62 protein-coding genes and 1 riboswitch (2 of these 63 running past the window's edge) are annotated in these 57,222 nt (G+C 47.4%); of the genes, 9 read left to right on the top strand and 53 right to left on the bottom strand.

Annotation, left to right across the window (positions count from 1 at the left end; genetic code table 11):
- The 33 genes from H7F31_RS21270 to ehuB form a co-directional block, all read right to left on the bottom strand.
- A protein-coding gene (locus H7F31_RS21270) for a YEATS-associated helix-containing protein (RefSeq protein WP_187100431.1) crosses the window boundary here: on the bottom strand, positions 1–599 show its 5' portion. It extends 127 nt beyond the left edge of the window; only the first 599 of its 726 coding nucleotides appear in the window; the start codon lies at positions 597–599; its stop codon lies off the left edge, out of view.
- A gap of 28 nt (positions 600–627) precedes the next feature.
- Positions 628–846 (bottom strand): hypothetical protein, encoded by a 219-nt coding sequence (locus H7F31_RS21275; protein WP_187100432.1) that lies wholly within the window; start codon positions 844–846, stop codon positions 628–630.
- A 194-nt stretch (positions 847–1,040) separates the two neighbouring features.
- Positions 1,041–1,466 (bottom strand): hypothetical protein, encoded by a 426-nt coding sequence (locus H7F31_RS21280; protein ID WP_187100433.1) that lies wholly within the window; start codon positions 1,464–1,466, stop codon positions 1,041–1,043.
- 209 nt (positions 1,467–1,675) lie between these two features.
- The gene (locus tag H7F31_RS21285) at positions 1,676–2,053 is read right to left on the bottom strand and encodes a hypothetical protein (protein WP_187100434.1); all 378 of its coding nucleotides are present in this window, start codon (positions 2,051–2,053) and stop codon (positions 1,676–1,678) included.
- Positions 2,054–2,332: 279 nt separating this feature from the next.
- The gene (locus H7F31_RS21290) at positions 2,333–2,527 is read right to left on the bottom strand and encodes a hypothetical protein (RefSeq protein WP_187100435.1); all 195 of its coding nucleotides are present in this window, start codon (positions 2,525–2,527) and stop codon (positions 2,333–2,335) included.
- Between the two features lie 263 nt (positions 2,528–2,790).
- Complete coding sequence (locus H7F31_RS21295) at positions 2,791–3,216, bottom strand: hypothetical protein (protein WP_187100436.1); 426 nt, start codon at positions 3,214–3,216, stop codon at positions 2,791–2,793.
- Between the two features lie 222 nt (positions 3,217–3,438).
- On the bottom strand, positions 3,439–3,726 hold the full coding sequence (locus H7F31_RS21300) for a hypothetical protein (protein ID WP_187100437.1): 288 nt from the start codon (positions 3,724–3,726) through the stop codon (positions 3,439–3,441).
- Between the two features lie 215 nt (positions 3,727–3,941).
- On the bottom strand, positions 3,942–4,400 hold the full coding sequence (locus H7F31_RS21305) for an NUDIX domain-containing protein (RefSeq protein WP_187100438.1): 459 nt from the start codon (positions 4,398–4,400) through the stop codon (positions 3,942–3,944).
- Positions 4,401–4,857: 457 nt separating this feature from the next.
- Positions 4,858–4,953 (bottom strand): competence inhibitor ComI, encoded by a 96-nt coding sequence (locus H7F31_RS34040; protein WP_222622717.1) that lies wholly within the window; start codon positions 4,951–4,953, stop codon positions 4,858–4,860.
- Between the two features lie 286 nt (positions 4,954–5,239).
- Positions 5,240–6,355 (bottom strand): DUF4062 domain-containing protein, encoded by a 1,116-nt coding sequence (locus tag H7F31_RS21310; RefSeq protein ID WP_187100439.1) that lies wholly within the window; start codon positions 6,353–6,355, stop codon positions 5,240–5,242.
- Positions 6,356–6,808: 453 nt separating this feature from the next.
- The gene (locus tag H7F31_RS34045) at positions 6,809–6,904 is read right to left on the bottom strand and encodes a competence inhibitor ComI (RefSeq protein WP_219930309.1); all 96 of its coding nucleotides are present in this window, start codon (positions 6,902–6,904) and stop codon (positions 6,809–6,811) included.
- Positions 6,905–7,195: 291 nt separating this feature from the next.
- Positions 7,196–7,477, bottom strand: coding sequence for a hypothetical protein (locus H7F31_RS21315; RefSeq protein ID WP_187100440.1), 282 nt, complete (start codon positions 7,475–7,477; stop codon positions 7,196–7,198).
- 1,722 nt (positions 7,478–9,199) lie between these two features.
- Positions 9,200–9,481 (bottom strand): hypothetical protein, encoded by a 282-nt coding sequence (locus H7F31_RS21320; RefSeq protein WP_187100441.1) that lies wholly within the window; start codon positions 9,479–9,481, stop codon positions 9,200–9,202.
- Positions 9,482–9,672: 191 nt separating this feature from the next.
- Positions 9,673–10,188: a hypothetical protein gene (locus H7F31_RS21325; protein WP_187100442.1), complete on the bottom strand. Its 516-nt coding sequence runs from the start codon at positions 10,186–10,188 to the stop codon at positions 9,673–9,675.
- A gap of 179 nt (positions 10,189–10,367) precedes the next feature.
- Entirely contained in the window at positions 10,368–10,676 is a 309-nt protein-coding gene (locus tag H7F31_RS21330) for a hypothetical protein (RefSeq protein ID WP_187100443.1), read from the bottom strand.
- A 477-nt stretch (positions 10,677–11,153) separates the two neighbouring features.
- The gene (locus tag H7F31_RS34050) at positions 11,154–11,249 is read right to left on the bottom strand and encodes a competence inhibitor ComI (RefSeq protein ID WP_219993697.1); all 96 of its coding nucleotides are present in this window, start codon (positions 11,247–11,249) and stop codon (positions 11,154–11,156) included.
- A gap of 818 nt (positions 11,250–12,067) precedes the next feature.
- Positions 12,068–12,541, bottom strand: coding sequence for a hypothetical protein (locus H7F31_RS21335; protein ID WP_187100444.1), 474 nt, complete (start codon positions 12,539–12,541; stop codon positions 12,068–12,070).
- A gap of 225 nt (positions 12,542–12,766) precedes the next feature.
- Positions 12,767–13,084, bottom strand: a complete 318-nt coding sequence (locus tag H7F31_RS21340) for a hypothetical protein (RefSeq protein WP_187100445.1) — start codon at positions 13,082–13,084, stop codon at positions 12,767–12,769.
- Positions 13,085–13,340: 256 nt separating this feature from the next.
- Positions 13,341–13,820, bottom strand: a complete 480-nt coding sequence (locus H7F31_RS21345) for a hypothetical protein (protein ID WP_187100446.1) — start codon at positions 13,818–13,820, stop codon at positions 13,341–13,343.
- A gap of 138 nt (positions 13,821–13,958) precedes the next feature.
- Positions 13,959–15,077, bottom strand: coding sequence for a tyrosine-type recombinase/integrase (locus H7F31_RS21350; RefSeq protein WP_187100447.1), 1,119 nt, complete (start codon positions 15,075–15,077; stop codon positions 13,959–13,961).
- 214 nt (positions 15,078–15,291) lie between these two features.
- On the bottom strand, positions 15,292–16,821 hold the full coding sequence (locus H7F31_RS21355; protein WP_187100448.1) for a methyl-accepting chemotaxis protein: 1,530 nt from the start codon (positions 16,819–16,821) through the stop codon (positions 15,292–15,294).
- A 166-nt stretch (positions 16,822–16,987) separates the two neighbouring features.
- Positions 16,988–18,544, bottom strand: coding sequence for an ABC-F family ATP-binding cassette domain-containing protein (locus H7F31_RS21360; protein ID WP_187100449.1), 1,557 nt, complete (start codon positions 18,542–18,544; stop codon positions 16,988–16,990).
- A gap of 155 nt (positions 18,545–18,699) precedes the next feature.
- Complete coding sequence (locus H7F31_RS21365) at positions 18,700–20,295, bottom strand: MDR family MFS transporter (RefSeq protein ID WP_187100450.1); 1,596 nt, start codon at positions 20,293–20,295, stop codon at positions 18,700–18,702.
- Between the two features lie 73 nt (positions 20,296–20,368).
- Positions 20,369–20,794, bottom strand: a complete 426-nt coding sequence (locus tag H7F31_RS21370; protein ID WP_187100451.1) for a MarR family winged helix-turn-helix transcriptional regulator — start codon at positions 20,792–20,794, stop codon at positions 20,369–20,371.
- A 171-nt stretch (positions 20,795–20,965) separates the two neighbouring features.
- Positions 20,966–21,487, bottom strand: coding sequence for a DUF2179 domain-containing protein (locus tag H7F31_RS21375; RefSeq protein ID WP_187100452.1), 522 nt, complete (start codon positions 21,485–21,487; stop codon positions 20,966–20,968).
- A gap of 12 nt (positions 21,488–21,499) precedes the next feature.
- A complete protein-coding gene (gene thpD, locus H7F31_RS21380) occupies positions 21,500–22,390 on the bottom strand; it encodes an ectoine hydroxylase (protein WP_187100453.1) in 891 nt (296 codons plus the stop codon).
- Positions 22,391–22,462: 72 nt separating this feature from the next.
- A complete protein-coding gene (locus tag H7F31_RS21385) occupies positions 22,463–22,861 on the bottom strand; it encodes an ectoine synthase (protein ID WP_187100454.1) in 399 nt (132 codons plus the stop codon).
- Positions 22,862–22,887: 26 nt separating this feature from the next.
- Entirely contained in the window at positions 22,888–24,207 is a 1,320-nt protein-coding gene (gene ectB, locus H7F31_RS21390; RefSeq protein WP_187100455.1) for a diaminobutyrate--2-oxoglutarate transaminase, read from the bottom strand.
- Complete coding sequence (ectA, locus tag H7F31_RS21395) at positions 24,204–24,758, bottom strand: diaminobutyrate acetyltransferase (protein ID WP_187100456.1); 555 nt, start codon at positions 24,756–24,758, stop codon at positions 24,204–24,206. Before ectA ends, ectB begins: the two co-directional genes overlap by 4 nt.
- Before the next feature lie 38 nt (positions 24,759–24,796).
- Positions 24,797–25,612, bottom strand: coding sequence for an ectoine/hydroxyectoine ABC transporter ATP-binding protein EhuA (gene ehuA, locus H7F31_RS21400; protein WP_187100457.1), 816 nt, complete (start codon positions 25,610–25,612; stop codon positions 24,797–24,799).
- A gap of 25 nt (positions 25,613–25,637) precedes the next feature.
- A complete protein-coding gene (gene ehuD / locus H7F31_RS21405) occupies positions 25,638–26,300 on the bottom strand; it encodes an ectoine/hydroxyectoine ABC transporter permease subunit EhuD (protein ID WP_187100458.1) in 663 nt (220 codons plus the stop codon).
- 9 nt (positions 26,301–26,309) lie between these two features.
- Positions 26,310–26,960, bottom strand: a complete 651-nt coding sequence (gene ehuC, locus H7F31_RS21410; RefSeq protein ID WP_187100459.1) for an ectoine/hydroxyectoine ABC transporter permease subunit EhuC — start codon at positions 26,958–26,960, stop codon at positions 26,310–26,312.
- Between the two features lie 3 nt (positions 26,961–26,963).
- Positions 26,964–27,854 carry an ectoine/hydroxyectoine ABC transporter substrate-binding protein EhuB gene (gene ehuB / locus H7F31_RS21415; RefSeq protein ID WP_187105463.1) on the bottom strand — a complete coding sequence of 297 codons (891 nt, stop codon included), beginning with the start codon at positions 27,852–27,854 and terminating at the stop codon, positions 26,964–26,966.
- A gap of 460 nt (positions 27,855–28,314) precedes the next feature.
- Between ehuB and H7F31_RS21420 the strand changes: the two genes are divergently transcribed.
- Positions 28,315–28,611 carry a hypothetical protein gene (locus H7F31_RS21420; RefSeq protein ID WP_087569231.1) on the top strand — a complete coding sequence of 99 codons (297 nt, stop codon included), beginning with the start codon at positions 28,315–28,317 and terminating at the stop codon, positions 28,609–28,611.
- A 92-nt stretch (positions 28,612–28,703) separates the two neighbouring features.
- On the opposite strand, the gene H7F31_RS21425 is transcribed toward H7F31_RS21420, so the two are convergent.
- The 4 genes from H7F31_RS21425 to pyk all read right to left on the bottom strand — a co-directional run bounded on the left by H7F31_RS21425 (position 28,704) and on the right by pyk (position 32,805).
- A complete protein-coding gene (locus tag H7F31_RS21425; RefSeq protein ID WP_087569232.1) occupies positions 28,704–28,970 on the bottom strand; it encodes a CD3324 family protein in 267 nt (88 codons plus the stop codon).
- 411 nt (positions 28,971–29,381) lie between these two features.
- Positions 29,382–30,014 (bottom strand): SGNH/GDSL hydrolase family protein, encoded by a 633-nt coding sequence (locus H7F31_RS21430; RefSeq protein ID WP_187100460.1) that lies wholly within the window; start codon positions 30,012–30,014, stop codon positions 29,382–29,384.
- Between the two features lie 84 nt (positions 30,015–30,098).
- Positions 30,099–31,064 (bottom strand): EamA family transporter, encoded by a 966-nt coding sequence (locus H7F31_RS21435; RefSeq protein ID WP_187100461.1) that lies wholly within the window; start codon positions 31,062–31,064, stop codon positions 30,099–30,101.
- A gap of 322 nt (positions 31,065–31,386) precedes the next feature.
- Positions 31,387–32,805 carry a pyruvate kinase gene (gene pyk, locus H7F31_RS21440; RefSeq protein ID WP_187100462.1) on the bottom strand — a complete coding sequence of 473 codons (1,419 nt, stop codon included), beginning with the start codon at positions 32,803–32,805 and terminating at the stop codon, positions 31,387–31,389.
- 105 nt (positions 32,806–32,910) lie between these two features.
- Between pyk and H7F31_RS21445 the strand changes: the two genes are divergently transcribed.
- Both H7F31_RS21445 and H7F31_RS21450 read left to right on the top strand, forming a co-directional pair.
- Entirely contained in the window at positions 32,911–33,699 is a 789-nt protein-coding gene (locus H7F31_RS21445) for a helix-turn-helix transcriptional regulator (RefSeq protein WP_187100463.1), read from the top strand.
- 38 nt (positions 33,700–33,737) lie between these two features.
- A complete protein-coding gene (locus H7F31_RS21450) occupies positions 33,738–35,801 on the top strand; it encodes a molybdopterin oxidoreductase family protein (protein ID WP_187100464.1) in 2,064 nt (687 codons plus the stop codon).
- A gap of 87 nt (positions 35,802–35,888) precedes the next feature.
- On the opposite strand, the gene H7F31_RS21455 is transcribed toward H7F31_RS21450, so the two are convergent.
- From H7F31_RS21455 to H7F31_RS21470, 4 genes are all read right to left on the bottom strand, one after another.
- A complete protein-coding gene (locus H7F31_RS21455) occupies positions 35,889–36,860 on the bottom strand; it encodes a 2-hydroxyacid dehydrogenase (protein ID WP_187100465.1) in 972 nt (323 codons plus the stop codon).
- Positions 36,861–37,251: 391 nt separating this feature from the next.
- Entirely contained in the window at positions 37,252–39,090 is a 1,839-nt protein-coding gene (locus tag H7F31_RS21460) for a polysaccharide deacetylase family protein (protein WP_187100466.1), read from the bottom strand.
- Positions 39,091–39,106: 16 nt separating this feature from the next.
- Positions 39,107–40,537 carry an MBOAT family O-acyltransferase gene (locus H7F31_RS21465; protein WP_187100467.1) on the bottom strand — a complete coding sequence of 477 codons (1,431 nt, stop codon included), beginning with the start codon at positions 40,535–40,537 and terminating at the stop codon, positions 39,107–39,109.
- Positions 40,538–40,771: 234 nt separating this feature from the next.
- Positions 40,772–41,197 (bottom strand): GNAT family N-acetyltransferase, encoded by a 426-nt coding sequence (locus tag H7F31_RS21470; RefSeq protein WP_187100468.1) that lies wholly within the window; start codon positions 41,195–41,197, stop codon positions 40,772–40,774.
- A 177-nt stretch (positions 41,198–41,374) separates the two neighbouring features.
- Here H7F31_RS21470 and H7F31_RS21475 point away from each other — a divergent pair, with 177 nt between their 5' ends.
- The gene (locus H7F31_RS21475; protein WP_108992898.1) at positions 41,375–42,349 is read left to right on the top strand and encodes a cation diffusion facilitator family transporter; all 975 of its coding nucleotides are present in this window, start codon (positions 41,375–41,377) and stop codon (positions 42,347–42,349) included.
- Positions 42,350–42,478: 129 nt separating this feature from the next.
- Positions 42,479–43,681, top strand: a complete 1,203-nt coding sequence (locus H7F31_RS21480) for a chloride channel protein (RefSeq protein ID WP_261800094.1) — start codon at positions 42,479–42,481, stop codon at positions 43,679–43,681.
- Here H7F31_RS21480 and H7F31_RS21485 read toward each other — a convergent pair.
- Both H7F31_RS21485 and H7F31_RS21490 read right to left on the bottom strand, forming a co-directional pair.
- Positions 43,663–44,541 carry a radical SAM/SPASM domain-containing protein gene (locus tag H7F31_RS21485; RefSeq protein ID WP_087569242.1) on the bottom strand — a complete coding sequence of 293 codons (879 nt, stop codon included), beginning with the start codon at positions 44,539–44,541 and terminating at the stop codon, positions 43,663–43,665. The genes H7F31_RS21480 and H7F31_RS21485 overlap by 19 nt on opposite strands.
- Positions 44,542–44,565: 24 nt before the next feature.
- Entirely contained in the window at positions 44,566–45,015 is a 450-nt protein-coding gene (locus H7F31_RS21490) for a thiol-disulfide oxidoreductase DCC family protein (protein WP_261800095.1), read from the bottom strand.
- 110 nt (positions 45,016–45,125) lie between these two features.
- Positions 45,126–45,233, top strand: a riboswitch (guanidine-I (ykkC/yxkD leader).
- A gap of 108 nt (positions 45,234–45,341) precedes the next feature.
- On the opposite strand from H7F31_RS21490, the gene H7F31_RS21495 reads away from it, so the two are divergent.
- Positions 45,342–45,692: a DMT family transporter gene (locus H7F31_RS21495; protein ID WP_187100469.1), complete on the top strand. Its 351-nt coding sequence runs from the start codon at positions 45,342–45,344 to the stop codon at positions 45,690–45,692.
- Positions 45,689–46,003 (top strand): DMT family transporter, encoded by a 315-nt coding sequence (locus H7F31_RS21500; protein WP_187100471.1) that lies wholly within the window; start codon positions 45,689–45,691, stop codon positions 46,001–46,003. Before H7F31_RS21495 ends, H7F31_RS21500 begins: the two co-directional genes overlap by 4 nt.
- Positions 46,004–46,076: 73 nt before the next feature.
- Here the strand turns inward: H7F31_RS21500 and H7F31_RS21505 are convergent, their stop codons facing one another.
- The 4 genes from H7F31_RS21505 to sleB all read right to left on the bottom strand — a co-directional run bounded on the left by H7F31_RS21505 (position 46,077) and on the right by sleB (position 48,911).
- Positions 46,077–46,298 (bottom strand): cold-inducible protein YdjO-related protein, encoded by a 222-nt coding sequence (locus tag H7F31_RS21505; protein ID WP_087569245.1) that lies wholly within the window; start codon positions 46,296–46,298, stop codon positions 46,077–46,079.
- A gap of 49 nt (positions 46,299–46,347) precedes the next feature.
- Positions 46,348–47,436, bottom strand: coding sequence for a lactonase family protein (locus H7F31_RS21510; protein ID WP_187100473.1), 1,089 nt, complete (start codon positions 47,434–47,436; stop codon positions 46,348–46,350).
- Between the two features lie 78 nt (positions 47,437–47,514).
- Positions 47,515–48,153 carry a DsbA family oxidoreductase gene (locus tag H7F31_RS21515; protein WP_187100475.1) on the bottom strand — a complete coding sequence of 213 codons (639 nt, stop codon included), beginning with the start codon at positions 48,151–48,153 and terminating at the stop codon, positions 47,515–47,517.
- A gap of 104 nt (positions 48,154–48,257) precedes the next feature.
- The gene (sleB, locus tag H7F31_RS21520) at positions 48,258–48,911 is read right to left on the bottom strand and encodes a spore cortex-lytic enzyme (RefSeq protein ID WP_187100477.1); all 654 of its coding nucleotides are present in this window, start codon (positions 48,909–48,911) and stop codon (positions 48,258–48,260) included.
- Positions 48,912–49,155: 244 nt separating this feature from the next.
- On the opposite strand from sleB, the gene xerS reads away from it, so the two are divergent.
- On the top strand, positions 49,156–50,250 hold the full coding sequence (xerS, locus tag H7F31_RS21525) for a tyrosine recombinase XerS (RefSeq protein ID WP_087569249.1): 1,095 nt from the start codon (positions 49,156–49,158) through the stop codon (positions 50,248–50,250).
- 78 nt (positions 50,251–50,328) lie between these two features.
- Here the strand turns inward: xerS and H7F31_RS21530 are convergent, their stop codons facing one another.
- Entirely contained in the window at positions 50,329–50,850 is a 522-nt protein-coding gene (locus H7F31_RS21530; protein WP_087569250.1) for an ADP-heptose synthase, read from the bottom strand.
- 170 nt (positions 50,851–51,020) lie between these two features.
- Between H7F31_RS21530 and H7F31_RS21535 the strand changes: the two genes are divergently transcribed.
- Entirely contained in the window at positions 51,021–51,998 is a 978-nt protein-coding gene (locus H7F31_RS21535) for a YpdA family putative bacillithiol disulfide reductase (protein WP_187100479.1), read from the top strand.
- Between the two features lie 111 nt (positions 51,999–52,109).
- Here the strand turns inward: H7F31_RS21535 and H7F31_RS21540 are convergent, their stop codons facing one another.
- The 5 genes in view from H7F31_RS21540 to H7F31_RS21560 are tightly spaced (at most 27 nt apart) and all read right to left on the bottom strand, a layout consistent with a single transcriptional unit that may run on beyond the window.
- Positions 52,110–53,495 (bottom strand): DUF4129 domain-containing protein, encoded by a 1,386-nt coding sequence (locus H7F31_RS21540; RefSeq protein ID WP_187100480.1) that lies wholly within the window; start codon positions 53,493–53,495, stop codon positions 52,110–52,112.
- Positions 53,492–54,616 (bottom strand): DUF58 domain-containing protein, encoded by a 1,125-nt coding sequence (locus tag H7F31_RS21545; protein WP_187100481.1) that lies wholly within the window; start codon positions 54,614–54,616, stop codon positions 53,492–53,494. Before H7F31_RS21545 ends, H7F31_RS21540 begins: the two co-directional genes overlap by 4 nt.
- Positions 54,617–54,620: 4 nt before the next feature.
- Positions 54,621–55,583, bottom strand: coding sequence for an AAA family ATPase (locus tag H7F31_RS21550; protein WP_187100482.1), 963 nt, complete (start codon positions 55,581–55,583; stop codon positions 54,621–54,623).
- A gap of 21 nt (positions 55,584–55,604) precedes the next feature.
- Positions 55,605–56,528 carry a polysaccharide deacetylase family protein gene (locus tag H7F31_RS21555; protein WP_087569254.1) on the bottom strand — a complete coding sequence of 308 codons (924 nt, stop codon included), beginning with the start codon at positions 56,526–56,528 and terminating at the stop codon, positions 55,605–55,607.
- A gap of 27 nt (positions 56,529–56,555) precedes the next feature.
- Positions 56,556–57,222 carry the 3' portion of a phosphotransferase gene (locus H7F31_RS21560; RefSeq protein ID WP_187100483.1) on the bottom strand. The gene runs 323 nt beyond the window's last position, so 667 of the gene's 990 nt are visible here — the last part of the coding sequence; its start codon lies beyond the right edge, outside the window — the gene reads right to left on this strand; it ends in the stop codon at positions 56,556–56,558.

The following is a 57,222-nucleotide window of genomic DNA, read 5'->3' on the forward strand; positions in this document are numbered from 1 at the left end:
CCATCACCTGACAATTTATTAATTAATATATTTACATCACTCTCATTTAATCCTGTTTCCTTACTGATACCTTGTAATGATCTAAAAGTATATTTACTTTCAGCTAATGCTTTAAGAACCTTTATGTTCTCTGAGTCATTTTCATTAAAATTAATTTGGTCATCTGGAATATCTTCTGCTGGTACTGCACCATCCCTATTATCTATTTTACGCACCAAATGGCTTTCATTTTCCGTTTCGTTATCCGCAAGAGCATTGACCTCTTTCTTAACATTTTCAACCTTTTCATTGAGTTTTATTATTTTATCCGACAGAGTTTGAATAAAATTTTTGGAATATATTGAAGCGATGATACAAAACCCTGAGATAATAAATAAATCGTAAATATTTTCTTCACTTTTTTCTAATAAATCACTTGATATTGTATTTAAAAATAATGGAACTAATAACGAAGCAGATAAGCCAATAAAGAGCGATTTGTAAAACTCTCGTTCTTTGTAGAATTTATTAAATGATTTGTTTACTAGTAGATAATTGACAACTCCACCTATTAATCCTGATAGCATAATAATAATTATGATAATAATCCAATGATCCATATAATAAACTCCTTTAATTAAATTTCTTTCAGTCTTTCGCATTCTCAGTGAAAGCATTGTTAAAAAGATTTCTGTTTAGTACGACAGGGAGGTAAAATAAAATTAAAATAAAGGCGATTCCTAAAAGAATATAATTCAGTAAACGATAATAGCTATTTTTCTTGGCAACTTCCTGCTTCTTTTGAATTATTAATTTATTTTCTTCAAGCAACGCTCTAATAGAGCGATTAGTACCATTACTTCCCACGAAATTATCTTCGCTTCTTCTCTAGTGTTTTGCGCTAATTTCTTATAACGTTTCGTATATTCGCGACGTCCGACGAAGTCGGATGTGTCCACAGCAACCACTTCTTCGAAGCCGCTTCTGGGACCGAGGACGACAGCCCGAAGCGTGAATATGGTGTTATACGAAGTTAGACGACTTGAACAGCATACAAATATTCATTCAACTTTCCTTATAAAATATGCTTGATTCCTTAATTCAGTATTCCCTTTGCGGATTTCATAATCTCTAATAATAATTGTTCCAGTTCTATGTTCAATGTCAAATAACGGTGTGTTTTTTAGTAAAAAACTATTCTCATGACTTTCTTCATAAGTTGCTTTTGGTAAATGACTCGACAGATCAGGAGCAAAGAAACCAGAATCCATGAAATACCCCGATATTTCAACATATCCCTCAAAGTATGCATTAACTGTTTTTGAATCTTGATCGTAATCTATCGATTTTAATTTGAGTTCGGCGATTTGATCACCTACATTCACCTTTTTGGGATCGAAGTATACATAGTGACCATCACTTCTATTACTACAGCCAAAAATAACCAAAACGATACATGCAAAACAAATTAATCTCATCAGCTTCATTATGGAGTCACACTCACTTAGATTTTGATTTTCTATAATTTCGTATAACGTTTCATATATTCACGACGCCCGGCGAATGCCGGGTGTGTACACAGCAAGCGCTTCTCGAAGCCGCTTCTGGGACCGAGGGCGTAAGCCCGATTCGGGAATATGGTGTTATATGCTGTACTCTGCATCTTGAATGACTTACATCAATCTATTAACTTCTTTTATTCTCTTATATAAAGCACTTCAATATCACTATTCTTTATTGTCATTTCATTATTATTTATTTCAAACTCATACTGATTGTTATTAATTAATAATATATTTTCATTTAGTTCATATTTCACTTTTTCATTCGAACTGCTTAGTACTCTTTTTGTTTTATCAACTAATTGCTCTGAGGATAAATATCTAAAATTCATTTCTTCTTCTAGTATGTTCACAAAATTAAAACTATCCAAAAAGTCAGTCGTTCCTTCCTTTTGACTTGCACTAACAGAAATCCAGTCACCTTGAATTGATTTATCAATATCATTGGAACAGCTTGTTAATACAATGACGGACAATAAAATGATATTTATTAGAAATATTGTTTTCTTCATGTTTTTCTCCTTTAAATAATAGTTCTTAGAGTATTGCACATAACGTTTCGTATATTTACGACGTCCGACGTAGTCGGATGTGTCCGGCTGCCCCAGCTCCCATGCCAATACTTCTGTACGGACCGAGGGCAAATGCCCGATGCGTGAATATGGTGTTAGCCGATGCTCTTGGCTGCCGCGTGAATCTTACACAATCATCTTTTTATATATTCATTATTTTTTATTGTCTTGGTTCTCTAATCTTCATTTAATGCAATAGCGATCTAACTGATTGAATTTTCATAATCCATTTGGATTTAAAGCTAAAATTACAATTGTCCATGTAATAGTAGCAAACAACACTCCACTCCAAAATAATTCCTTTGTATATGGTCTATTATTCACAACTTTTTTAATTGCTCTCAGTAAAGCTACAATAAATAAGAATGCTATTACAGGCATAAAATAAAACCCTACAAAAGCAAAGAATACCATTTGCTTGTTACTCCTTTCATCATAAAATCATTGTGCCACTATAGTAACAGGTCATTCTATTATATTTTCAATTTGCTTTCAGGAGTTTCGGTTAACGTTTCGTATATTCACGACGTCCGACGGATGTCGGATGTGTCCGGCTGATTCAGCTTCCCTGCCTATAACTTCTGCCGGACCGAGGGCGAATGCCCGATGCGTGAATATGGTGTTATAAGATGTGAGTGCCTTCTTTGTATATTTATACAAAGTTGTTTTAATATCCACTAATTTTTTGTTGTCTTTTTATTTCTTCTGAAATAATTTATGTCTTTATTTATTCCAATCACCATACTTATTGGGATTAATACGATCGGTATAATAATTGTTAAAACCATTAGCCATAGAACTGCACCACCATCACGAATCAAGCACATAAACAAGCCCAAATATCCTACTATTATTAATAACGGATAATTGATACACTTCAAGAATTTTATCTTTTTGATACTTATTATTGCGTAGATGCTGTATAAAATCAGTATCGGAATACTTAGTAAACTATATATTAATTTCTCCTTGCCCTCAGGTATTATATTTTCATTAAAAAATCCATGATCGTTGGCATAAGGGATCAAGAATAATATTAGATATAGTAAAATGAAAATAGATGCAAATAATAATAGTAAATTTTCTTTAGGTTTTAATATCATTAGTATTTATCCTCTTTCATAGGGTCTGCACTCATTTCTTATAACGTTTCGTATATTCACGACGTCCGACGAAGTCGGATGTGTCTGGCTGCCCCCACTTCCCTGCCAATATCATCTGCCAGACCGAGAGCCGAATGGCTCGACGCGTGAATATGGTGTTATAAGCAGTCCCCGACCACAAAGCATTGACTAAAATGTTTATTCATTTGATACGTTATTAACTTATTTTTCAGGTAATTGTGCGGAAATATAATTGAGTCTATGGTTATCAAATATTCTTTTGTCATATGAAATTGTATATTGTTTATTCTCTTCTACTAGATTAGAAATATCGATTGGTATTTTTATTGTTCTTGCTCTATTACTTAAATTTATTACAGTTATTTCATTTTCACTTACTATCTGAATTGTAACTACTTCAAAAGTTGAAGAACGAAACGAGTTCCAGAACATGAATAACGCAACTATTATCAGGAGTACGATAACACTTCTTTTATTTGCAATTTTCATTAAACGCTCCTTTAAATATTTTTTTATTTCTCTTTGAGTCTTATCGGGGATTTCTTATAACGTTTCGTATATTCACGACGCCCGGCGAATGCCGGGTGTGTCCGGATGCTACAGCTCCTCTGCCAATATCTCCTGCGGACCGAGGGCGAATGCCCGATGCGTGAATATGGTGTTATATGATGGTGACGACTTCTCGAATTACTTACAAAATGCTCTTAATAGTATTTCAATAATTCTTTATCGATTTCATCTATGTATCCAATTTCTTCAATTCCATTCCAAAAGATGATCTTGCTTGCTTCTTCATTCAATCCAAATGGTTTCTCCTCTCCTATATCTGCACTGAAGAGGCCCCCGTACTCAATCTTTCCAGACCTTAATGTAAATTTCATTAATCCCTTAAAATCAATTCTTTCAGGAGATTGATTCGTTTCTTCAAACATCTCTCTAATTGCACATTCTCTTAAAGTTTCTCCTGGCTCGAGTAGGCCTCCAGGTACCTCCCAATTGTTCTTCCAGCTATTGAACAAAAGTAAAAATCCTTCTTTATTCCTAGCAACAACCAATGCATGTGTAATTGGGTAATCCAAGCTAATTTGTTCTACTTGCTCTTCAGTGATATTTAACAATTCTTCAAAAACATCACCTTTTTGGTTTATACAAATTGGCATCATTGATCCCCCCACAAAATCGAATTTCGTCACTTTCATATAACGTTTGTGTATTCACGACGCTCGACGTAGTCGAGTGTGTCCGGCTGATTCCGCTTCCTTGCCAATATCTCCTACCGGACCGAGGGCGTAGCCCTAAGCGTGAATATGGTGTTAGACGAGGTTAACGCTTCTTTCCGCTGCTCACAAACGATTTGATCGTCTTTCAATATGCTTTTAATACGCCCTTCATATGCCTTTAAATGCGATTTGTTATTCCAGTTTTTTATCGTCTTTATTATGCTTTTCAATATTCTTTATTCGTTTCTTCTGTTCACTTCTTTTTCCAATTGTGTTATCATACTTTTAAAGAAGCCGAGTGCGGCTAACACTCGGCTTAACAATTGGCTTGGATGGGATTTCCCTTCTGAGTTGCATAGGAATAAAAACCCACCTCTGGCGTCAACCTTTGGGTGGGTTTTTACTTTTTCTTGTTGTTAGAATTGATGTATGTTAAAAGGGCAAGGATAAACGATCCAAATAAAAACATGATCGTCAAAGAATCCTTTACTTCCATGGCCTCACCTCCTTTCGAAGGGAAACCATGCCCACCCAAGATTCAATTGTCTTTCCTATTGTACCATCTTCTACCATTAAGATGAAGAACAATTGTTCTATATTTCTTTAATTTTAAACCCGTTAATTTCGTCTAACGTTTCGTATATTCACGACGCCCGGCGAATGCCGGGTGTGTCCACAGCAACCACTTCTTAGAAGCCGCTTCTGGGACCGAGGGCGATAGCCCGATGCGTGAATATGGTGTTATAGGATGTGGACGACTTCATTGATTTACCTTCAAAGGGTTAAAAAGGAGCAATTAAATTTTTTCCAAACAATTCTTCCAAAGTTTCTTTAAACAAACTCTCGAGTCCATTATTATCAAACAAGGGCTTGAGTTTACTGGAATATATATCGTAAATGTTATATAGGTTTATACTTTCAAAATGTAAAGAATCATTAATATCTTTAAATGCTTTATTTATGGAGTTTCCAATTTCTTCTTCAAGGTCGCTAAATATAAAATCAGTGTCGAGAAACACACCATTCTGATCATAAACCTGAGCATTATTCAAAACGATATCAACAAAATGCTCAGTAACCTCAAATATTTTACCTTCTTCTTTATCGTCAAATATAAAAATATTACTGAACTTTAAGTTTTCAATTATTTTATTAGTATAAAATAAAATTGTTTTTTCATTTTGTCTTTTAACTACATCCTCATATTCTCCTGATTCTGTTAGAATTGATTTACCTATTTGATTTATCATTTCATTCATACGTTCAGAAATATTATGCAACTCTGATACTTCATCAATTATTTTGTTTTTATCCTTTTCTTTAATTAGTTCTATTATGTAATTGTAAAACATACCTGCCCATTGACTTCTTAGATATACTTCTATTTCTTCAAACTTTTCAAACGTAGTGATCGCTTTAACTTTAACTTCATCTATAAAATCAAAAACATTTGGACTATCTACATATGCAAATCTAAAATTTGATTCAGGATTTTTTAATATATCTAAAATAATCTTTTTATTTTTTTTGAATGTATGGTATTCACTATAAACATTTTTTTCAACAAAGATATAAATAGGAATGTTGTTATCAACAGCTTCCCTAAATTCTTTTCGAGTAATAGAAATATAATTCTTCTCATATTTCTTTACAAAGTCATTTTGTTTCTCCTCACTGGTAGGAGCACCATATCTACCACCAATTATTAACACCATCATATGACAAAGTTTCACTTCGTTATAACAAGATATATCTAATTCTTTATCGTGCTCAAAGAATACGTTTCCACTTTCAAATAAAACAGGCTCAAAACCATATTGATTCACAAATCTTTCAACATTGTTTCTAATATGCTTTAAATCGTAATAAGTTGAGCTTACAAATATTCTTGGCTTCATTGTATTTCCTCCAGTATTTTTTTATTTCGTCCATTTCCTATAACGTTTCGTATATTCGCGACGTCCGACGAAGTCGGATGTATCCGGCTGATTCAGCTTCCCTGCCAATATCATCTGTCCGGACCGAGGGCCGAATGGCCCGATGCGAGAATATGGTGTTAGACGAGGTTAACGCTTCTTTGGGCAACTAACAACCGTTTTGAAAATCTTTCATTATGCTTTTAATACGCCATTAAATACGATTTGATATTCCGGTTTTTATCGCCATTAATATGCTTTTCAATATTCTTTAATCGCCTTTTCTGTTCACTTCTTTTTCCAATTGTGTTATCATACTTTTAAAGAAGCCGAGTGCGGCTAACACTCGGCTTAACAATTGGCTTGGATGGGATATCCCTTCTGAGTGATTCAGGAATAAAAACCCACCTGTGGCGCTAACCTTGGGGTGGGTTTTTACTTTCTCTTGTTGTTAGAGTTAATGTATGTTAAAAGTGCAAGGATAAACGATCCAAACAAAAACATGATCGTAATTGCATCCTTAACCTCCATGGCCTCACCTCCTTTCGAAGGGAAACCATGCCCACCCAAGATTCAATTGTCTTTCCTATTGTACCATCTTCTACCAACAAGATGAAGAACGATTGTTCGTTTTTTTGATCTTAAACCCGTTAATTTCGTCTAACGTTTCGTATATTCACGACGCTCGACGAAGTCGAGTGTGTCCACAGCAACCGCTTCTTTGAAGCCGCTTCTGGGACCGAGGGCGAACGCCCGATGCGTGAATATGGTGTTATATGAAGTAACCAACTTCTCGAACATCTTTCACAATTATATTCGTTCTTAAATATGCTTTATTAATATCTTTCCTTTTGTGTTAAGCGCTTGCTCTTCGGAAAGGTCAACAAGTATTCCTATAATATCTTTTCTAATGTTCTTTATGTTGCTTCCATAATTAAGAATTTCGATGCCTTTAATTTCAATTTTCGTTTTTTCATTTGATTGATATCTTAAAGTATCTACGATCTTTAAAGAGACATCAGAATCATTGAGAATAAGTGTGAGAACGTAACCTCTACCAGTAATTTTGAATACCTCTTCGACCTTACATTCTAAAGAAGACAAACAACATCACCGCTCTTTTAAGTTTGAAATCTGGTTATTTCATATAACGTTTCGTATATTCACGACACTCGACGAAGTCGAGTGTGTCCGCTGCATCAGCTTCCCTGCCAATATCTCCTGCCGGATCGAGGGCGAATGCCCGATGCGTGAATATGGTGTTAAGTGAAGTTCCCGCCTTCTTCGTGATACTTTCACATGTGCTCTTGATCTTCATAATGTGATCTTAAAATATGTTCCTGTCCTTCAAACATGTTCTGGCTCTTAAAATATGCTCTTGTCCTTCAAAAATGTTCTTGATCTTAAAATACGATCTTGAACATACTTGATCTTCAAAATACGCTCTTAACCATGAATCTGCACTTGATCTCAGCAAATATGATTATGATTAAAGAATACTCCCTTGAACTTAAATAATCTTAGCGGGAATTTCACTTAACGTTTGTGTATTCACGAACCTTCACTGCCTTAAGTGACCGGAGGGAACGGCCGCGACGCGGTTAGGCAGTGCAAGGTTGTCCGGCTGACTATGCTTCTCTGCTACTGAATCAACTACTTCGAAACCTCATCTTTCAACTTCGGTCCGGACCAAGGAGCGATAGCGACGCAGCGTGAATACGGTGTTATATGACGTACTTGTCTCCTTGAGCTACTTTCACAACGGCTTCTTTGAGAACACTTGCAAATTATGCTCTTCTAACCAACATCATCGAGTCGGCTTACAAAATATGCTTTTCTAACCAACCTCTTCGAATCGGCTTGCAAATATGCTCTTCTAACCAACCTCTTCGAATCGGCTTGCAAATATGCTCTTCTAACCAACCTCTTCGAATCGGCTTGCAAAATATGCTCTTCTAACCAACCCCTTCGAATCGGCTTGCAAAATATGCTCTTCTAACCCTACTTCATCGAACCGGCATTCAAACACACTATTTTATTACAGCCTCATCAATCCGGTTGCTAAAGTTAGAAAATGCAATTCCGGTGAATGAACCGAATTCAAAAATTGGTCTTCGAGTATGTCATATAACGTTGTTGTGTTCACGAACCCGAAAGGCTTAAGTTGCCGATCAATCAAGCGCAGCGATTGATTCTTGCCGGGTGGCCCCGCCACTTAGCCTTGCAGGGTTGTCCGGCTGACTACGCTTCCTGGCTTCTTAACTTCTGCCGGACCGAGGAGCGACAGCGACGATGCGTGAACACGTTGTTATATGTAGTCCCTGTCTTCTTTGAATAGCCCACAAAAATGCTTTAACTTCTACTTCCCCGAGAGACCTCCGAAACAAGTCATTTACCATCTGCTCCCTCGAGCAACATAAAAAAACAAGTCTTTAACAACTGCTCCTCCGAGTTTCTTACAAAAAACAAGTCCTTTAACAACTACTACTCGAGATTCCTACAAAAAAGTCTTTCAAAACTGCTTCGTTGAGCTTCTTACCAAAAAGTCTTTCGACAACTACTTCCTTGAACTGCCTACAAAAAAACATGTCCTTCAACATCTCTTCATCGCGTTTTCAGCACAAACAATTCTTGAATGATCTAATTGCTTTACAGGGATTACATATAACGTTTCGTATATTCACGACGCTCGACGAAGTCGAGTGTGTCCACAGCAACCGCTTCTTTGAAGCCGCTTCTGGGACCGAGGGCGAACGCCCGATGCGTGAATATGGTGTTATATGAAGTAACCAACTTCTCGAACATCTTTCACAATTATATTCGTTCTTAAATATGCTTTATTAATATCTTTCCTTTTGTGTTAAGCGCTTGCTCTTCGGAAAGGTCAACAAGTATTCCTATAATATCTTTTCTAATGTTCTTTATGTTGCTTCCATAATTAAGAATTTCGATGCCTTTAATTTCAATTTTCGTTTTTTCATTTGATTGATATCTTAAAGTATCTCCGATCTTTAAAGAGACATCAGAATCATTGAGAATAAGTGTGAGAACGTAACCTCTACCAGTAATTTTGAATACCTCTTCGACCTTACATTCTAAAGAAGACAAACAACATCACCGCTCTTTTAAGTTTGAAATCTGGTTATTTCATATAACGTTTCGTATATTCACGACGTCCGACGAAGTCGGATGTGTCCGGCTGCATTAGCTCCCTTGCCAATTACAACTGTCCGGACCGAGGGCGAATGCCCGATGCGGGAATATGGTGTTATCAGAAGTCAATGCCTCCATGATTCAGCTTACTCAATTTCTTTAAATGTATATGAAAATGCTTCAAGTGTAGCTTGCTTATCTTCACTGAAGAAAAGTAGTTGGTAATTATAAAAATTAATTACGTTTGAGTAGAAATCATAAATACCGTTGTTAAATTTTCTAGTTAAGTTAGATTCAAATCTAATTTCCTTTCTTTTAAGTTTATGTGCCACTTGTAAAGCTGAGTTTCCAATACTTATTTCATGATCAATAATGAATGGTTGCGACATGAAAGGAACAAATTCAGTTAAAGTGTTAAAATGTTTATTAATTCGGTTAACATCAGAAAAGTAGAATAAATTCAAAGCATATTCTCCTTCTATTCCCACTTCTTTCCGATTAAAATCCTCAACGATAAATTGTCTTTCAGAAAAAGAAATTAAAACCCCCTCTCCCAAATAATAAAGTGGTCGATTTTCAATTTTCATTATTGGAACTTTTATGTCACGAAAAACATCACTTAATGGCATGAATCTGTGTATTTCTTTTAACTTTTCCCACATATGTTCACCTACTAAATTGATTTAGCATTGATTTCTGATAACGTTTCGTATATTCACGACGTCCGACGTAGTCGGATGTGTCCGGCTGCTACAACTCCCCTGCCAATATCTCCTGCCGGACCGAGGGCGTCAGCCCGATGCGTGAATATGGTGTTAGGCGATGTTGCTGGCATCTTGAATTATCCTTCATATGCCCTTGATGCTTCTAACAATTCATTATTTCTTTCAAGTTCTTCCAATACTCTTTGAATATCACTTTTTGAATAGTTTCTAACGATTATCATGTGTTTTATATATAAGCCTGGAGGGTCAATATTTACTCTAGATAAGTTGTTTTTTAATCTTTCAGGTGTATATAGAATGCTCCATCGCTTTGATCCATCATTAAAAGTCATCGTTATTTCAATCCAATTCCACTCTGACGGATCATCGCCAACCTCATCATCAAATCTCCAAGTAACTAATTTGGGTTTCTGAATTTCTGACAACTTTGATTACCCCCAAAAAATGAATACATATTTCAGCAATGTCGCCTAACGTTTCGTATATTCACGACGTCCGATGAATGTCGGATGTGTCCGGCTGCTCCAGCTTCTCTGCCAGTAGCTCCTGCCGGACCGAGGGCGAATGCCCGATGCGTGAATATGGTGTTAGACGAGGTTAACGCTTCTTTGAGCCAACCACAAATGGTTAAATGTCATTCAAAATGCCTTTACCAAGGTTTTTAAAACGCCTTTAATACGATTTTCAATACGCACTTTTCATTTCCAGTTTTTAATGCCTTTATTATGATTTCAATATTCTTTAATCGCTTCTGTTCACTTCTTTTTCCAATTGTGTTATCATACTTTTAAAGAAGCCGAGTGCGGCTAACACTCGGCTTAACAATTGGCTTGGATGGGATTTCCCTTCTGAGTTGCATAGGAATAAAAACCCACCTCTGGCGTCAACCTTTGGGTGGGTTTTTACTTTTTCTTGTTGTTAGAATTGATGTATGTTAAAAGGGCAAGGATAAACGATCCAAATAAAAACATGATCGTCAAAGCATCCTTTACTTCCATGGCCTCACCTCCTTTCGAAGGGAAACCATGCCCACCCAAGATTCAATTGTCTTTCCTATTGTACCATCTTCTACCATTAAGATGAAGAACAATTGTTCTATATTTCTTTAATTTTAAACCCGTTAATTTCGTCTAACGTTGTTGTGTTCACGAACCCTCACTGCCTTAAGTGACCAACGGGAACGGCCGCGACGCGGTTAGGCTGTGCAGGGTTGTCCGGCTGAAAATGCTTCTCTGCTACTGAATCCACTTCCTCGAAACCGCTTCATACTACTTCGGCCCGGATCAAGGAGCGTTAGCGACGATGCGTGAATACAGTGTTAAGTGATGTTCCCGCCTTCTTCGTCATACTTTCATATTTGCTCTTGATCTTCATTATGTTCTTGATCTTAAAATACGCTCTTAGCCTTCAAATGTGTTCTTGATCTTAAAATATGCACTTGTCTTTCAAATACCTTCTTGGTCTTTAAAATAAGTTCTTAAACCTAAATCCGCGCTTGATCTCAACAAATATCATCATGATTTAAAATTACTCTCTTGTACTTTAATGATCTTAGCGGGAATTTCACTTAACGTTTCGTATATTCACGACGTCTGACGTAGTCGGATGTGTCCACAGCAACCACTCCTTCGAAACCGCTTCTGGGACCAAGGGCGAATGCCCGATGCGTGAATATGGTGTTAGCCGAAGTACTTGCCTTCTTTGAATTCTCCTTCACTATATTTCTGCTTCTTCTTTTTATATAAAACTCTTCCGAATTCCTCGTTTGCCGGTATAACTCTGATTATTCTATTTGAATCAATTGATTTCGTTAATACTATTTGGTAGTCCTCAAGTATATATCCATAAATGCTGCATCATTCAGTGTTTCTTTATATATTTCAGGTCTTTTAAAAATTTCTTCCTTACCAAGTTTTAAATAGTCGGTTTCATTTGTTGGTATTCCTGCAGCACTCCAAGAAACTCGTTCCCCTATTCTCCAGATAACTGTATTCTGAAGTTCTTGCCCTAATTCTGATAAGCTTTTTATTGGTTTTTCAAACTTATCTCTTGTTGTCGCTCCAATGAAGTGACCGTAATATGCTGGGAGATCTTGATCTTCAACTTTAAATATAAAGCCGTTATAACTTTTTCCATCTTTCCTAAATCTTTTTAGTGCTTTCATCCACCATCTGTCTAAAGAACGATGTCCAGTAACTGGGTAACAATAAATGCCGTTTGGACTTTTTCTTATGCCGTTTTTTAGAATGTGTTTTGAATTATTTACTGGCGACCAATGAACTACAAGCATTAGGGTCAACTCCTAAACTATATTATTGCAAGTATTTCGGCTAACGTTTCGTATATTCACGACGTCCGACGTAGTCGGATGTGTCCGGCTGACTCAGCTTCCCTGCCAATTGCTTCTGCCGGACCGAGGGGCGAATGCCCCGAAGCGTGAATATAGTGTTATAGGATGTCAGCGCCTTCTTCGAATTTCATTCGTTATTTAGTTTTTTTATATATTCCTTTTAATTCAATCATCTAATCCAGCTACCATTGCGGCACTAACAATCCATATGGCAATTGCAGGTATGTAATATATAACAGCCATACTTGTATCAACGTTATTTTCAATTTTAGTAAAGAACAATATATTATAAGAAATGAATAAAAGAAATGATATAAAACCTTTTAGGTAGGAACCTCCATATATAAGAAATCCTACTCCAGGAATTAACAAATTCGAAATGATACTTATACGTTTTTTAAAAGACAAATGATCTCGCTTTAAATCGTCAACTTCTTTGTATAAGTCTGATTTAATTTGTTTTATTAGCTCCTCGCTTTCCACTAAAAGTCACCTCCTATTTTTAGCATTTAACATCCTTGGGTATAACGAATGTAGCTTTAATATGTCTTAGGTTTTAATGCATTTATGATTTGCGCTGATTTCCTATAACGTTTCGTATATTCACGACGCTCGACGTAGTCGAGTGTGTCCGGCTGCAACAGCCCCCCTGCCAATATCTTCTGCCGGACCGAGGGCGTCAGCCCGATGCGGGAATATGGTGTTATGTGATGTCAGCATCTTCTTCGAATTACTTAAATCAGTTCTTTAATTTCTTTGCCACTCTTTTAAACTCTTCATATTTCTCTCTCGATGCTTTAATTTTACTCTCTACTACTTGTGGGGCAACAACTGCTAAGTCAGGTAATTTCTCATTTAAATAACGGTATAACAATCTTTTTTCATTATCAGTTGGAATTATTGGTGCAACTGGTATAACTAGATGATTTTCTTTTTCTTCAAGTAGATTAGGCATTCCAAAAGCAAAAAAATTATGAAGTGCTCTTTTCCGATCTGTATCTGTTTCTTCATAAATACCATTAGAATCTACATGGAATCTATCAAATTCAATCGCAAGCAGTTCATGTGGCTTCCTGTCTTTATTTTTGTAATACAAAATTACTTCAAGTACATCCTGATTTGCTAATTGAGGCACAGATTTATATTTATGATTCTTGGGTTGAGGTATCTTAATAATCTTATCGCCTTTAGAAAGGAATAAATATCTACATCCAATCATCCATACCACTCTTTCACTCTTTTATTTCTGCTGATTTCACATAACTCCTTATTTCTGTATTACAATAAAATGCTGAATACAGTGGTGTTTGCGTATGGCGTGAATAAAACTTCTGAAAGCCCATCATTATTTTTCCTATTACAAGTCCAAAGGGCTCTTAATTCGGCTGATGTTTTTCGTGCTGACATGCGTATATCGCTCAGTCGTTCTGCTGCTCTGATGTCCCAGAAGTTCCTGAATATACCGAAGATCGATGCCTCCCTCAAGCAGATGAGTAGCGAATGAATGCCGCAGAGAATGTATCCCTGCTTGTTTAACGATTCCTGAACTGGCTAAGGCTTGCTCGAAGATCTTCTGAGCGGTTCGTTCCGTTAACGGCTTGCCCGCGTATTGACCAGGGAATAACCATGGCTCTGTAGCTCCATGCTGTATTAGGTAAGAATGGAGCACGGCAAGCGCGTGGTCCGACAATAAGGTCAGTCGATCTTTTCGCCCTTTCCCCTGTCGTACTCGCAAAGTCTTGCGTTCAACGTCAATGTCTTCATGTCTTAGTTTAACAACCTCGCTTACCCGCAGACCAGACGAATACGTAAGCATAAGCAGCGCTTTGTGTTTCTGATTCTCCAATGCTTCGAATAAACGTTTGACCTCTCCCAAGGACAACACTTGAGGAAGTCTCGCTTCTTTCTTTGGCCTTACATAAGAAGTATCATCCTGAATCGACATCACCCGCATTCGAAAAAATTTGATCGCACTGATTGCTTGATTGACATAGGAATGGGATCGTTCATTCTCCAGAAGTCGCAAGGAATAGGATTGAACGGCCTTTGTATCCCCAATACTGCCTCCGGATTCCCGAAGGAAAAGATAATATCGTTCCATATGTCCCAGATAAGCACGGATTGTCTTAGCCGAAAATCCCCTTAATCGCATCGCTTCCGTCATTTTCTGTCTGCTTTCGGGATCCCAAATCTTTTGTTTGCGGTTGGCCGTACGATGATTGCGTGAATCCAACTCATCAGGATGAAATAAATAACACTCTTCCATTAAAGCCGAGTCAGCCCGCAGCTGTTCATAACCGGCTATTTCAATGAGTTGCTCCAGCAGATGCAGCGTGTATGAGAATTCCCATACCTTTAATTCCGGCTTCCATCTGCTCCCCTTCAGTGATTTCATGTACTTGACGTAATCGGTATTAAATTCTTTCCATGAAGCTCGGATCGTATATTCGTTTACTTTTACTAGCATTATTGTCATCAGAATTCTCCCCCATTATATCATCCATGCAAAATACTGGAAACAAAAAAAGGAACAAAGTCCTAAGACTTTAGTTCCTCTGGTTCTTCCAGCGAAATTCATTTATAGTTCTATACTAACTCAATGTTCAAACTCTTGTAAATCATAATTGGGGCAAGCCGCCACTTCATTTGTTCTTCTACCTCATCAACAATCTGCCTTGCATCTATGTTGACTATCGGTTTAAATCCTGCTCCAAGTTTTGAGTCAAACCTCTTAACTGGCGTATTTCTTCGTCTACCTGCTCAGCGGACTCGGTCTGAGATTGGCTGGCAGCTGTCAATTGTTCCAAAGCTAGCCGGTTATGATGAACTGCGGTCATGATGTCTTTCATACCATCGGTAATAACCGCAGAACCATTAGACATGCCTACCATCTGCTCATTCATGAGCCGGACGAACCTGATTGTCTGGATGATAAGATTCTGCACATGCTCGAAACGATCTTGGAATTGGGCAAGATGAAGCGTCGAATTTTTCACCAAATCGCGACCTTGCTCCATATTCCGATAGTTGTCCACCGTTTCCCGATGTATATCCGCAATCATCAACTTCATCTCATCCGACACGGTGCGACTTTGCTGCGCTAACTTTCGGATTTCCGACGCAACAATGGCAAATCCCCGGCCTTGTTCCCCAGCGCGTGCTGCTTCAATTGAAGCATTAAGGGATAATAATGCGGTCTGATCGGCAATAGTCTCAATGGCCGCCAGACGCTCCTGAGCTTCGGAAGCGGATTTACGGGTTGTCGCCATCGATTCGCTTAATGCCTGAATCGCTTTTTCTATTTCTTGTTGCTTCAAACCAATCTCTTGTACAAGCAAATCGCTTTCACCCATGATGTGTTCGGTTTGTTCCGCTTTCTCCTTCAAGGAGTCAGATGCCTCCATCCCCAGAGAAACGATCGATCCCATTTCGTTCAACTTTATTTCCGCCATTCCGACAGAACGATGCTGCGAATCCAGCCGAGTAGTCACTTCGTCAAAGGACTTTCGCATCTCTGCATTGGCGGCAATATGCATTTGCGACTTCTCCGCAACGATGTCGGTAGACAATTGAATGGATGTTGACAGTTCTCTGACCCGACTGATCAAGTCGACTAGCCTTTCCTCTTTGGCTGCCTTCTCTTGTTCAAGCGTTTGCGTAATACGATGTTTCGATCGGATTTGAAGGATGGTTGCGCCAGAAGTAAGCAGCAAGAACAGAGCATGAATGATCAACATAAGAACTGGATAGGAATTCGTACCGAAGATGATCTGGGGAAACCATACAAAACCGACCAAATGCTGAGTCGCAAATAGAACTGTCATTAACGTAATTAACTTCACATTTTCATAATAGGCTAATGCCGCAATGACCATAAAGATTGAGAAATGAAACTCGACGCCACCGCCGCTTCCGCTTATGATGGCAATGCTTGACAAGGTAAGCGTCAAAGTATTTAACCATGGCAACATTTGATGGTTTCTCTTAGCCATATACGTATAAATAGCTGCTGCGAGTGTAACAAAGGGTAATATTGCTAATAGAAGAATTGAACTGGATATCCATCCGGCTGTGGGTGCATGACTTGCCATGTCTCCATGACTATGGCCTTCCGCTCCTCCAATTACATGAAAAACTTGCGCTAATCCGTATATTAACGCCGATAAAGCTGCAGCTGCAGCGGCAAGCAGCAACATTAACCGATTTTTTTGTTCATACATGATTATAAATACTTCCTCTCAAATAATCCGAATTATATCACATTGCAACAATACATTTTATACTTTAAAACTGAACATTTTCTGAAATCTTATCTACATAGTTATTTACCACAAAAAAACCTGCTCCCTTGGGAAATAAGGAAACAGGTTTGATTGATCACTCCGATTAAAAAACTTTTGTCGTCCAAGACTCGCAGTTCCAAGTCTCCGTCACGACATCGCGATAAAATTCCGGTTCGTGGGAAATAAGCAGAATGCTTCCCTTGTAAGCCTTGAGCGCACGCTTAAGCTCATCCTTCGCGTCAACGTCCAAATGGTTTGTTGGCTCGTCGAGTACGAGCAGGTTGGATTCGCGGTTGATCAGCTTGCAGAGGCGAACCTTTGCTTTCTCGCCGCCGCTCAGAACCGTGATTTTGCTCTCGATATGCTTGGTGGTCAAGCCGCATTTTGCCAGCGCCGCACGTACTTCGAATTGAGTGAAGGAAGGGAACTCGTTCCAGATCTCCTCGATACAAGTGTTGTAGTTCGCATCTTTGGCTTCCTGAACGAAATAGCCAATCTCCAAATTTTCGCCGAGCTGGACCTGGCCGGAGACAGCTGGAATCTCGCCCAAAATGCTGCGCAACAATGTCGTTTTGCCAATGCCGTTAGCGCCGACAAGCGCAATTTTCTGTCCGCGTTCCATACGAAGGTCAAGCGGACGGGAAAGCGGCTCGGAGTAACCGATGACGAGATCTTTGGCTTCGAAGATAACACGGCCTGCGGTTCTGCCTTCTTTAAAGTTAAACGTCGGCTTCGGTTTCTCCTTGGCCAGCTCGATGACGTCCATCTTATCCAGCTTCTTCTGACGGGACATCGCCATATTCCGGGTAGCTACGCTCGCCTTGTTCCGCGCCACGAAGTCCTTCAGATCCGCAATTTCTTGCTGTTGGCGCTTAAAAGCGGATTCCAGCTGCTGCTTCCGCATCTCGTGCACTTCCATGAAGTGGTCATAGTCGCCGACATAACGGTTCAGCTGCTGATTCTCCATATGATAAATCAGGTTAATGACGCTGTTGAGGAATGGAATATCATGCGAGATCAAGATGAACGCATTCTCGTATTCCTGCAAATAACGCCTTAGCCACTCGATATGCACTTCGTCAAGATAGTTCGTAGGCTCGTCGAGGAGCAAAATATCCGGTTTCTCGAGCAACAGTTTGGCCAGCAATACCTTCGTCCGTTGACCGCCGCTCAGATCGTTAACGTCCTTGTCGAGACCAATATCCGTCAGTCCGAGTCCGCGGGCGGTTTCCTCGACCTTCGCGTCGATCATATAGAAGTCTTGATTGGTCAAAGTATCTTGGAGCGTGCCAACATCCTCCAATAACTTCTCGAGCTCCTCTGGCGATACGTCGCCCATTCGGCCGTACATGTCGTTCATCTCGTTTTCCATGTCGAACAAATATTGAAATGCGCTCTTTAGAACGTCGCGAATCGTCATGCCTTTGGTTAATGCCGCATGCTGATCCAGATAGCCGACGCGCATACGCTTGGACCATTCCACCTTGCCGTCATCCGGCTGCAGCTTGCCTGTAATGATGTTCATAAAGGTCGACTTGCCTTCGCCGTTCGCGCCGATCAAGCCGATATGCTCGCCTTTCAACAGACGGAACGATACATCGTTAAAGATCGCACGGTCTCCGAAGCCGTGGCTGAGACGTTCTACATTTAATATGCTCATGAATGACACCTTTTCTGTAAGAATTTCATACTCCGCTATATTATAATCGTTATCGCCCCGTCAACTCAACACCAATCGGCAGAAAATACAAAGAATCGCCCCATAACCCGAATATCATGAATGATATAAGGATATGGGGCGATAAATTCCTTAGGTTAGACGGCTTCAGCTTGAGGCTCTTGCTCCGGCATTTTGTTGGAGGTGCGAAGCGGTATCTCCCTCAGGAAGAAGGAAAGAATCATCGCGATGACGACAAGCGAAGCTCCTGCAAGAAATACGACCGTCAGCGAATGGCTAAGCGCATCTCTCAGCATGTCGATCATTTGAGTAATCAATGGCTGCACGTCTGCAGGAAGCGTCTGCTGAAGTTGCTCCAGCTTCGGTTGATCCAGCAGCATCTCCGGATTCTGGAAGGCCGACAGCTCTTTGGCCAGCTCCGGGTCCAGTTCGTCGAAGTGAAAGCCCGTACTCGACGACGAAGCTTCCTTCATGTTGCGTACAAGCGCCGACTGCATGATCGTTCCCATAATGGCGATACCGATTGTGCCGCCCAGGTTACGGAATAGCTGAGACGAGGATGTAGCGACACCGAGCTCAGTCGGCTTAACGGCATTTTGTACCGTTAAGGAGAAAACCGGCATGCCTACGCCTAGTCCGATACCGAATACGATCATCGCGATGACCGCAACCCATACGCTGTTCATAAATGCCATGATTAGCAATCCTGCAACCATAATCGGCATTCCGATTATGGCATAACGTTTGTATTTGCCCGTCTTCGTAATTTGACGTCCGATAATGGTACTCATAATGACCATCCCGATGGACATTGGCATCGTAACATAACCGGAATAGGTTGGCGAAATGCCTTCTACACCCTGCACGAAGAATGGCAAGTAGATCAGGGCGCCCATCATGCCGGCGTTCATCAGGAAACCAATGACATTAGAGATCGTTACGATATCATTGCGGAACAAGGACAACGGAAGTACGGGGCTTTTGGCACGGCGTTCGACCAAAATAAAGAGTATCAGCGATATAATCGCTGCGCCGAACAGTCCGAGAATTTCGAAAGAAGCCCATTCGTATTTGCTCCCCGCCCAAGTGAAACCCAGCAACAGAGCAATGATGGTAATGCTGAGGAAAAACGAACCCGCATAGTCGATACTCTCGGATGGCTTGCGTTCAACCTTGGGGAACAGGAACAGAATCATAAAGAACGCAACGATGCCAAGAGGCAGGAAAATCCAGAACAGCCACTTCCACTCCATGTTGTCTACCAGCCATCCCCCGAGTGTTGGTCCGATGACGCTGGAGAATCCGAAAACGGCCATCATGACGCCGGTCCATTTGCCGCGCTCGCGCGGCGAAAACAGATCCCCGACAGCCGTAAAGACGGTAGCCATAATAATGCCGGCGCCAACACCCTGCACACCGCGATAAATGATCAGTTGAAAGATGTCCTTGGAAAAGCCCGTTAATAATGCGCCGATCATAAATATAACGATACCTGTCAAGATAAATGGTTTCCGGCCATAAATATCGGACAGCTTGCCGACAAGTACGGTCGCAAGCGTAGATGTTAACATATAGATCGTAATGACCCAGCTATAATACTCCATTCCGCTTAATACGGCGATAATTCGCGGCATAGCTGTGCTTACGATTGTCTGATTGATCGCCGAGAAGAACATAGCCGCGATAATCGCGAACATGATGCTCATTTTGCGTTTATGTGTTAGATGTTCCATGATGTTTTCTCCCTCATTCTCTTTAAAAATAGGATGCCCGGTTTTCTGTCTTTGTTGTATACCTTACATGCCTTTAGTTTGCTTCATTCGATAAAGTTTGAGCCGAGGCCACCAGCTTCTCCATAAGAACGGTCACTGTTTCAACTTCGGTCGAACTCAGACTTTCCATATACTTCGCCACGATCTCCTTCCGAAGTTCATGCGATTTATTGATAATTTCTTCACCCGCTTCCGTTAGGCGAACCCTAATAACTCTCCGGTCCTTGACATCGTTCTCCCGAGTGACATAACCCGATCTACCCAAACGATCAATCATCGCGGTCACTGCGCCAGGCTGCACGTCCAGCTTCTCCGCCAGCGCAGTCAGCCTGCAGCTCCCGCTCTCCCTGATAAAATGCAGCATGAACATTTGAGTGCTTGTTACTTGCACGTCCATCTGCTTCATCATCTCAGCGGAGAAAATTCGATTTAAGTAGATCAGGGATCGTTGGAATCTCATCACGAACGTCTCCATCTATTCACCTCGAATCATTTACTTCATCGCTATATATTTCAACTATTGAAATATTAACTTCTAAAATACTTTTTGTCAACGTCCTTTCTTTACCGCATTCGCAGGAGACAAAAAAGAAACCCAACCTCATTACTGAAGTTAGGTTTCTCTTCATAATTATTTTTCCAACAGCTTCGTCCAAAAACCTCCGCGAAAGTGACGAGGTTCATGCGAGATGACAAAGGCTTTGGGGGCCATTTGCTCGATCCGCTCTAACAGCTTTCTTTCATTGCTGCGCTTTACAAGCACTTGCATGATAAGTCGCGGACCTGAGCGGCCTTCGCCTTGCCATGCGGTTACTCCGTAACCAATGTTCCTCAATTGATCCGGCAAACCTGTGTTTACGGTATCCGCAATAACTTGAATGACGGAATACCCAAGCGCCAGCGCTTCCTCGATCCGGCTCCCCAGATAGACGCCGATTCCGAAGCCCAAGCAATACGCTGCTATATACAGGGGACTGGACAAATTGTTTAATACGATCTGCAAACCGACAATATAGACAAAAACTTCCACCATGGCTAATAGGGATGCCGCATTCCGTTTTCCTTTTATCACCAGAATCAGACGAAGCGTGAACAGCGTTACGTAACAAATATTGATTCCCATGATTAATATAATGATCATTAGCGCGTTCATAGAGTTTCACGCTTACTTACGACAAGCGATATAATCCGGACGAGGCCGTTGACCCGAGAAAGGATCAACCAGGCGATTGTTTATGCTGTTATAGACCATGAACACGTTGCTCCGGGGGTAAGGGGAAATATTGCTGCTGGAGCCATGCATCAAATTGCAATCGAATAATAGCACGGAGCCGGCTTTGCCGACCGGCATTTCGATGCCTCCCGCGTCAGCCATCTTCGTCAGACTATCGGGATCCGGCACGCCATACTCCTGTTTGCGCAGCGATTCCTTGAAGTGGTTCTCGGGCGTCCGTCCCACGCAAGAAACGAATTGCTTATGCGAGCCGGGGATAACCATCAACGGTCCATTGAAGGGATGATTGTCGCTTAACGCGACAGAGCAGCTCAGCGCCCGCATGGCGGGCATGCCGTCCTCGACGTGCCACGTCTCGAAGTCGGAATGCCAATAGAATTCCTTGCCCGTGAAACCCGGCTTGAAGTTGATTCTTGATTGATGAATGTAAGTCTCCGAGCCAAGCAAGTAGTTCATGATCGCTTTGAGCCTCGGATGCAGGGACAGGTCGCGGAAGACGTCGTTATTCTCGTGAACGGAGAAGACGGAACGCACCTCTTTGCTTTGAGGTTCGCGAATGACGTGAGCTTCTTCCCGATCGTGATAGTTCTCTTGCAGCTTAGAGAGCACCTGACGCCATGCTTCGACTTCATTCTCCGAGAAAAACTCTTCCAGGAACAGATAGCCGTTGTTCTCGTAGAAGGCCGATTGCTCCTCCGACAACGGACTAGCGTCAGACCACTTCGTATACACGACGGGATCGAGTCGCTCCGTGAGCTGTGGTTGATCGGCAATGCGGGAAGGATAACGGTCGACTTGAGAATTTGCAGTAGTATTGGACATAGGGATCATCTCCTTCTTGGGAATGAGTATAGAATCACTTTTCTCTAAGGCTACTAAAGCAACGGAACAATTTCACGGGGTTTCGGCTGCTTCCGCTTCTAGCGGATAGACGCCATCCTTGTCATGTACTTCGGCTCCAGTCAGCGGTGGATTGAATACACAAACCATGCGCAACTGCTTGCTGGCACGGAGCAGATGTTTTTCATGACCATCCAGCGCATACAAAACTCCCGGCGTAATGGGGTAGGTTTGGCCTCCGATTACTTCAATCTCTCCTTCGCCTTCGATGCAATAGACGGCTTCGACATGGTTCCTGTACCAGATCAGCGTCTCCGTTCCCGCCTTTATAATCGTATCGTGCATGGAGAAACCCATTCCGTCCTTCTTAAGCAGCAGTCTTCTCGAATTCCAGGTTTCGGCATCAATATCGTCCTTCGTGTTCACAATGTCATTCAGGTGTTTGACGATCATAAGCGTTGCCTCCAGTTCTTCATCATTTATCGGCGAATGCCGACCGGTTCCTTTTGTTCTGCAAAGTCATACATTTCGCTCAGCGATGCTTCGATTTTTGCCATTCCTTCAGCAAGCAGCTCCTTTTCGATCGTCAGTGGAGGCATCAGCTTCGCTACTTCGTCACGTGAGCCAGAGGTTTCCATAATCAGTCCCCGTTCGAACGCTTTTCGGCATAATCGACCGGCATCATCCGGATTGTTGAAAACCAGCCCCTGGATCATTCCCTTCCCGCGTACTTCTTTAATCTTGCCGCCGTATCTGGCCGCGGCGAGCTCGAGGAACTTGCGGATCGAAAGGGAGTGCTCCTTAATCCGCAGCTCCAGCGTGCCGTCCTCCCAGAAAGCAATCGCCTCCGTCGCTGCCACGAACCCGAGATTATTGCCACGGAACGTTCCATTGTGCTCGCCAGGGTTCCAGATGTCATACTCCGGCTTAATAAGCGTAAGCGCCATCGGCAGTCCGTACCCCCCGATAGACTTCGACAGGCAGACAATGTCTGGCCTTATCCCCGCTTCTTCGAAGCTGAAAAACGTGCCCGTGCGGCCGCAGCCCATCTGCACATCGTCAACTATAAGTAGCATTTCATGTTCGCGGCAAAGGAGCTCGAGTCTTTGAAGCCACTTTGCGCTGGCCGCGTTCAGCCCGCCTTCACCCTGCATGGTCTCAACGATTACAGCCGCCGGTTTATCGACTCCGCTCCCCGCATCGTTAAGCATCTTCTCCATCAAAAGCGATGTATCGATGAGCGGCCCCATGTACCCGTCATAAGGGAGGAACGTCGTGCCCGATAGACTAACTCCCGCTCCGCCCCTTTTATAGGCATTGCCTGTTGCAGCCAACGATCCTAGCGACATCCCGTGAAATGCATTTGTAAAGGCAATGACATTCGTCCTTCCCGTGACCTTTCTGGCGATCTTTAGCGCGCTCTCGACGGAATTCGTTCCGGTAGGACCCGGGAACATGAGCTTGTACGACAGTCCTCTGGGCTTCAAAATCTTATGCTGAAATGTCAGCAGGAAACGTTCCTTCGCTTCCGTTGCCATGTCAAGACTGTGCGTTATGCCGTCGTTCATCATATAGTCAACGATTCGTGATCGAATCTTTTCGTTGTTATGTCCGTAGTTCAACGCGCCGGCGCCGGCGAAAAAATCGATGTATTCGCGCCCTTTCTTGTCCCAGAGCCTGGCTCCCTTCGCTTTGGCGAATACCGTATCAAAGCTTCTGCAGTAGCTGCGAACTTCCGATTCCAATTGGTTGAACACATCCTGATCTATTGAACCGATACGATTAGGTATGGCTGTCATCTATGAATCTCCTCCGTTCGTTGTGATTTGATGTTTAGCAACCCTTCTCGGTCGAACGGACCGATTCGGAACAGCAACTCGTCATCATGACCTTCCTGATTGGGGAAAAGACCTGATTCATATTTGCTCGCCATCGTACATTCCGCATTCAGCGACTGAGCCATCCCCAGAAATAAGCTTCTCGATGGAATGTTGTTCGGTCCAATGGTCGCCTCCATATATCGAATCCCGGCATTTTCTTTTCTGTCTGACAATTCTCGCAATAATCGTCTTCCAACTCCACGGCCTCGAAGTCCGCCATCTACAGCGATCTGCCATACAAATAACGTTTGCTCATCCGCAGGCTTTCGGAACGCGGATACAAAACCGACAATCCGATCCTCGGACTGTGCGATACAGCAAGTGTCGCGGAACATATCGCATAACATCAAGTAACTGTAAGGAGAATTCAAGTCGAGCCCTCCCGAATCCCGGACAAGCCTCCATACTTCGCTCCCGTCCTTCTCCTCGGGTTTGCGATACAGAATGGAAGGCGGTTCTCTTCTATTCATTTTAATCTCCTCCTTTACGTGACATTTCAAAAGCTGCTTCAACGGAACCGGCCCAGAAAAGCCTGAAGCCGCTCGCTCCGGGGAGAATCGAATATCTCCTCCGGCGTACCTTGTTCAACAATGAGTCCGTCAGCCCCGAAGACGACGCGGTCGGCCACCTCTCTGGCAAATTCCATCTCATGCGTAATGAGCATCATAGCCGTCTCCCGATCCTCCGCGATCTCCTTAATCACTTCGAGGACTTCGCCGACAAGCTCGGGATCCAAGGCCGAGGTAACCTCGTCGAAGACGATGACTTTGGGACGAAGGACTAACGCGCGCGCTATAGCGACACGCTGCTTTTGCCCGCCGGACAGCCTTGAAGGGTATTCGTCCAATTTGGTCGCGAGCCCCACCTTGCCCAGCATCTCGGCGGCGCGTTCCCGTGCTTCGTCCTTGGGTACCTTCAGAACGGATGTGAGCGCAAGCGTAACATTGCGCAGTGCCGTAAGATGCGGGAACAGGTTGAAATGCTGAAACACCATGCCGATTTTTTCGCGCATTCGATGGAGATGCTTCTCATTGGCACGAACCAATCGCCCCCGCTTGTCTCGCATTTGCCAGAGCTCCTCGCCGTCGATCGTAATCATGCCGCTTGTAGGTTCCTCCAGCGTCATCAGCATGCGGCCAAGCGTGGTTTTGCCTGAGCCGCTCGGACCGATAATCGCAAGCTTCTCCCCTGCGTAGATCGACATATCAATGCCTTTGATCACTTCCAGTTCTCCGAATGTCTTCGTAACGCCTTCATACCGGATAAGAGGTTGTTCCTGAATCTTTGCGGGCGCTTCCTGATCTGGCATGTATATCGAGTTCATTGAACTTTTGCACCTCCTTTTCGGACTATGCTGCCGTTCGGTTTTTGAACCTCTTCTCCAGCCGACTGACCGCAAGAGACAACAGCAAGCTAACGACGATAAACAGTCCGCCCGTAATCGTGTAAGGTTCGAATGCGCGGTACGAGATGGAAGTCTCGTTTTTGGTCCGCATGAGCAGCTCGACGAAAGTTATTGCAGATAATGCGGGCGTTTCTTTAAATATGACAATGAGATAATTGCCCATGATCGGGATAACGGGCGGCATCGCTTGCGGCAATACGATCGAAAACCAGGTTCTTGCTTTCGAGAGATTAAGCGCCGAGGCGGCCTCCCATTGCCCTTTCGGCAGCGCGTCTATGCTTGATCGGAAAACCTCCGAGAGATAGCAGGCATAATGCAAGCCCAACCCGATAACGCCTGTCGCGAATGCCGACATGGCAAGAGGCGTCAGCATCGGCAAGCTATAATACAAAAAGAATAGCTGCACAAGAAGCGGCGTGCTGCGGATGAAATCTACGATGCCCGTCGTCAGTCCTCTCACAAGTCTGAACCGCGATCTCCCTGCAATGGCGAGAAAAATTCCGACCAACACCGCAAGAGCGAAACCGCATAATGCAGCGCCTAACGTTGCCGGCAGCGCACGCAGCAGCTTCGGCAGCAACTCGTAAACATAGTCCCAATCCCACATGTCTAAGCGTCACCTCCAGCAAGCCAGCTTGCGCTCCAGCAGCCGGACAGACCAAGACACGCAAGACGACATTAAATAATAAATAAGAAGGAGCAAGCCGAATATAATCGGTGTATGCGTATAATAGTTATTTCTCAAAATCATGGCCTCATAGGTCAAATCAGCCATTGTAATAAAATAAACAAGCGAAGTCGACTTCAGCATCTCGATAGACAGATTCCCCATTGGAGGAAGCATCCGCACAAAAGCTTGAGGAAGCACGACACGGATAAATCTAGTGTACGGACGCAAATTAAGCGCGATGGATGCTTCATATTGTCCCTTTGGAACTGCAAGTATGGAGCTTCTGACTATCTCTCCTCCGTAAGCTCCGATGTTAAGTCCGATCGCGAGCACGGCAGACCATGTCTTGCTGAGCTCCAGTCCGGCGATCGGAAGGGCGAAGTATACCCAGAACAGCAGGACAAGCAGCGACGAAGCTCGAAACAGCTCAATGTAGCAGCCCGAGATCCAACGGATTGGAGTAAGGGCGGACAATCGCCCCATGCCCGATAATGCGGATAAGGAAAATGCCAGAAGTCCTGCAAGAACCGTTATTCTCAAAGTGACGACTGCTCCGTCCATCAAAAAGGGCAGCCACTGTCCGATGGGAACATTCATGGGTTAAGCTTGCGGAGAGCAAAGCTGCGGCGCCGTTGCGTCTCCTGGCAGCTCCTGTTCGGTAAATCCGAATTGCTGCAAAATTTGCAGCAGCTCTCCATTCTCTTTCATAGCGTCAAGCTCCGTGTTAAACGCTTCTTGCAAGGAAACGTCATCCAATCGGAATGCGGATGCCCCGTAGCCCCTCACGCTGTTGCCGTCGACCGTCGGTTGTTCAAAATCCATGACTCGCTCCAGGCCCTCGTCTCCCGCTTGATCCAGTCTGGACTGCAGCGCGGGTCCCGTCATTGTCATGGCGTCGGCACGACCGGATTGCAACGCGCTTATTGCTGCATCCTGATCCGGCACGATTACCATCTGCGCCTCCGTTACGCCGCTTGCCTCGAGATATCCAATCTCGACCGCTCCCGACATGACCGCTACTTTGGCATCCTTGTTCTCGGCAATTGCATTGTAGCTTGTTAAATTCAGCGGGTTGCCGGCTTTGACCGCCAGACCTTCCCCGATGCTGTATTCCGGATTGGCGAACAATACCGCTTCGCAACGTTCCGGGTTAATGAACATGCCCGCGGCGATCATATCGAATCGCTTAGCCTGCAGACCGGCAATCAAGCCTGAAAATTCCGTCAATTCAGCCCTCATCTCTTCAATGCCAAGCCGCTTCAAAATCGTTCGCGCAATTTCGACCGCTTCTCCCGTCAGCTCGCCGTTTTCATCTTTGTAAGCGTACGGGTTCTCTCCCGCGAATCCAATCGTTATGTACCCTTGTTCCTTGGCTTTCTCCAAGGTGCTTGCCGCATTTCCGTTGCCTGATTGCCCTCCATCGTTTTTGCCGCTGCTCCCGTTTTCGGAACATGCGGTTAAGAGCAACATTGTCGCCAGGATCAGCATCATCCACTTTTTACGCACGTTGCGTTCCACCAGCCTTTCGCTACGTTTTTTTCGAACACTTAAAAGGCTAACATGAATCCGGCTGGAGGTCATTTCCATTAATTCGGCATATCCTCTCCTATTTAAAGCTCTCCTAGGTTGAGCGTCGCTGACCCCATGTGTCCTCCCAATTGCTCCCATATCCTGCCCGATCATCCTTAATTCGAACGTTTACTGACATCTTGATCTATGTTATATAATATAAACTTATAATCAAACAAACTGATTTTCAGATTATAAATAATCATTTTTGTTTATAAAATTAAAATTGACGATGGCTCATAAAATTCCGGGAAAAAGGATCGGTCTTTGTCGATATCTATTTCAAACGGGAGTCAAGTTGCGACAAACATTTCGCATGCGATCTGTTAGCATAGTTCATATGTCGCCTGAGTCGCCTAATCATTACAGAGGAGAGTTGCAAATGAAGTTAATTATGAATCAACATTTCCAAAATGAAACGATCGCTTTCGATGGATTTTCGTTTAGTAATTGCACGTTTTCCAATTGTGTTATTCTTATCACGACGCTGGATTTTCACTTCGAATGTTGTTCTTTCTTCGGCTCTACTTTGCATGTAAATCCGGAATTGCCCATATTCGACGTATCCCACCGATTATCCCAATCGGATTACGATTCCGAGACGCGCTGCTATCGGGATGATTACAAATATCCAAGAACGAAGGTAGCCCTTCCATCTGCAACGACTTCATCCGTGTAAGCATACAAAAGAACCTCCGTTCCCGGCATCTGGCGACAGATAAGGGAATCGGAGGTTCTTTAATTATGGATATGATGCGATTGTTCATCTCATTAACGGGCTTTCACGATGATCTTGCGAATGCTTTCGCTGGACAGATGGTACTTGCGTTCCAGCTCCGCGACGGTTGCGCCGTTGACATAACATTGCACGATCTCCTTATTGCGTTCCGCAAGCAGCTTGCGGGTGCCGCTAACCTCTCCCCAGCTCGCGCGCTGATTCGCCGGCTTCGGAATATAGATGAGGTCGCCCTGAATATATTTTTGGAGCTCTAATAATAGGCTAGGGGGAAGCACGTCTCTTCCATTTTTGTAGTTCACGTTCAAAATCCTCCTCGAACTGGTCTATACGATTGTAATGCGCCGCTTGGGACGCAGATGGCTGAGCGGCAATACTTGTTTGATTCATGATGTGGAAATCAATCATTGTAATCATCCTCCCTTTCTTCGAATTTGGGTTTTTGCTGATTCCTTTAAAAGGAACCGCCTTTCCATTATAAAGAAAAACATTCCATCGCACAATGCGAATCGTTTCCAGAAATTAAGAAGAGGCCTTGGCGGCCTCTTCTGTATCGATGATTCTCTCCGATTACTCGGAGATCACCTCTACGTTGTGATTCAATTGGATCATCTCCTTTCGCGCGTATTTCGTCGGCCCCGACACCTTTATTATAATTCCAAAGAATGGGCATAGGGTAGCGAAAGAACATTTTATAAAGAAACTTTACCAGATTACCCCTTAGCGCCAACAGCTCTTAGCCAGGCATCCGCGATTAACCCATGCCCTGCCGGCGAAGGATGTACGCCGTCTCCTGCCCAATACGAGGCGCCCGTGGACATGCTGGCTGCGGCAAATAACCCGTCCAGCGGTACGTATAACGTCTTGAATTCCTCCGCTAAGGAACGGACAGCCGTAATCTTTGGATCGAGATCCTCTCTCCAGCCCCTGCGGTCCTCCGGCACCGGCAATACAAACGGTTCAATTAGAATGAGCGAAGCATCCAATGATTCCTTTGTGTTTATAATGAGACGGCGGTACCCTTCGTAATAGCTCTCTGCGGATGTCGGATTGTTGCTGTCATACTTGCGCCATGTATCGTTGATTCCGATGTAGATGGAAACCATGGTTGGCTTCAAATCCAGACAATCCTCCTGCCAACGCCCTTCCAGATCAACGACGCGATTGCCGCTAATGCCGCGATTCAAGAACGTAACATTCTTTTCCGGATATTTAAATCCGAATTCCGACGCGATCAGATTGGCATATCCAGTTCCCAGACTGCTCCCTACTTCACGATTTCTTCCGCAATCCGTAATGCTGTCCCCCTGGAACAACACGACGGCTTTATTGCCGATAACTGTCATCCTAACTCCCCCAGTCCAATTGATGAATCCATGACAAGCAAACTGTCAAATCCAACAAAATTGTACGCCTAGGGAAGTTCGTTGTCAATGATTGACAACAGGCACGCGCTTAAGGCGCTTTAGCCATTCCGGTAAAGCCACGCCCGCCAGGACGATGGCGACTCCGATCCACTGCAATAAGCTGACTTCTTCGTGCAAGACAACCGCCGACAACATAACGGCAACCGGAAGCTCCGCTGCGCCGAGAATCCCGGCCAAGCCTTCGCCGATATGAGGAATGCCGTAAGCGAACAAAAGCGGCGGAATGAACGCTCCGAAAGCGCCAAGGAGCAATCCGAACAACATTAATGGGCTTAATAAATCGCCATTCCACAGAAATTGCGGCGGGAACAGCATAAATACCAGCAGCATGGCTCCAAGCATCATCCATTTGCTGCGATCTGCAGGCTCTGCATCCGGCACTGCTTTTCCATTAAACAACATAAAGAGCGTATAACTGACGGCAGCCAGCAGTCCCAGCACGATTCCGCCAAGATGAAAGGCTCCAGCGCCAGGCTCGGCCAGACCGGCAGCAAGCAAAGTACCGCCAAGCAGAATCGCCAAGGTCAAATATACTTTGCGCTCCGGCAGTTTGCGAAGACGTACCGCTTGAATAAGCACGCCCATCCAGGTGAATTGAAACAGCAGCAGAATGGCGACGGAAGCCGGAACATACCGAAGCGATTCATAATATAACAAGCCCGTTACAGCCGTAGGCAATCCCGCAAGCATCAGCAGCAACTTTTGTTTGAGCGTTAAAACGGCTTTGGTCCGTATGCTTGGTTGAGTCCCGTCTGCTTGATGGCCTGTCATGTTCGTTTGCCGTTTAACGGCTTGCTTCTTTCTCATGTTCAGCCAAGCCGACAACGCCCATGTAAGCAGAAAGCCGATCATCATTTGACTGCCAACGACCTCTCCCAGCGTATAACCATGGCCATAAGCCAGGACAACGAATGTGGACAAAATGCCGTAGCTGGCCGCACCGAGAAACACGGCTATCATATGTTTCATGTTTGTTCCCTCACTTCTCTCCTATTTAATCGACAGAGCGGCAATATGATGCGCGGTAATATTCATTTTGTCCCGATCGTACTATAGGACAACGCGCAAAAAAGCTACGCGCAACGACCGCTGCGCGAACATCGTTTACGCAGCTGTGTCGTTATTCGTAGCAAGGAAGTTAGGCTTCCCGTAGAACCCCCGCCCTGTGTCTCAACCGTTATGCGGAGTTATACGAATGAATCATTGCACTCTCAAGTTAGCGCATCAGCCGAAGCCGATGACCAAAGCCATTGTCGCATTTTCATGCTTGTCCTGTCAATAGCAGCAGGTTTTAGTCCATCTGGTGGATACGGATCAGATTCGTCGCGCCTGCCTTGCCGCTTGGCACGCCGGCCGAGATAACAACGAAATCGCCGGATTGCAGAAGCTGCGTGCGAGCCGCGCCTCGGATGGAAGCCTTAAACAGCTCGTCCGTCGAAGACATCGATTCGCCTTTTACCGGGATAACGCCGCGAACAAGCGTCATCCTTTTCAATACATGATCATGCGCCGTAATGGCGATAATAGGCGATTCGGGACGATACTTGGAGACCATGCGCGCCGTAAATCCGCTCTCGGTCGGCGTTAAAATCGCTTTGGCGTTTAATTGCAGAGACGAACTGACGACCGCTTGGCTGATAACTTCGGTTATAGATCCGGTAGGCGTAGTTATCCTTGACTTGAATTGCTCCGCGTAATCGATGGTCGATTCCGCGCGTTCCGCGATCATCGCCATCATGCGTACCGATTCCAGCGGGTATTTGCCGGCGGCGGACTCCCCGGATAACATGATCGCGTCCGCTCCATGCAGAACCGCGTTCGCCACGTCGCTCACTTCCGCGCGCGTCGGTCGAGGATTTACTTGCATGGAATCCAGCATTTGCGTGGCCACGATGACTGGCTTGCCAGCCAAGTTGCACTTCTCGATCATCGTCTTCTGAATCATCGGCACGTCTTCCGCCGGGATTTCGACGCCAAGGTCGCCGCGCGCGACCATAATGCCGTCTGACACTTCGATGATCGCGTCCAAATTATCGACGCCTTCCTCGTTTTCGATTTTCGAAATAATCTGGATGTGGGCCGCTCCCGCATCCTCCAGAAGCTGACGAACCTGCAGCACATCCTCGGCCTTGCGAACGAACGACATCGCGATCATGTCGATGCCTTGCTCGATGCCGAACGCGATATGCCTGATGTCGCGATCCGTCACGCCGGGAAGCGTCGTGCTGATGCCAGGCAGGTTAACGCCTTTGCGGGGCTTAAGCGGACCGCCGTTCATGACGGTACATACGATTTCGGTACCTTTAACTTCTTGCGCGATCAGCTCGATCAATCCGTCATCGATCAGAATGCGATTGCCAGGCTGTATGACGCTCGGCATATCCGGATAATTGACGGCAACGCGCACTCCATTACCCGTAATAGGCTCGCTTGTCAGTGTAAGCGTATCTCCCGCTTTCAGCTCGTAGCTGCCCTCTTCAAGCGTACCGATACGAATTTCCGGTCCTTTGATATCCATCATAATAGCCACGATAGCGGATGCTTCGGATGCCGCTTCACGGATCAGTTCAATTCGGCTGCTATGGTCTTCCAGCTCCCCGTGGGCCATGTTAAGCCTCGCTACGGTCATGCCGGACTTCATCATTTCCTTCAGGATCGATATGGAGTTGCTGGACGGACCCATCGTACATACAATCTTCGTCTGACTCATCTTATTCATCCCTCCGTTATTCACTTTCATTATTGTAGAGGAAGTAGCGGACATCGTACATGAATTATAGTATGATTAATGGATTATAGTACGACGAGGTGTGTCATGATTGAGTTAATCGACTACGAACTGAACAAAGGGCTTGGCTGGTACACCGAAAGCGACGGATCCGATGGTTTCGCCAGATTGGCGGTTATCACATATGGAAAGTGTCTCTATTGGGTGGACGGCGAGAAGTATATGGCGCATCGCGGCGACTTTGTCTGGCTTCCCCCAGGGGTAACGTTCTACGGCAAAAGCGTACCGACGATGTTCCACGAAAAGCTTGTCTTCACTCTCGCCCTTGCGGCCAAGGAAGGCGGCTGCTCGCTGCCGCTTTTCCAAACGAGGCAGGTTGTGGCTGCTCAGGCCGGCTGTTACGAGCTCTGCTTGGAGCGGCTCCGTGCCTCATGCGCCGAGTGGGAGGATGACATTCCTTACGCGCGGGTGCGAATGACCGCTGCCGTGATCGAAACGCTCGCTTTATGGTGCAGGGAATTGGATCGCGGCAAGGAATCCAACCTCACCCGGCAGCATGCCGATAAGATGAAAGCATACATTCAGGATCATTACCGCGAACGAATCACAAAGGAGACGCTCGGCGACGTGATAGACCGGAGTCCCAATCATGCCGCCTCCCTCTTCCGCCGGGTAATGGGACAGACGATCAGCGATTATGTCCACGGAGTTCGGATGAGAACCGCAGCCTATATGCTCCGGGAATCGTTGCTTACAATAGCCGAAATAAGCGACTATCTGGGTTACGCCGATGTCTCCTACTTCCAGCGCATTTTCAAAAGAACTTGGGGCTGTCCTCCATCGCAGTATTTCTCTGAGCGGCGAGTACAGGTATAATAGAGATTCATTTTATTATGGTTGGGGAGAGATGATTAATGACGTTAAACATAAATATTGCTCGTGACAACTCTCGCGACGGCATTGCTCGCTCCGTCTGTCCATTCGACTGCCCGGATACATGCGGCTTGCATATTACGATTGAGAATGGCGAGGTCAAGAAAGTAACCGGGGACCCTCTTCACCCCGTCACGAAAGGCGCCATCTGCAACAAGGTTCGGCAGCTGCCTGATCGCGTCCACCATCCGGATCGCCTGCTACAACCCATGCGGCGCGTAGGTCCCAAGGGCACGTTGGACTTTGAGCCGATCACCTGGGAGGAAGCCTATGACGAGATTATCGGCCGAATGCAGCAATTGATTCGCGACTTCGGCGCTCAGTCTATCCTGCCTTATAGCTTCTATGGCAATATGGGCGTACTTAACGCGGAGGGTATGGATCGCCGTTTCTTCCACAGGCTTGGGGCCGCCAAACTGGACCGTACCATCTGCAACGTTGCGGGAGCAACCGGCTACAAATACACAATGGGGGGCTCCGTCGGCATCGATCCGGAAGCAACCGTTCATACCAAGCTGTTCCTCCTCTGGGGCTGCAATCTGGTATCCACCAATATGCATCAGACGATGCTTGCCACGGAAGCGCGCAAACATGGCGCAATCATCGTGCATATCGACGTCCATCGCAATCGGACTTCGACCTGGGCTGACGAATTTGTCCATCTCCGTCCCGGTACCGATGGCGCGCTTGCCATGGGTTTGATGCATATCCTTATCCGTGACGAATTGGCGGACGAGAGCTTCCTTCAAGAGTTTACCATTGGTTACGAGGAGCTTAAGCAAGAAGCGTTATTATACACTCCTCAGTATGTTTCCGAGATTACTGGCATCCCACCCGAGCGGATTGAGTGGCTGGCCCGATTGTACGGGACGACGACCCCCTCGTTTATCCGGATCGGCAACGGGCTCCAGCATCATGACAACGGTGGCATGATCGTGCGCGCAATCTCCTGTCTTCCTGCCTTGACCGGACAGTGGAAACATCTGGGGGGCGGCGCGATGAAAGGGAACGGTTGGTATTCGCGGATCAACAACGATCGTCTGGAACGGCCCGACTTGTTGCCTGATCCCGATGTCCGCACGGTAAATATGAACCAGCTTGGCGCTGCTCTTACAAGGCTGGAGCCGCCTGTTCGAATGTTGTTCGTCTATAACAGCAATCCTGCAATCGTCGCCCCGGATCAATCCAAGGTGAGGGAAGGACTGCTTCGCGAGGATTTATTTACGATTACACATGATTTGTTTTTGACCGACACGTGCAAATACGCGGATCTTGTCCTTCCGGCTACCTCCCATCTGGAGAACTTGGATTTGTACACCTCTTATTGGCATCTCTATCTGCAAATTGGCGAGCCCGTTCTTGCCCCTGCCGGGTTAAGCAAATCGAACTTCACATTGTTCAAGGAGCTTGCGCTTCGCATGGGCTTCGAGCGGGAACTGTTCGATCTGACAGAAGAAGAGATGATTGCGGAGGCGTTAGACGCGGAGTTGAATCCGCTGCTGGAAGGAATCACGGTTGAGGCTTTGAGGGAACATGGATGGATGAAGGCTGGCGGAGGACGCGAGCTCCCCTTGAAAGAGCGCATCCCGACGCCGTCAGGGAAAATCGAGCTCTATTCTGAAGCGATGTTAAAGAACGGTCTGGCTCCCGTTCCTACCTATACCCCCATTCTCGAGGAGACCGACTTTCCGTTCTTGCTGATAACGGGTCCGAACCACAGCTATATCAATTCTACGTTCGGCAATCAGTCCAAGCTTCAGAAGCTTGAGAAAGGTCCCTTTCTTAATATGAACGAGCAAGACGCGGGATCACTCGGCTTGCTGGACGGCGAACATGTGTTGGTACGCAACCTTAGAGGCGAAGCCAAGCTAACTCTGAGGATTGGACAAGATGTGCTGCCTGGCGTTCTGGTCACGCAAGGCCTATGGTGGGATGACGTTGAGAAGGGCCGCAGCTCGGTAAACGCTCTTACGCCGCAGCGTCTGGCTGATATGGGCGGCGGAGCCACGTTTTTCTCCAATCGGGTGGAAGTATTGAAGATCTAATAGCTTTGCAATGGACGAATAAAAGGCTGTACAACAGATTTCAATCGAAATCTTGCTGTACAGCCTCTTCTTATTCACGGCTAATCGCTACGAACGAAATTCCGGCACCAGGTATGGCGGAGTTTCGCCTTTTAATGCCGCAACCAAATTTTCCGCAGCTGCTCGAGCCATGACGATTCGGGTCTTTGTCGTTGCCGAGCCAAGATGCGGCAGAGCGAGAACATTCGGTAGTGTCAGCAGCGGATGTCCGCCATCGAGAGGCTCCTGCTTATACACGTCTAGTCCAGCACCGCGGATTTTGCCCTTCTCGAGCGCTTCATACAATGCGTCTTCATCGACAGTCGCACCCCTGGATACATTAATGAAAATCGCCGATGATTTCATGCGCGAGAATTGCTCTTGACCCATCATATCCCTGGTCTCTTCTGTTAACGGCGCCAGCATGACGACAAAGTCGGAGGTGGAGAGAAGCGTATTCAGATCGACATATGCGGCTTCGTAACGTTCTTCCGCTTCCGGCTTGCGAGTCCGATTATAATACTGCACGTTCATGTCAAAGCCGAACCGGGCGCGTTTCGCCACGGCTTCGCCGATCCGTCCCATGCCAATGATGCCTAACGTCGCATGGTGAACGTCGACACCGAACAGATTTTCGCCGTCTCCGCGCTTCCAGTTGCCGTCGCGAACGTAACGATCCAGCTCCGCCACTCGCCTCGCCGATCCTAGCATTAACGCAAATGCCAAATCCGCTACCGTATCGTCAAGCACGTAAGGAGTATGCGTGCCAATAACTCCCCGCTGCTTCATCGCCCCGATATCAAAATGATTGTAACCAACCGAAATAGAACTGACGACCTTAAGATTAGGCGCGGCGTTCAATAGCTCCTCGTCGATTCGCCGTCCGGATGTAATAAAGCCCTCCGCGTTCGAAAGACGTTGCTGAAGCGCGTCTCGCGTGATGGTATCCCCTTCTGTCCACATATCCAGCTCGCAGTGCTGCGATAGCCATTGCACGACTTCAGGAGCCAGCTGCCGATCTACAAATACTCGAGGTTTCATTCCTTCTCCACTCCCCTATACAAGTTAACATTCATTAACGATTGCAGAACAGCTTAGCCTAGAAACGATACTTGGTGGAAACTTCCCTCAATAGAACGATGTCGATTAGGACAGGCTAGAAATGTCCCATTGTGAAATCAATGAACATTATGGATGGAGGTCACCTTGACATGAGTCGTCATCGACATCAATCAGTGACAAGCAGGAACTATGCATATGCCGTCAATTCCAAACATGCAGAGAACCAAACTGTTACATCCGTTTCAAAGAATCGCAATCAGAAGGGACATACGCCGAACAGCCCATCTACAGGCTAACGGCGGACAGATGGAGGCTGCCGGTTGGAACGATCCCCCGTTCTTGGGCAGCCTTCGTTTTCACCCCCTCATTTCTATTTAGTCTCCAACAGCTTGACCAGCGCTTCGCTGGCCACCTCAGGCCCCCCGTTAATCCGCTTTAGTGCAAACAAACTGCGCTTGTCCCCTTGTCGGATCACGCTAATGCCAGGAGTTGTCGATAATGTGGAGCGATAGCCCTTATCCATCAATATTTGTTCGGACAGATGCGAGTAATAGCCGAACGGATAAGTAAATATGTTAACCTCATGATTCGGAATTTCCTCTTCGATAAGGCTGGCCAAATACGAGACATCTTTGCCAAAGGCTTCGCTATAGACGCCATTGCTCTCGCCCTCCATCTGCAGCACGCCGCTGCGTACGGATGGATCATCCGGCGATGATTCATGAAGATCGAAGCTATGATTTTGAATGTCGATTACCCCGGACTCCTGCATTTCCCTGGCTTGTTCCCAAGTGAAGTGTGGGTAAAATTGTTTGCCTGGGATCCGGTGCTCGTTACGGCCCACCGACCAGCCGATAATGGAGATCGTGGCATTCATGCCGAGCTCCTTGAGAACAGGATAGGCGTATTCGTAATTGCTGAGATATCCGTCATCGAACGTAATGGCTACAGGATTGTCAGGTAGAGTCTTCTTTCCGTCCACGTAGTCGATTAAGTCCTGTATCAGCACCGTGTTGTAGCCTGCAGCTTTTACCGCTTCCATGTCGCTTCGGAACTTCGCAGGCGACGTAATTAACGAATTCGGCTCGTATGGGTCGTCGTCGATATGATGATAGATGAGAATCGGTATGGCAACAGATTGTCCGTTCAAGTTAGGGGGACGAGTAAAAGCTTCCTCCGCCCTCTTTTGTACATTATCCTTCGTCGTATAGTGTCCGAAGTTCGCGGGAACGTACACGTCCGGGTCCTCAAAAATATACCCCAGCATCATGGCGCCTAACGTATTTCTGTAATGCATCGTATCGTAGAAGTAACGCGGATCGCCGCTGACACCCGAATAACCGCTAAAGTCCCAAAAATCGGTGACCTCCGCGATCTTGGTCCAATACGTCTTAAGCGCCTCCATATCATAGCTTAACAGCTCCTGATCCGCCGTCGCGCCCGTTATAAGCCTAAAGGTGGCTCCGTGCTCCTCCGTATAAGCCTTCATCCGTTTTAACGATTCGACGTTTTTGTCCAGCGCCACCGCCTCCAGCTTGCCGAACGGCGCAAACGCCGCGGCGTTTGCGGCCATATACGTCTCGAGATTGTCGACGGGCTCCGCGTCTCGTTTTATTTTGTTATAAACGCCCGTATCGGGAATGAACTGCGAGTACTGGAACGGATCGACCGACCGCTGCGCGTACCCCTCCAGCTTGGAATAGCCATACGTAGGATTGAGCTTCAAGTAGTCCCAGTAAAACTTAAGCTTGGACTCGCCCGACACCTTCGCATGCAGCGATTGCTTGAAGTCCGTCGGCGTTTCGTTAAAGTGGCTGATCTCCTGCAAGCTCATGTGGAGCACGATATTTTTTGGCTTGTACTCGTCGATTAGATAATAGAGCGTCTTTTCGTAATCGTTGAAGTCGCCGCCGTACATCAACATGCTGTAAAAGCTGGCTCCGTCGCCGTAATAGTCGTCCAGGAGCTCCGGAGAGATCGAGCTGGATTTGGACCCCCCGATAATATAAGAATCGTAGCGGTCGTGATATTGATCCAGATAGCCGATCTTGGCGACCCTGGGATTATTGACCATGTTGTAGGAGTGCCAGCCCAGCACCTTGTCCCCGAACACGCCGAAAGGATCCACGATCATGTTGAAACCTCCGAGCGCAGCAGCAGCGAGCAGCAGCGACGCTAGGAACGCAGTTATCCATCTGCGGAACGTCATGAGGAACACCCCTCTTCTAAAATTGGAAATATAAGAAATTAGATACCGACGTCATCTGCGCCAGCGAAATGCCAAGCATGAACGCGGCTGCGACGGCATGCCTGATCTTCGGTTTGAAGTCGTCCGTCAACTGTTTCGAATTCGGAGTAAAAAACGTGATCGCCATGCCGATAAACAGCAGCGCGAGAATATAGGCATTATTGGCCGCGTAGATGACGAGCTGGTCGGCGAAGCCGCTAAAGCCAAGGCCTGAATAATCTTTGAGGCTGAACATTTTGCGGAAGACCGCCGTCGCTTCCTTCATATCGTCGGATACGAACAGGATGCGCGTGCCGACAACGCCCGCGAACGTAAGCGCCCACGCCAGGAAAAAGGGCAGCTGCCACTTGTTCCGATACATCATGTGGGACATGCAGACGAACACCCCATTGACGAGACCCCAGATAATAAACTGCCAGCCTGCTCCGTGCCAGAAACCCGAAACAAAAAACGTCATCATGACGGAGAAGTAGAAGTTAAAGCTGCCGCTTCCCTTTCGGTAGAAGCTTCTGAATATGTAATCGGACAGAAACTTCGACAAGGTCATATGCCATCGCTGCCAATATTCGCGGAAATTCCTTGATTTATAGGGCGAATTAAAGTTATGGGGCAGACGGATATTGAACATAAAAGCAAGTCCCAGCGCCATGTCCGCATAACCGGAAAGATCGAAATAATAGGAGATGGTATAGCCAAAGGACGCGCCCCATGCCGCGAACGTATCTCCTGCTCCGACATCTCCAAAAAATGATGCAGCATAACTCGTTAGCGGATCGGCTAACATAATTTTTTTGGCGCAGCCCATGGCGAACAGAAAAATGCCGAGCATCATATTTACCTTGTTGAATCGCAGGAATCCTTTTTCCTTGTATTGCGGGATCATATCTTCGTGATGGACGATCGGTCCCACGATCAGCTGCGGAAAGAAGGTTATGAACAACAGGAAGTCGATAACAGGCGTTTCCTTCGTTCGCTCTTTGTAACAGTCGACCAAGTACGCGATAAATTGGAACGTATAGAACGAGATTCCAAGCGGCAGCACAATCTCCAGCAGCGGGAAAGAACCGCCGCTTAGCAGGTTTACATTTTCGATGGCGAAGTTCGCATACTTATAGTATCCCAGGAATGCGACGTTGAGCATTAGACCCGCCGTGAGCAGCAATCTTTTTGTCCACCTTGCGTTTGCTTTGGCCGCTCTCACGATCAAGCTGCCGATCATGAAATTCAGCATGATATCCGCGATGAACAGGAGCACGAAGGTCCCGCTTCCTTTTGCATAAAAAGCCAATGAAGCCAGCACAAGCCACAGCTTGGCCACATTGATCCAGCCCAGACTCGCCAAAACGCGATAGACGAGAAACGTAACCGGAAGAAAGATGAAGATGAACGTATAGGTAGAGAATATCACGCATAACCCTTCTTTCGCCGCGTGTTATTGGATAATTGGACGCATGGTCACTATAAGTGCGTGTTCAAAAAGTTCGGTTTTCAGCACCGAGAAGATTGAGTGAAAGTAGAAACTGAGGAGCGGAGCGTAGTGGAAGCTACGTGAGCACCGGAAGTTTCGCTTGAATTCAATATTCGATGTCGAGTAGGCTTCATGGCATACTTCGTGATCAAAAGCGGACTTTTTGAACATCCTTTATAATTGTTTGATCATTCTCACGTGGGGGATGTTCTCCTCCATAAATATATCCGAATCGATTGTATATCCTGTTTTCTCATAAAAATCCGCTGCTTGCATCTGTGCATGAAGCTTGGCCTTCGTCAACCCCTGTTCACGCGCGATCGCCTCCAGCTCTTTCATAATTTCTGCGCCAATTCCGGCTTTACGGAACTTCTCCCTTACGCAGATCCGTTCCAGCTTGGCCACTTTGTCCAGACTGCGAACACGCCCCGTACCGGCTGGCTCTCCGTCGTATCGAACGAGCACATGGCTCGACTCTTCTTCATATTCGTCGATTTCCGCTTCAAGGGGAACGCCTTGTTCTTCGACAAAAACCTCCGTCCGGATGGCATATGCCTGCTCAAGCTGTTCCTTATGTACCGCTCTCTCGGTTGTTATCATAACAGCGACTCCTTTCGTGATACCTTTATCATTATATAAGGTTTATCGACAATTGCCAAAAGTAAAGTGTCGAATGACGGAGCTCGTTAAAGGCATATTAGACTATACATTGAAGAAATAATCGAAAAGGCATATAATTACATGTAAATTTACGGAATATGGAGGAGTAATCGTAGCATGCGCAATTTGATCGCATTAATTAAGAAAGGCAACACCTCGTCAGGCATCGCGGCTCTTGGCAATACGGGCCTCGCGGTGATCAAGGCCATCGCCGCTTCCATCAGCGGCAGCGGCACAATGTTCGCTTCCGCCATGCATTCGATCGCGGATGCGGTTAACCAGGGCTTCGTCTTTGCCGGCAGCGTCCTGGCGGAAAAGAAACCGACAAAGCGGTTTCCCACGGGATTCGGTCGCGTAGTCAATCTCTTCTGCATGGTAGCCGTCATCGTGGTTACGATTATGGCGTACGAAACCTTTCACAAAGGCGTTAAGCTGCTAGAGCATCCCGAGGAATCCACCAACTTCTGGCTTAACTTCATTGTCTTGCTGATCGCAATCGGAATTGACGGCGCCATTTTGATCAAAGCAATGAAAGAAATCGTCAAAGAAACCCGTTCCGGAGCGAAAGGCATTGGCATTATCTCTTCCGCTGTCCGCAATGCGGGAAGAGCTGCTCCTCCCACCCGCCTTGTATTCTATGAGGATGTCGTCGCTACGCTTGGACAGGCGCTCGCTCTCATAGCGGTTATTCTTGCCGAATTTACGGACTTCAAGCTGCTGGACGGTATAGCCACCGTTTTGATCTCGTTCCTGATGATCGGCGTCGCCTTTAAGGTTGGTTACGACAATATGGTCGGCTTAATCGGGGTTGCAGCTCCCAAGGACGTGGAAGATCGAATCAGCCGCAATATTTTGTCTCAAACGGACGTGACGGATATCGGCAGAATGCGGATCGTTCAGGAAGGCCGCGCGTATCATGTGGAAGCCTATATCGAGTTAAGCAAAGGCTTAAGCCTCGCACAAGCGACCGCAATCAAACACAAGGTCATCGACAACCTGCTTCGTGATCCCGATATTTCGGATGTAACGATCGGAATCATGGACGACGATGGCGTCATTAGTTGGACGCGGCCTGCAACTGTTGTAGAATAGTAAACAACAAGTCTGCCGCCGAACGAGACGAACGCAGAAAGCTCGTGTTCGTCGAAGTCCAATCATAAGCGAAGCCGACATCCCTCTTCGACGGGTGTCGGCTTTTCGTTTGAGGAGTTGTCTACAGAAGTGAATGCTCGTTGGTTCTCCATTTTTCGCTTGTGCAGTCTCGCGATTGCCGCAGGTACTGCGGCAGGCACCGCCTCCGCACTCTTTCTCTTCATGCTGGAGGAAGCGACTGCGCTGCAGTTCGCCACTCCTTGGTTATTGTGGCTCCTGCCTGCAGGCGGGGCGCTGGTCAGCATCCTCTATTTAAAGGTCGGAGGGCAATCGATCAGAGGCAACAACCTGTTGTTCGAACAAGTACATGCGGGCAACGGCGAGGTTCCGTTCCGAATGGCGCCGCTAGTGCTGTTAGGCACGGTTGTAACCCATCTGTTTGGCGGTTCCGCCGGACGCGAAGGCACTGCCGTTCAGATGGGCGGAAGTCTTGCCGGAGCCATCGGCAAGCGGCTTTCGCTTCCCGTAGAGGATAGACGATTGCTGCTCATTTGCGGGATTAGCGCGGGCTTCGGCTCCGTGTTCGGCACTCCGCTCGCCGGTACTGTCTTCAGCATCGAAGTAGCTGCGCCGAAACGCATGCGGTTCCGAGCCTTGATTCCCGCTTTGCTTGCCGGATTTACAGGTCATTATGTTACGCTTGCCTGGGGAGCGCATCATAGCCATTACAAGATTGGCCCACTGCCCGAGCTCGATTGGCTCGTAACGGCGCACGTGGCGGCGGCCGCGCTTCTGTTCGGTACCGCCGCCAAGCTGTTCATACGGCTTACTTCGTCGCTGAAAGGGCTGTTTGTCCGGTATGTTCCTCATCCCGCGGTTCGCCCTATTGTCGGCGGTCTTATTATTATTGCACTCGTATATAGTCTAGGAACGCGCGACTACTTAGGTTTGGGACTTCCGTTGTTAGCGGATTCGTTTGATGGAACGGCAGCCCCTCAAGACTTTGCTTGGAAGCTTCTTTTTACATCTCTTACATTAGGAGCCGGCTTCTTTGGAGGCGAGGTCACGCCGCTCTTTGTCATTGGCGGCACGCTCGGCAGCGCATTGGCGCCGCTGTTATCGCTGCCCTCGCCGTTCCTGGCCGCATTGGGTCTTATCGCCGTCTTTGGAGCCGCGTCCAGAGCTCCCCTCGCTTGTTTGTTGCTTGGAGTGGAGCTGTTTGGTCCAGAAGGTATTGCCTACTTCGCCTTGGCATGCGGGATCAGCTACTATGCCGCCTATGGACGAGGTATCTACGAATCCCATATCCGTCACTACGTCCCGAAGCGTTGACGGTACCCGCACTTCCTGCAAAGCTCTTCGACGGCTTCCCTGCGCGAGAAGCCGTCGTACAGCTTGACAGCCCGCTCTCCCTCCACAATATCCGCGAACGGACTATTGTGAATATTGCCCAGGTTAATGACTCCCTCCCCATCGAGGCAGCACGGAATGACCGTTCCGTCGATCAGCACGCCAGCCTGATTTCGAAGCGCATGACAGAAACCTTTGCCGTCATCCTCAGGCTCCTTCAGATCGGGCCACTTGAATTCCGGATCCTGATTAAGGTAGATCCTATCCTGGATCTTAACCCCTGTACCCGGCTTAAATTTCTCTTCAATGTGATAGTCGAGACCGTACGCTTCTTCGATCATGGAGAGGAGCTCCCTGTTTTTGTCACGCTGCTGGTTAACTTCGTTATCCATATCCAGATTCCATAGCCTGTACGATACGATGAGATCGCTCTGGGCTGTCGCCTCGCGTACGAAGTCCAGGATGGCGGCCAGATAGCCGGCTTTATCCTTGGAGCCCGCATGTCCATCGAAGCTGTGAAGCGAGAAATTCATTTGTCGGAGGGCGGGTTTGCCCAGCAACTTGGAACGATTTTTGGAAATCAGCGTCCCGTTCGTCGTAATATTGACCTTGAAGCCCTTCTCATGGCTAATATCCAGCAGCTCGTCCAGCTTGGGATGCAGCAGCGGCTCCCCTTTGACATGGAAATAAATATAGTCGGTAAAGGGTTTTATTTGATCCAGCGTTTTAATAAAATCCTCCACAGAAATAAACCCTTTCGCCCGCTGCGTAGGCGGACAGAAGTGGCAGGATAAATTGCATATACTCGTTGTTTCGATATAGAACTTCTTAAATCGTTTCATGAACCGAGCCCCATCTATTTAGAATTAGTAACCTTCCGGCAGAAATCGTTCCCTAACTTCCTTGGTTGGCAGCAAACATTGCTCCGACTTGCCGAACCAGCGGTATCTGTTGCGTGCGATGAACCGATAGACGGCATCCCGGATTGGCGCGGGTATGACGATCAGCGCGTAAGCCAGCGAACGCCAGCCGCCAAGTCCCTTCCATACCCGGAGAGCCGCTCCCGACCGGTTGTAGTAACGGCCGTTAACGGCAAGGATGAAAGAATCGAAATCATCCGTGTCCCCGCCATCATTCATTGCCTTAAGAATCGACCGGCCAGCGGGAGATTGCAACGCAGCGAATCGGAAGCGGGCGCGGGAATCGCGCTTTACCAAATAACGAACAATATCTTGACACAGGTAGCAGTGACCGTCAATCAAGATGACAGGCTGTTCGATCCGCCGCTCCTTATTATTTTGTTCATCATTCTCCAATTCTCTCGCCTACTTTCCTCCAACAGCTTCCCTCATCCTATCATAGATTCGCCATTCTTGCACTTGACCTTGCCGGGCATCCTGTAATATAATCAAACGAACCGAATATGGCAAAGGGATTCTAGGGTTCCGCGGCGCTCGCGCCGGACTGGTCCGAGGGAATCCGCGCGATAGCCGTTCTATTGCGAATGACACGGAGGGACAAAAGCCCGGGAGATATCGATACGATATTTCCCGGGCTTTTTTTGTTGTGATGCCCGCCACGGATTGTTTGCGCCCGCAAATGCCATGCTAGGTTTAACAAAAGCGGAGAGGAGCAGATCTACATGTCTTCATCTAACAACAAATATTGGTTTATCGTCGTCATCGCTGCTTGTTTCGAGGTTATTTGGGTCATCGGCTTAAAACACGCGGACAGCTTATGGGAGTGGATTGTAACCGGGGTGGCTATCGTAGTCAGCTTTGGCTTGCTCATTTACTCCTCCAGGATATTGCCAACGAGCACCGTCTATGCGGTCTTTGTGGGATTAGGAACCGCCGGTAGCGTCATCGCGGAGATGACTGTATTCGGCGTACCGTTTAATTGGGGCAAGATCGCCTTTATTTCCTTGTTGTTAACCGGCGTAATCGGACTCAAGCTGGTTACGCATGAACGCGAAGGAGGAACATCGTCATGAGCTGGTTGTTCGTCATTTTAGCGGGAATGCTGGAAGTCATCGGAGTCGTTGGCATCTCGGAGCTGAACAAGCGTGTATCTGCCCGAAGTATCCTCATGCTGGGCGGAGGCTTCCTTGCCAGCTTCATATTTATGTCGCTTGCCATGAAGGACCTGCCCATGGGCACGGTATATGCGGTTTGGACCGGCATCGGAACGGTGGGAAGCGCGTTAGTCGGCATCCTGTTCTACAAGGAGCCCCGAACGCCGCTCAGGCTCTTTTTTATGGCCCTCGTGCTTGCCAGCGTAATCGGACTCAAATTAATCGGCTAGGCTGATCCTGAACAGACAACACCCCTTTCTAATGAGTAAGACTCAGAGAAAGGGGTGTTTCGTTATAGAACCGTTAGAAATCGTTTTTTGGCTTGCGCGGCTGCGACTTCGCCTTATTCTGAACTGGAGGAAGATGTCTCATGCTGCGAAGCATCGGCCCTTTGCAGATGGGACATTGCTGCTCTGTCGCTGCCGCGAATTCATCGCGTACCCACGCTTTGCATTCGGTATTTTTACATTTCCATATTTTTGTAGGTTTTAAGTTCGGTTTTGTACCGTCGCTTGTTGTCGTCACGTGAGTATCTAGTTCCTTTCTTTCGCCAAAAAATGCATGATGCTGTGATTTATGAAGATAAGTATACTGGAATGACGCACACAGGCTTGAAAGCCTCCGTGGAATGTCCCGTCCAAGTAAGCGTCCCTTGTTCCTTGTCCACCAGATAGGTGACGAGATTATTGCCGTCGCGGTTGGCCGCGATCAGGTAGCTGCCGTTCGGAGTTAAAGCAAAATGACGCGGATGGCCGCCTTCCGTCGAGATATGCTGAATAACCTTTAGCTCGCCGCTGCCTTCCTGTACTTGGTAGACAACGATACTGTCATGGCCGCGGTTTGAACCATACACATACCTGCCATCGCCCGAAATCGTAATTTCCGCGCAGCCGTTCTCTCCTTCAAACTCTTTAGGCAATGTGCTGATTGTCTGAATCTCGCTTAACACGCCGTTCTCCGCGGCATATCGAAATGCCGTTACCGTTGAATCCAGTTCATTAATGACATAGGCGAATTCGCCGTCGGGATGGAATACGAAGTGCCGTGGACCCCCTCCGGTACGAATGACCGTTTCATTGTGGTAGATCAACTTGCCTTGCTCGTCATCCAGGCGGTAAGCAACAATGCGATCAAGCCCCAGATCCTGCACGAACAGGTAACGCCCATCGGGACTATAGAAGCTGGAATGCGGGTGAGGCTTGTCCTGCGGATCTTCGCCCGTGCTCGCTCCGACGTGCTGGACAGTGTCCAAAACAGCGCCGATCGTCCCGTCTTCTCCGATGGCGGACAATCCAATCATGCCGCCGTGATAGCTCGTTACAGTCAGAAAGCGGCTTTCGCGGTCACGCTGAATATGACATGTCGTATTGGCTGCCATCTCGGCGCGATTAAGCTCCGTAAGCTCGCCCGTTTCCTTATCGATAGCAAACGAGACGCCAATCCCGACTTTATTGCCCGATTCCTTCGTAATGTCCGCGATCGCATAGAGACGGCCGCGAGCGGCATCCACGTTCAAGAAGGTCGGATTGCGAAGACCCGCATATTCGTGTTTCAGCGTCAAGCTGCCGCTCTTTTCGTCCAGCGTATATACCTTGACGCCGTTATCCTCTTGGTTAGCGTAAGAACCGACAAAAACGTACAATGGGCTTTCTTGCGTAGACATGTCTGTATCCTCTCCCTGCTGCCGTGATCTATTTTGCGCAAGCGGCTCGGGTTCCATACCGCAGGCTTGTTTGCTCCTTCAGGACCTCTCCGCCCAAGCTTTTTTTAGCGTCTCCAGGAAAACTTCCGGCGGCTGGGCACCGGACACCGCATATTTGCGATCGATGACAAAAAATGGCACGCCGCGAATGCCAAGCCGGCTGCCTTCCTGCTCCTGCGCCCGGACGGAATCCGCATAGCTGTCGGATTGAAGCACTGCCAGCGCAGCGTCCTTGTCAAGACCGACCTCGTCTGCAAGCTCAGCGAGCTGTTCTGGATCATCGATGTTCAAATTGTCCGTAAAATAAGCTTTAAGCAGGCGCTCGGACATGGCTGCTCCCTTGCCTTGCTCCTCGGCGTAATGCGCCAGCCTGTGCGCGTTAAACGTATTAAGCGACAATGCGCCATCCAGGCGGAACGTCAGTCCGACGGCTGCCGCTTGTTGAACGACGCCATCGCCAGTCGACTTTGCTTGTTCCAGGCTCATCCCGTATTTGCGCGACAGCATTTCATGGGTAGTCATGCCGAGGGAAGAATCCGTACTAGGATCCAGCTCGAAGCTTCGCAGCTCTGTTACGACGCTGTCCTTGTGCTCGAAGCTGGCAAGCGCGCTTTCGAACTTTCTTTTGCCAATATAGCAGAACGGACATACATAATCCGACCATATTTCGACCTTCATCTTGCACCTCCCAGTTATGTACCGATCCATTATAACATGTCTTCATAAAAAAAAGCATGTCGATGGAAACAGCAACATGCTGCTCCACGATCATGCTTTATCTATTAGACAGCAAAGATGTGACGGCCGATTTTGCCAATCTGCTTGCGGGACCAGATCCAGGATGATGTTGCCGTATCCGGGTTAAAATAATACAATGCTCCGCCAGACGGATCGTAGCCGCGTACGGCGTCCAGCGCCGCCTTATATGCTGTCGTATCCGGCTTCATGTAATATTGACCGTCGTCCACTGCGGTAAATGCGCGCGGCTGCTCGATCACGTCTTTTACCGTATCCGGGAAGCTGGCATGAGCCACTCGGTTCATGACGACCGCGCCGACTGCTACCTGCCCCACGTACGGTTCTCCTCTCGCTTCGCCATATATAATTCGCGCAAGCAAGTCAAGCTCGTGTCTGTTGACCGATACCTTCTTAAGCATCTTCCATGTCGCAGGTCCAGCGATTCCGTCCGCTTTCAAACCGTAATCCCTCTGGAACAGCAGTACGGAATGGCGGGTAACGCCGCCGTAGTAAGATGTGAGTCCTTCATTAAAGTAACCTAACGTCTTGAGTCTATATTGGAGATCCGGCACATCCGCGCCAGTGGATCCATATTGTAAAGTGGCCGGTGCCGCCGCCAAAGCCGGCTGCATCACAGTCCCTAACGTCAATGCAAACAGGACGGCGACCATGGCGCCGATTCGAAGTTTGTTTATCATCTTGGCATCATGCCTCCTCTTCCGATTATCGCCGGCCAATGCTGGTAAGCGACTCGTAAGAGTGTAACATAGCCCCGGCTGGAATGTAACCGATCTGCAGAAATTACATAAAATTGCTATTTTTCAAAAATACTCGTCCATGTAAGTCTCCGAGCCTGTTGTCCCCGGCTGTTGACGTTGTTACAATAAGAACATAGAGTCGGCTTATAAGCCGACCAGGCTGTGGTACAGGAGGCGTTAGTGCATGAACCTGCTTAAGCAGAAGGACCGTGAGGAGCTTGATGCCAAGCTTCCATCTATGCCTTGGTATATCGAGCAATTTATCGCTTATAAGCTTCCCGATTTGTCCCCTTCCTCTCTCCTCGAGTATGTTAGGGATTACGAAACATTTATGAAGTGGCTGATGGCGGAAGGATTAACGGAGGCATCTTCTTACCGCGAAGTCAAGCTGACTGAGCTGGAGGTGCTTAAGATGGAGAGCATCGACAACTACCGGATGTTTCTTTCGACGCACAAGCCGGAGCGCAATAATCGAACGACGATCTCGCGCAAGCTCTCGTCTCTTCGTTCTCTCTTTCATTATTTAAGCCAAATCGCGGAGGATGACGACTTCTATCCTTTGTTAAAGCGTAATGTTATGGCCAAAGTTACGATCAAACGGACGCATAAACCCAAGGACACGGCGGCCAAGCTGGAGGGCAAACTGCTTCAAGAGGAAGAGATAGCGGAATTTATGGCTTACGTTAAGGTCCATTACGGCACGGACGTAGCAGACAATAAACAAGCCTCCCATTCGTTTCAGCTCAATAGCGTTCGCGATGCTTGCATCATTAGTTTTATCCTCCACTCCGGACTTCGGGTATCCGAGGTCGTCAACTTGAACGTGGACGATATCGACTTAAAAAAGAAGCTTTGTTATGTCTTTCGCAAGGGCAAGAACGACGATACCTTTAAAACGCCCGTATACTTCCGTCAGGAAGCCGTCGAAGACCTGACTGCGTATATCGCCATTAGGGAAACCAGATACAAGTCGCCGCGCAAGGAGAAAGCGCTGTTCCTCGCCATCGCTAACGGCAAAAATGAAGGTTCCCGCATGACGAAACGTGCGATTCAGGCCATGGTGATCAAGTATGCCAAACGATTTGGCAAGCCCTATCTCTCCGTACATAAACTCAGACATTCGTTCGCGACGGACTATTATTTGCAAAACGATATCTACAAGACGCAGGAGCAGCTCGGACATGCTTCTCCCGAGACGACGCAAATTTATGCGCATCTGACGGATAAAACAATGGCGGAAGCCATCGACAGAAGACAAAAAGAGGGCAAGCCGGATTGACGCCTCCCAGCGTCCCGCTTGCCCTTTATGTTGGATCTCCCTTTTTATCCGCTGACGGCCTTATTGTCCGGCTGCGAATTATAGCTCCATATCGACAGGCGTAATGCCTTCTTCAACAGCGAATTCGAAATCCTCGATGTCGTATACCTGTACCGGCACCTCCGCATCGATAAGCTTATCTTGAAATTCGAATTGATCGGACAACAGCGGAACATTAAGCTTGAGGCTGGAAAGCAGCAATTCCGTCTCGACGGGGTCGAAAATCTCCCCATATTGCGCGTTGTCCACGGCATTGACGATTGTAAATTGGATACTGTCGTTCAGCAGCAACGGAGCGCTCTCTCTCCACGGCACCTGCAAAGCCTTTTCGATCTTCTTCCGATTCAGGGAATCCTCGAAGAATGCAATAAGTTCATTAATTTTGGCCTTGACGTGCGCATCATCATCCGGGTCATCCATGACGGGCTCCTGGCTATCTCTCATATCGTAAAGCTCCGCAATCGATGTATATGGAATGACATAATCAACGGGACGACTCGGGACGAGCAGATGGCCATACGTGGCTACCATTACTGCTTCGATTACAAACCGTCGTTGCATGGCTTCTCCCCCTGTAAGATCTTGTTGGTGGTTTACTTAAGCGTTTCCTCCTATTATACAATATTCCGTAGGCTGTACAAGACAGACATTCGCCAAATTTGCCATTGCCGAAGCTTCGGGGGTAATATAGAGAAATTAATGTTAGTTCATCATTCAGGAGGATCAGCATCATGTCATTGGAATCAGCCATAATAATCGGGGCAGGGCCTTGCGGACTGGCGGCTGCCATCGAGCTGCAGCAAGCAGGCCTGAACCCGCTTGTCATCGAGAAACGTAATATCGCGTTCTCCATCTCCCAATACCCTACGTACATGAACTTTTTCAGCACGGCGGACAGGCTGGAGATCGGCAATGTTCCGTTTACGTCCGCCAACGAGAAACCTTCGCGGATCGAAGCTCTGCACTACTATCGAACTGCCGCACAGCGTCATGGGCTGCGTATCCGGCCTTACGAAACGATCACTTCCATCGAACGCAGGGAGGACGGCAGCTTCGTACTGGGAGGACATGACCGCCACGGAGATGCATTGTCCTACGAAAGCAAAAACGTCATCATTGCGACCGGCTACTTCGATCATCCCAATATGATAGGCATTCCCGGCGAGACATCGGAAAAAGTGAGCCATTTCTTCCGCGAAGCGCATCCCTATATCGGCATGGAGGTTGCGATTATCGGCGGACGCAACTCTGCCATCGATGCCGCGCTTGAACTGGAGCGGGTCGGCGCCAGAGTCACGATCGTGTACCGCGGCGAGGACTATTCTCGAAGCATCAAGCCCTGGGTACGGCCTACCATCGAGAACAAAGTAAACAATGGCGCCATTGTTATGAAATTTAATTCTCGAATCGTCGAGATTACTCCACGTGCGGTTATCGTCGAATCTCCCGAAGGCATAACGGAGCTTCCTAACGATTTCGTGCTTGCTCTCACAGGCTTCCATCCGGACCGTCAATTTCTGACCGCTTCAGGAGTAACGATGGAAGACGAAGGTTACCCGACGTTTAACGAAGACACAATGGAGAGCAATGTACCTGGAATCTACCTTGCCGGCGTAGTGGCCTCCAGACATGAGGCGAACGAAATTTTTATCGAATCGGGACGTTTCCACGGGCAAAAGATCGTTGAGGATATAAGAAGCAAATTATAGGCTGGCTTCTAGAGCATATTCAATCACTTAAACTCACTGCTTTGCTGCCAAAGTTGCAAAAGGACCTCGCATCCCATTCGTGGAGTGCGAGGTCCTTTTTATTGAGCATCTTTAATCCCGGGATTTTCTTCGTCTGCTTCCCGAAGCGCGTTCGGCGGAAATTTGTTCCTCCACCCAACGTCGATGCCCTTCGAGCTGTTCCTCGCCTGGTTGAGCTTCTCCATATCTCACTGAAGCATAACCTCGGACAAACTCCTCGCCTCCCGGCCTTTCGCCGTCGCCGCCTCTCCACTGCGCCAAGTCATGCGCAACCTCTTGCGGCGTGAGATACGGCTGCGGCTCGTAGCCTTGGCGCATACTCCCTCGCAGCCATCTTCGATATAACCAACGCATCCGCTCTTTCCCCTCTGGAATCTCATCCCAGCCAGGTTCGGAATCGCCTTTCGCGCCACGGCGAGACTTCAGCTTGTCGGCCATCCGGTCTCTCCATTTGGTTAATGACATTAAGCTTTCGATCTCATCTGTATAGGCTCCTTCGTCTTGGCTTATAGAAGACTGTCTCTGAAGCAGCCTGTCAAGCCAATTCCTGCCTATAACAGCTAACCGCTTAACCAGCCAATATAACAAGAATAGAGCTGCGGCTATGATCAAAATCGTGACGACAATCTTGACGATTTGCTCCAGCCATACCAGCCATTGAGCGGGCTCGCCTCTCTCCATCGGCGGCATCTCAGGCTGTTGCTGCGGCGGCTGATCCGGAGGGGCCGGCGGCGGCTCCTCTCCGTTGCCCAGCCTGGCAAACAAGCTTCTTAGCCCTGCCAATACAGTGTCCTCAATCCATTGCTGGATTTGCCGAAAAGCCGCAAGCACAAGCATAAAAACGGATAGGGCTACTAGCAGCCACCTATTGCGCCGACGCGCCTCGACCAGCGTCCTGGACTTGGAACCGTCCACGGACTCCTTCGACAGATGGCGGTCATTCAGGATGTACAACCCCAAAAGGACAGCTATGATGCCGCATAACGCCAAGACGATTCGCAGATCCGCAAGTTCATGAAGGAACCAATAAGAGAAAGGAATACACAAAATATAAGCCAGTACTCCGACGCCCATCTTCACCGTATGGAACGAATCCGCCCAGCCCTTTCGGATCATGGCGGCTCCTTGCTCAGCCATGCCGATGCCGCAAACGATGGCCGCGATCCATAACTTGTAATCGCTAAAGACCCCGCCAAGTCCGCCAATTAAAAGGCCCGTACTAGCGGCTAAAACAAGCGAGATTAACCAACGCGACGCAATACGCATGACGGGACGGCGGTCCGCAATCGCAGCAGCGACAACATATACAGCGAGCAACAACAGGCACCAAAGGATGATGAACGATGAGGGGATGAGATACAGCCCAGCCGTCAGCCAGATCGGCATAAAAAACAATAGCTCGGCCAGCCCCTTGGCCAAGTTCTTAAGAAGGAAATTCGATGATCGCCATTCGTTCATGCGCCAGCCCTTCCTTCCTGCAACGAGTCGCTATCCGCCAACTTCTTGGCGGAAGGCAAAGTCCATACGGAGACGGCATGTCCAAGTCCGCGCAGACGTTCCGACTCACGCTCCAGCTCGTCATTCCAATAGGCGGATATAATGAGCAGGTCGAGGCCATTATAGCCGACTCCCGTTTCCTGCGCGAGCAGCGTGCGGAACGGTTCTGTCCGCTCCAGCTTCAGCCTTGCCATCATATCCAGCAGAATGTTCATCTGCTCATGCCCGCTTCTGGGGAGTACGCGAACGGAGTCTATCTCGCCCTCCTTGGCCATATTCGCCGCGAAACCGACTTCCATGCCTTCATTAATTACCGCCAGCGCCGCTCCTGCCGCCCATTCGATGCCCTGCTCGATTAGGGCCTCGTTCGTCACCGTCCGCCACATGGATTCTCCGTCTTCCACATTCACGTAGATCATCAGCGTCCGGCTCGCCGTGTAGGCATATTGATGGACTTGCAGACTGCCCGAGCGGGCAGTTGCCTTCCAATTGACCTGACGATAGGAATCGCCGGGCTGGTAGGCCCGGGCTCCCGCTACGACAAATGGGTCAGGGACGATATATCGTCTAACCTCCGTCTCGCCTTGCCAGCTATGATGCGGCAGCTCATGCACGGGAACGTCCGCGGCTTTGGGATATACGAGAAGCTCCCCATGCAATTGGATCTGCTGGGAGACGCCAATGCTCCCGAACAGATCTCCGCCCGTCATCGTAATCGAACTGAGGGTATATACACCTCTGCGGACAGGCGTCAAGCGATGCGTGCGCTTCAGCTTCGTATAGGGCGCAAGACTGAAGAAGCTGCGATGATTCTGGTAATGCTGGCCGCTGCTGACGGCGAAGTTGTCTCCGCCCCGGAACTTCAGATGAGCCGACAATTGCGATTCCGCCCTCAGCCATGGGACCGGGAGCCACTTCTCATTCGACAATTCCTCGATCAGCTCGATCTCGTCGCCGCTCACGCATGTGTTCTTCTGGAACCGTCTTGTATACTTCAAGTTTCTAAGCGAATAACGGCGGAATAACACGCCCTGCACGTATATAATAAGAGCGGCAGTCAACAGGAACCAGAAAAAAATCATGCCGTTAACCTACGGTCAGCCCGGCTTCCGCCGGCACTTCCGTTCCCTTGATGATATCTTCGATAATCCGCTCGGCTTCTCCTTGGGCCCCTCTTGCCATTCCGCGCAGCGATAATCGATGGCACATCACCGGCTTAGCCATTGCTTTTACATCATCAGGCGTGACGAAGTCCCTGCCTTTGAGAACGGCATGCACCTGAGCAGAGCGCAGAAGCGCTTGACTGCCGCGCGGACTGACTCCGATCGCCACATCCTCCCGTCCCCGTGTACGCTCAACCAGCTGCAGCAAGTATCGGAGCACGTCATCGTGAATCGGAACTGTCGCATATGCGCGCTGTGCCGCTTCAATCTCGGCTGAGCCTGCAATGGCTTCCAATCGGGCAAGCGGATCCTCCGACTTGAATCGTTTTAGCAACGCCATGCCTTCGTCCTGACTCGGATAGCCCATCCTCACCTTGAACAAGAAGCGGTCGAGCTGCGCCTCGGGCAGCGGGAACGTACCTTGATGCTCGACTGGATTCTGCGTTGCGATGACCATAAACGGACGATCCAGCGTCTTCGTCTCTCCGTCAATGCTCACCTGTCTCTCTTCCATACATTCCAGCAAGCTGGACTGCGTGCGCGGCGTTGCACGGTTAATCTCGTCCGCCAGCAGCAAATTCGTAAAAAGCGGGCCGGCTCGGAAGACGAAGTCGTTCCGCTTCTGATCATAGAAGTGAATGCCGCTGAGATCGGATGGCAGCAAATCCGGCGTAAATTGTATCCGTTTGAAGTCGAGCGACAACGATTTTGCGAACGACTTGGCCAGCATGGTTTTGCCGGTGCCCGGCACGTCCTCCAGAAGTACATGACCGGAGGTGATCAATCCGATCAGCAGCAGATCAATCACATCCTCCTTGCCTACGATTACCTTCCCGATATTCGTCTTCACATCTTGCGTCAGCGTCCTGATGAAATCATATGACATCCATTCCACAGTCCCTTCTTGTTATTGACCTTGCCCTGCCCGCTCCTGCTGAAGCTTGCGGAGATCGCTCCAACGGATCATGATAACCCCTTCGTCCTTCAGATGCCGCTTGATCTCCTCATCCCGGAAAATATCGTACTCCATCACCCGCTTCGCAGGCTCCAGATGGAAGACGTTCAATTCTTCGTTAGCAACGGAAGGATGGATGATCAGCTCGGTTACGCCCGGCTGCAATCCCGACAATAATGCTTTCATGGACGACTTGAAGCCGTCATAGGTTTCATTCTCCTCCAGGCGGAAAGGCAGTCCCACCAAATAATCGAGAATGACCACGCCTTTGGAATCCGCGAGCGCGGCTACTTGCCTGGCTTGTTCCTCCACATGCGGCGGAGCGACTTGTCCAGGCTCCGTCGTCACAAATCTCGGGAGGCGGAACGGCAGGCCGTACGCCGCGCATACGTCCAGCACTTGCGACATAAAGTGTTTGCCTGTCTGCAGGCCGTACAGACTGCCCATGTGATTGTCCGCATGGGAAGGCTGCATGCCCAGAGCTATCGCGCGTTCGACTTGATTTATCAACTCGATTTTTACTTGCTCGCCATCGGCATGCTCTTCGAACGACTTGGAATCGGCATGGAAATATCCTTCCTTCGTTACGAGCGAGGATACATCCGCATTAGTCGTAACAGGTCCCCACTTATAAGGCCCCCACTCGCTAGTGAAGGTAAAGTGGATGCCAACATCCAGATTCGGACGTTCGGCGCTCCATAACGCAGCCTCTCTCGCCCAGGCACACGGCGTCATCAAAGTAGCCGAGCTGATATCGCCCGATTCCAACAAAGCCTGAGCCGCTATGTTCACAGAATGGTTAAGACCGTAATCGTCTGCATTTACTAATAGCAATCGGTCGGATTCCTTATATCCTAACGCTTGTGCAAGACTCATTCCTAATTCCTCCTAAGTAGTGTGAGTTCAAAAATCAAGAGGGTTAAACGCAAGCCATTCGCAACCAAAAGCGCAGTTGTCCACTATGTCCGCCAAAACTTCCGGACCGTCCAGACCATCGCGGTAACGAACGGCGAAGTGAAGCGCTACGTCAAGCAAACGCAGCTTCATTAGCGTCGGAAGCAGATTCCTCTCTTCGGAGCTAAGAGGGACCGCGGTCTGGAAAGCCCGCGCGGCGAGTTCCAACCGTTCCTTGCTTCCTATCGCCAACTCCGGCTTCAGCAGATCAACCAGAAGGACGGCAAGCTCCATGGCACGGCAATCCATCGTGACGAATTCGAAGTCGAGAAGGCCTGAGATGGCGTCCCCGATGCTCAGCGCGTTCCCGAAGCAAATGTCGCCATGAATCCATTGCTGCGGCAATTGGGCCACGCTCATGCAGGCGTGAAGCGCGCGTTCCCTTTCTTTTTGCAAATATTCCAGCTTCGGGATCCGTTCGGCAATGCCGGAATCGCTGTCAGCAAGACCAAGGAACGAAGCCTTGTCCATGGAGGCATAAGTCTCTCCCATATCATAATAGGGGCTGTACCCGGAAGCTGCTTTGAATTTAATGCCGCTAAGGATTCGGCTCAGCTCGCCGCATGCCGCTCCAAGCGCCTTCACGTGGGCACTTTTCTCTGGCGAGGGACGGTCT

It is taken from the genome of Paenibacillus sp. PAMC21692 (genome assembly GCF_014303795.1).
GTDB lineage: Bacteria > Bacillota > Bacilli > Paenibacillales > Paenibacillaceae > Pristimantibacillus > Pristimantibacillus agaridevorans.

Bases quoted from the DNA above. Each gene is read 5' to 3' on its own strand.
- H7F31_RS21545 (WP_187100481.1), bottom strand. From the start codon at position 54,616: ATGATTTTTTTCTGGTTCCTGTTGACTGCCGCTCTTATTATATACGTG.
- thpD (WP_187100453.1), bottom strand. From the start codon at position 22,390: ATGTCCAATACTACTGCAAATTCTCAAGTCGACCGTTATCCTTCCCGC.
- H7F31_RS21510 (WP_187100473.1), bottom strand. From the start codon at position 47,436: ATGTCTACGCAAGAAAGCCCATTGTACGTTTTTGTCGGTTCTTACGCT.
- H7F31_RS21485 (WP_087569242.1), bottom strand. From the start codon at position 44,541: ATGAAACGATTTAAGAAGTTCTATATCGAAACAACGAGTATATGCAAT.
- xerS (WP_087569249.1), top strand. From the start codon at position 49,156: ATGAACCTGCTTAAGCAGAAGGACCGTGAGGAGCTTGATGCCAAGCTT.
- H7F31_RS21350 (WP_187100447.1), bottom strand. From the start codon at position 15,077: ATGACAATAATGCTAGTAAAAGTAAACGAATATACGATCCGAGCTTCA.
- H7F31_RS21420 (WP_087569231.1), top strand. From the start codon at position 28,315: ATGAAGTTAATTATGAATCAACATTTCCAAAATGAAACGATCGCTTTC.
- H7F31_RS21290 (WP_187100435.1), bottom strand. From the start codon at position 2,527: ATGGTATTCTTTGCTTTTGTAGGGTTTTATTTTATGCCTGTAATAGCA.
- H7F31_RS21515 (WP_187100475.1), bottom strand. From the start codon at position 48,153: ATGAAGGTCGAAATATGGTCGGATTATGTATGTCCGTTCTGCTATATT.
- ectB (WP_187100455.1), bottom strand. From the start codon at position 24,207: ATGACAGCCATACCTAATCGTATCGGTTCAATAGATCAGGATGTGTTC.
- H7F31_RS21305 (WP_187100438.1), bottom strand. From the start codon at position 4,400: ATGATGCCAATTTGTATAAACCAAAAAGGTGATGTTTTTGAAGAATTG.
- ehuA (WP_187100457.1), bottom strand. From the start codon at position 25,612: ATGAACTCGATATACATGCCAGATCAGGAAGCGCCCGCAAAGATTCAG.
- H7F31_RS21475 (WP_108992898.1), top strand. From the start codon at position 41,375: ATGCGCAATTTGATCGCATTAATTAAGAAAGGCAACACCTCGTCAGGC.
- H7F31_RS21540 (WP_187100480.1), bottom strand. From the start codon at position 53,495: ATGAACGAATGGCGATCATCGAATTTCCTTCTTAAGAACTTGGCCAAG.
- H7F31_RS21355 (WP_187100448.1), bottom strand. From the start codon at position 16,821: ATGTATGAACAAAAAAATCGGTTAATGTTGCTGCTTGCCGCTGCAGCT.
- H7F31_RS21450 (WP_187100464.1), top strand. From the start codon at position 33,738: ATGACGTTAAACATAAATATTGCTCGTGACAACTCTCGCGACGGCATT.
- H7F31_RS34045 (WP_219930309.1), bottom strand. From the start codon at position 6,904: ATGGAGGTTAAGGATGCAATTACGATCATGTTTTTGTTTGGATCGTTT.
- H7F31_RS21500 (WP_187100471.1), top strand. From the start codon at position 45,689: ATGAGCTGGTTGTTCGTCATTTTAGCGGGAATGCTGGAAGTCATCGGA.
- H7F31_RS21430 (WP_187100460.1), bottom strand. From the start codon at position 30,014: ATGACAGTTATCGGCAATAAAGCCGTCGTGTTGTTCCAGGGGGACAGC.
- H7F31_RS34040 (WP_222622717.1), bottom strand. From the start codon at position 4,953: ATGGAAGTAAAGGATTCTTTGACGATCATGTTTTTATTTGGATCGTTT.
- ectA (WP_187100456.1), bottom strand. From the start codon at position 24,758: ATGAATAGAAGAGAACCGCCTTCCATTCTGTATCGCAAACCCGAGGAG.
- H7F31_RS21495 (WP_187100469.1), top strand. From the start codon at position 45,342: ATGTCTTCATCTAACAACAAATATTGGTTTATCGTCGTCATCGCTGCT.
- H7F31_RS21360 (WP_187100449.1), bottom strand. From the start codon at position 18,544: ATGAGCATATTAAATGTAGAACGTCTCAGCCACGGCTTCGGAGACCGT.
- H7F31_RS21295 (WP_187100436.1), bottom strand. From the start codon at position 3,216: ATGATATTAAAACCTAAAGAAAATTTACTATTATTATTTGCATCTATT.
- H7F31_RS21435 (WP_187100461.1), bottom strand. From the start codon at position 31,064: ATGAAACATATGATAGCCGTGTTTCTCGGTGCGGCCAGCTACGGCATT.
- H7F31_RS21280 (WP_187100433.1), bottom strand. From the start codon at position 1,466: ATGAAGCTGATGAGATTAATTTGTTTTGCATGTATCGTTTTGGTTATT.
- H7F31_RS21460 (WP_187100466.1), bottom strand. From the start codon at position 39,090: ATGACGTTCCGCAGATGGATAACTGCGTTCCTAGCGTCGCTGCTGCTC.
- H7F31_RS21535 (WP_187100479.1), top strand. From the start codon at position 51,021: ATGTCATTGGAATCAGCCATAATAATCGGGGCAGGGCCTTGCGGACTG.
- H7F31_RS21385 (WP_187100454.1), bottom strand. From the start codon at position 22,861: ATGATCGTCAAACACCTGAATGACATTGTGAACACGAAGGACGATATT.
- ehuD (WP_187100458.1), bottom strand. From the start codon at position 26,300: ATGTGGGATTGGGACTATGTTTACGAGTTGCTGCCGAAGCTGCTGCGT.
- H7F31_RS21445 (WP_187100463.1), top strand. From the start codon at position 32,911: ATGATTGAGTTAATCGACTACGAACTGAACAAAGGGCTTGGCTGGTAC.
- H7F31_RS21285 (WP_187100434.1), bottom strand. From the start codon at position 2,053: ATGAAGAAAACAATATTTCTAATAAATATCATTTTATTGTCCGTCATT.
- H7F31_RS21550 (WP_187100482.1), bottom strand. From the start codon at position 55,583: ATGTCATATGATTTCATCAGGACGCTGACGCAAGATGTGAAGACGAAT.
- H7F31_RS21370 (WP_187100451.1), bottom strand. From the start codon at position 20,794: ATGAGATTCCAACGATCCCTGATCTACTTAAATCGAATTTTCTCCGCT.
- H7F31_RS21455 (WP_187100465.1), bottom strand. From the start codon at position 36,860: ATGAAACCTCGAGTATTTGTAGATCGGCAGCTGGCTCCTGAAGTCGTG.
- H7F31_RS34050 (WP_219993697.1), bottom strand. From the start codon at position 11,249: ATGGAAGTAAAGGATGCTTTGACGATCATGTTTTTATTTGGATCGTTT.
- H7F31_RS21310 (WP_187100439.1), bottom strand. From the start codon at position 6,355: ATGAAGCCAAGAATATTTGTAAGCTCAACTTATTACGATTTAAAGCAT.
- H7F31_RS21530 (WP_087569250.1), bottom strand. From the start codon at position 50,850: ATGCAACGACGGTTTGTAATCGAAGCAGTAATGGTAGCCACGTATGGC.
- H7F31_RS21335 (WP_187100444.1), bottom strand. From the start codon at position 12,541: ATGCTTGTAGTTCATTGGTCGCCAGTAAATAATTCAAAACACATTCTA.
- H7F31_RS21375 (WP_187100452.1), bottom strand. From the start codon at position 21,487: ATGAACGCGCTAATGATCATTATATTAATCATGGGAATCAATATTTGT.
- H7F31_RS21300 (WP_187100437.1), bottom strand. From the start codon at position 3,726: ATGAAAATTGCAAATAAAAGAAGTGTTATCGTACTCCTGATAATAGTT.
- pyk (WP_187100462.1), bottom strand. From the start codon at position 32,805: ATGAGTCAGACGAAGATTGTATGTACGATGGGTCCGTCCAGCAACTCC.
- H7F31_RS21470 (WP_187100468.1), bottom strand. From the start codon at position 41,197: ATGATAACAACCGAGAGAGCGGTACATAAGGAACAGCTTGAGCAGGCA.
- ehuC (WP_187100459.1), bottom strand. From the start codon at position 26,960: ATGAATGTTCCCATCGGACAGTGGCTGCCCTTTTTGATGGACGGAGCA.
- ehuB (WP_187105463.1), bottom strand. From the start codon at position 27,854: ATGATGCTGATCCTGGCGACAATGTTGCTCTTAACCGCATGTTCCGAA.
- sleB (WP_187100477.1), bottom strand. From the start codon at position 48,911: ATGATAAACAAACTTCGAATCGGCGCCATGGTCGCCGTCCTGTTTGCA.
- H7F31_RS21325 (WP_187100442.1), bottom strand. From the start codon at position 10,188: ATGTGGGAAAAGTTAAAAGAAATACACAGATTCATGCCATTAAGTGAT.
- H7F31_RS21345 (WP_187100446.1), bottom strand. From the start codon at position 13,820: ATGATTGGATGTAGATATTTATTCCTTTCTAAAGGCGATAAGATTATT.
- H7F31_RS21365 (WP_187100450.1), bottom strand. From the start codon at position 20,295: ATGGAACATCTAACACATAAACGCAAAATGAGCATCATGTTCGCGATT.
- H7F31_RS21555 (WP_087569254.1), bottom strand. From the start codon at position 56,528: ATGAGTCTTGCACAAGCGTTAGGATATAAGGAATCCGACCGATTGCTA.